Origin of the sequence: Collinsella tanakaei (assembly GCF_021531055.1) — a bacterium.
Lineage (GTDB): Bacteria > Actinomycetota > Coriobacteriia > Coriobacteriales > Coriobacteriaceae > Collinsella > Collinsella tanakaei_B.
Genome location: NZ_JADYTL010000009.1, coordinates 57,672 through 115,342, shown reverse-complemented (window position 1 = coordinate 115,342; position 57,671 = coordinate 57,672). Strand labels below are relative to the sequence as shown.

45 protein-coding genes and 1 tRNA gene (1 of these 46 only partly in view) are annotated in these 57,671 nt (G+C 64.6%); 32 read left to right on the top strand and 14 right to left on the bottom strand.

The annotated features are described in order from the left end of the window. Positions 1 to 168 precede the first annotated feature (168 nt). Complete coding sequence (locus tag I6E04_RS09100; protein WP_235422877.1) at positions 169 to 1,155, bottom strand: ribose-phosphate diphosphokinase; 987 nt, start codon at positions 1,153 to 1,155, stop codon at positions 169 to 171. Between the two features lie 46 nt (positions 1,156 to 1,201). Continuing rightward, positions 1,202 to 2,599 (bottom strand): bifunctional UDP-N-acetylglucosamine diphosphorylase/glucosamine-1-phosphate N-acetyltransferase GlmU, encoded by a 1,398-nt coding sequence (glmU, locus tag I6E04_RS09095; protein ID WP_235422876.1) that lies wholly within the window; start codon positions 2,597 to 2,599, stop codon positions 1,202 to 1,204. Between the two features lie 424 nt (positions 2,600 to 3,023). On the opposite strand from glmU, the gene I6E04_RS09090 reads away from it, so the two are divergent. Next, the gene (locus I6E04_RS09090; protein ID WP_235422875.1) at positions 3,024 to 5,084 is read left to right on the top strand and encodes a cation:proton antiporter domain-containing protein; all 2,061 of its coding nucleotides are present in this window, start codon (positions 3,024 to 3,026) and stop codon (positions 5,082 to 5,084) included. A 66-nt stretch (positions 5,085 to 5,150) separates the two neighbouring features. Here I6E04_RS09090 and I6E04_RS09085 read toward each other — a convergent pair whose 3' ends face one another. Further along, positions 5,151 to 5,984, bottom strand: coding sequence for an exodeoxyribonuclease III (locus I6E04_RS09085; RefSeq protein WP_235422874.1), 834 nt, complete (start codon positions 5,982 to 5,984; stop codon positions 5,151 to 5,153). Between the two features lie 402 nt (positions 5,985 to 6,386). Here I6E04_RS09085 and I6E04_RS09080 point away from each other — a divergent pair, with 402 nt between their 5' ends. The 4 genes from I6E04_RS09080 (at position 6,387) to I6E04_RS09065 (ending at position 11,175) form a co-directional block, all read left to right on the top strand. Continuing rightward, positions 6,387 to 7,442, top strand: a complete 1,056-nt coding sequence (locus tag I6E04_RS09080; RefSeq protein WP_235422873.1) for a hypothetical protein — start codon at positions 6,387 to 6,389, stop codon at positions 7,440 to 7,442. Between the two features lie 95 nt (positions 7,443 to 7,537). Then, positions 7,538 to 8,296, top strand: coding sequence for an NAD-dependent protein deacylase (locus tag I6E04_RS09075; protein WP_235422872.1), 759 nt, complete (start codon positions 7,538 to 7,540; stop codon positions 8,294 to 8,296). Between the two features lie 234 nt (positions 8,297 to 8,530). Then, positions 8,531 to 10,312, top strand: a complete 1,782-nt coding sequence (gene folK / locus I6E04_RS09070; RefSeq protein WP_235422871.1) for a 2-amino-4-hydroxy-6-hydroxymethyldihydropteridine diphosphokinase — start codon at positions 8,531 to 8,533, stop codon at positions 10,310 to 10,312. Between the two features lie 2 nt (positions 10,313 to 10,314). Further along, positions 10,315 to 11,175: a biotin--[acetyl-CoA-carboxylase] ligase gene (locus I6E04_RS09065; RefSeq protein WP_235422870.1), complete on the top strand. Its 861-nt coding sequence runs from the start codon at positions 10,315 to 10,317 to the stop codon at positions 11,173 to 11,175. A gap of 126 nt (positions 11,176 to 11,301) precedes the next feature. On the opposite strand, the gene I6E04_RS09060 is transcribed toward I6E04_RS09065, so the two are convergent. Next, complete coding sequence (locus I6E04_RS09060) at positions 11,302 to 12,078, bottom strand: type III pantothenate kinase (protein WP_235422869.1); 777 nt, start codon at positions 12,076 to 12,078, stop codon at positions 11,302 to 11,304. A 191-nt stretch (positions 12,079 to 12,269) separates the two neighbouring features. On the opposite strand from I6E04_RS09060, the gene I6E04_RS09055 reads away from it, so the two are divergent. After that, positions 12,270 to 12,346: transfer RNA gene (locus I6E04_RS09055), tRNA-Met, on the top strand. 136 nt (positions 12,347 to 12,482) lie between these two features. Continuing rightward, on the top strand, positions 12,483 to 13,316 hold the full coding sequence (locus tag I6E04_RS09050; protein ID WP_235422868.1) for an MBL fold metallo-hydrolase: 834 nt from the start codon (positions 12,483 to 12,485) through the stop codon (positions 13,314 to 13,316). A 68-nt stretch (positions 13,317 to 13,384) separates the two neighbouring features. On the opposite strand, the gene I6E04_RS09045 is transcribed toward I6E04_RS09050, so the two are convergent. Then, positions 13,385 to 13,894 (bottom strand): gamma carbonic anhydrase family protein, encoded by a 510-nt coding sequence (locus I6E04_RS09045; protein WP_235422867.1) that lies wholly within the window; start codon positions 13,892 to 13,894, stop codon positions 13,385 to 13,387. A 253-nt stretch (positions 13,895 to 14,147) separates the two neighbouring features. Between I6E04_RS09045 and I6E04_RS09040 the strand changes: the two genes are divergently transcribed. Together I6E04_RS09040 and I6E04_RS09035 are read left to right on the top strand one after the other, a co-directional pair. Next, the gene (locus I6E04_RS09040; RefSeq protein WP_235422866.1) at positions 14,148 to 15,587 is read left to right on the top strand and encodes a YfcC family protein; all 1,440 of its coding nucleotides are present in this window, start codon (positions 14,148 to 14,150) and stop codon (positions 15,585 to 15,587) included. Between the two features lie 83 nt (positions 15,588 to 15,670). After that, entirely contained in the window at positions 15,671 to 16,855 is a 1,185-nt protein-coding gene (locus tag I6E04_RS09035) for a M20 family metallopeptidase (RefSeq protein WP_235422865.1), read from the top strand. Positions 16,856 to 17,541: 686 nt separating this feature from the next. On the opposite strand, the gene I6E04_RS09030 is transcribed toward I6E04_RS09035, so the two are convergent. From I6E04_RS09030 to I6E04_RS09020, 3 genes are all read right to left on the bottom strand, one after another. Next, a complete protein-coding gene (locus tag I6E04_RS09030; protein WP_235422864.1) occupies positions 17,542 to 18,516 on the bottom strand; it encodes a magnesium transporter CorA family protein in 975 nt (324 codons plus the stop codon). Between the two features lie 249 nt (positions 18,517 to 18,765). After that, a complete protein-coding gene (locus I6E04_RS09025) occupies positions 18,766 to 19,557 on the bottom strand; it encodes an ATP-dependent sacrificial sulfur transferase LarE (RefSeq protein ID WP_235422863.1) in 792 nt (263 codons plus the stop codon). 74 nt (positions 19,558 to 19,631) lie between these two features. Next, on the bottom strand, positions 19,632 to 20,711 hold the full coding sequence (locus I6E04_RS09020; RefSeq protein WP_235422862.1) for a LacI family DNA-binding transcriptional regulator: 1,080 nt from the start codon (positions 20,709 to 20,711) through the stop codon (positions 19,632 to 19,634). Between the two features lie 331 nt (positions 20,712 to 21,042). Here I6E04_RS09020 and glmS point away from each other — a divergent pair, with 331 nt between their 5' ends. Then, entirely contained in the window at positions 21,043 to 22,893 is a 1,851-nt protein-coding gene (gene glmS, locus I6E04_RS09015) for a glutamine--fructose-6-phosphate transaminase (isomerizing) (protein ID WP_235422861.1), read from the top strand. A gap of 313 nt (positions 22,894 to 23,206) precedes the next feature. On the opposite strand, the gene I6E04_RS09010 is transcribed toward glmS, so the two are convergent. Then, positions 23,207 to 24,223 carry a LacI family DNA-binding transcriptional regulator gene (locus I6E04_RS09010; protein WP_235422860.1) on the bottom strand — a complete coding sequence of 339 codons (1,017 nt, stop codon included), beginning with the start codon at positions 24,221 to 24,223 and terminating at the stop codon, positions 23,207 to 23,209. Positions 24,224 to 24,666: 443 nt separating this feature from the next. On the opposite strand from I6E04_RS09010, the gene I6E04_RS09005 reads away from it, so the two are divergent. The 11 genes from I6E04_RS09005 (at position 24,667) to I6E04_RS08955 (ending at position 38,909) form a co-directional block, all read left to right on the top strand. Continuing rightward, entirely contained in the window at positions 24,667 to 25,887 is a 1,221-nt protein-coding gene (locus I6E04_RS09005) for a sugar ABC transporter substrate-binding protein (protein ID WP_235422859.1), read from the top strand. Positions 25,888 to 25,983: 96 nt separating this feature from the next. Further along, positions 25,984 to 26,931, top strand: a complete 948-nt coding sequence (locus I6E04_RS09000) for an ABC transporter permease (protein ID WP_235422858.1) — start codon at positions 25,984 to 25,986, stop codon at positions 26,929 to 26,931. A 14-nt stretch (positions 26,932 to 26,945) separates the two neighbouring features. Then, positions 26,946 to 28,448 carry a sugar ABC transporter ATP-binding protein gene (locus I6E04_RS08995; protein WP_235422857.1) on the top strand — a complete coding sequence of 501 codons (1,503 nt, stop codon included), beginning with the start codon at positions 26,946 to 26,948 and terminating at the stop codon, positions 28,446 to 28,448. Positions 28,449 to 28,461: 13 nt separating this feature from the next. Further along, positions 28,462 to 29,433 carry an ABC transporter permease gene (locus I6E04_RS08990; protein ID WP_235422856.1) on the top strand — a complete coding sequence of 324 codons (972 nt, stop codon included), beginning with the start codon at positions 28,462 to 28,464 and terminating at the stop codon, positions 29,431 to 29,433. A 132-nt stretch (positions 29,434 to 29,565) separates the two neighbouring features. After that, positions 29,566 to 31,062: an L-arabinose isomerase gene (gene araA / locus I6E04_RS08985; protein WP_235422855.1), complete on the top strand. Its 1,497-nt coding sequence runs from the start codon at positions 29,566 to 29,568 to the stop codon at positions 31,060 to 31,062. Positions 31,063 to 31,173: 111 nt separating this feature from the next. Then, positions 31,174 to 32,781 (top strand): xylulokinase, encoded by a 1,608-nt coding sequence (locus tag I6E04_RS08980; RefSeq protein ID WP_235422854.1) that lies wholly within the window; start codon positions 31,174 to 31,176, stop codon positions 32,779 to 32,781. A 500-nt stretch (positions 32,782 to 33,281) separates the two neighbouring features. Then, a complete protein-coding gene (locus tag I6E04_RS08975; protein ID WP_235422853.1) occupies positions 33,282 to 34,295 on the top strand; it encodes a substrate-binding domain-containing protein in 1,014 nt (337 codons plus the stop codon). 100 nt (positions 34,296 to 34,395) lie between these two features. Beyond that, positions 34,396 to 35,910, top strand: a complete 1,515-nt coding sequence (locus tag I6E04_RS08970) for a sugar ABC transporter ATP-binding protein (protein ID WP_235422852.1) — start codon at positions 34,396 to 34,398, stop codon at positions 35,908 to 35,910. Then, positions 35,910 to 37,001, top strand: coding sequence for an ABC transporter permease (locus I6E04_RS08965; protein WP_235422851.1), 1,092 nt, complete (start codon positions 35,910 to 35,912; stop codon positions 36,999 to 37,001). The genes I6E04_RS08970 and I6E04_RS08965 overlap by 1 nt, the downstream gene beginning before the upstream one ends. Further along, a complete protein-coding gene (locus I6E04_RS08960; protein WP_235422850.1) occupies positions 37,002 to 38,051 on the top strand; it encodes an ABC transporter permease in 1,050 nt (349 codons plus the stop codon). Positions 38,052 to 38,198: 147 nt separating this feature from the next. Further along, the gene (locus tag I6E04_RS08955) at positions 38,199 to 38,909 is read left to right on the top strand and encodes an L-ribulose-5-phosphate 4-epimerase (protein WP_268830404.1); all 711 of its coding nucleotides are present in this window, start codon (positions 38,199 to 38,201) and stop codon (positions 38,907 to 38,909) included. Between the two features lie 440 nt (positions 38,910 to 39,349). Here the strand turns inward: I6E04_RS08955 and I6E04_RS08950 are convergent, their stop codons facing one another. Continuing rightward, positions 39,350 to 40,225, bottom strand: a complete 876-nt coding sequence (locus I6E04_RS08950) for a LysR family transcriptional regulator (RefSeq protein WP_235422849.1) — start codon at positions 40,223 to 40,225, stop codon at positions 39,350 to 39,352. Between the two features lie 138 nt (positions 40,226 to 40,363). Here I6E04_RS08950 and I6E04_RS08945 point away from each other — a divergent pair, with 138 nt between their 5' ends. Further along, positions 40,364 to 41,416: a YeiH family protein gene (locus I6E04_RS08945; protein ID WP_235422848.1), complete on the top strand. Its 1,053-nt coding sequence runs from the start codon at positions 40,364 to 40,366 to the stop codon at positions 41,414 to 41,416. A 129-nt stretch (positions 41,417 to 41,545) separates the two neighbouring features. Here the strand turns inward: I6E04_RS08945 and I6E04_RS08940 are convergent, their stop codons facing one another. Further along, on the bottom strand, positions 41,546 to 42,577 hold the full coding sequence (locus I6E04_RS08940; RefSeq protein ID WP_235422847.1) for a helix-turn-helix transcriptional regulator: 1,032 nt from the start codon (positions 42,575 to 42,577) through the stop codon (positions 41,546 to 41,548). 472 nt (positions 42,578 to 43,049) lie between these two features. On the opposite strand from I6E04_RS08940, the gene I6E04_RS08935 reads away from it, so the two are divergent. The 4 genes from I6E04_RS08935 to I6E04_RS08920 all read left to right on the top strand — a co-directional run bounded on the left by I6E04_RS08935 (position 43,050) and on the right by I6E04_RS08920 (position 47,800). Further along, entirely contained in the window at positions 43,050 to 43,355 is a 306-nt protein-coding gene (locus I6E04_RS08935) for a CDP-alcohol phosphatidyltransferase (protein ID WP_235422846.1), read from the top strand. A gap of 261 nt (positions 43,356 to 43,616) precedes the next feature. Continuing rightward, entirely contained in the window at positions 43,617 to 44,102 is a 486-nt protein-coding gene (locus tag I6E04_RS08930) for a MarR family winged helix-turn-helix transcriptional regulator (protein WP_235422845.1), read from the top strand. Positions 44,103 to 44,172: 70 nt separating this feature from the next. Next, positions 44,173 to 45,924 (top strand): ABC transporter ATP-binding protein, encoded by a 1,752-nt coding sequence (locus I6E04_RS08925; protein ID WP_235422844.1) that lies wholly within the window; start codon positions 44,173 to 44,175, stop codon positions 45,922 to 45,924. Continuing rightward, a complete protein-coding gene (locus I6E04_RS08920) occupies positions 45,914 to 47,800 on the top strand; it encodes an ABC transporter ATP-binding protein (RefSeq protein WP_235422843.1) in 1,887 nt (628 codons plus the stop codon). The genes I6E04_RS08925 and I6E04_RS08920 overlap by 11 nt, the downstream gene beginning before the upstream one ends. Positions 47,801 to 47,959: 159 nt before the next feature. Here the strand turns inward: I6E04_RS08920 and I6E04_RS08915 are convergent, their stop codons facing one another. Further along, positions 47,960 to 48,847 (bottom strand): alpha/beta hydrolase, encoded by an 888-nt coding sequence (locus I6E04_RS08915; protein WP_235422842.1) that lies wholly within the window; start codon positions 48,845 to 48,847, stop codon positions 47,960 to 47,962. 104 nt (positions 48,848 to 48,951) lie between these two features. Next, entirely contained in the window at positions 48,952 to 49,791 is an 840-nt protein-coding gene (locus I6E04_RS08910) for an alpha/beta hydrolase (RefSeq protein WP_235422841.1), read from the bottom strand. 225 nt (positions 49,792 to 50,016) lie between these two features. On the opposite strand from I6E04_RS08910, the gene I6E04_RS08905 reads away from it, so the two are divergent. Next, positions 50,017 to 50,655, top strand: coding sequence for a DedA family protein (locus I6E04_RS08905; RefSeq protein ID WP_235422840.1), 639 nt, complete (start codon positions 50,017 to 50,019; stop codon positions 50,653 to 50,655). Positions 50,656 to 51,099: 444 nt separating this feature from the next. On the opposite strand, the gene cysE is transcribed toward I6E04_RS08905, so the two are convergent. Continuing rightward, the gene (gene cysE / locus I6E04_RS08900) at positions 51,100 to 51,813 is read right to left on the bottom strand and encodes a serine O-acetyltransferase (protein ID WP_235422839.1); all 714 of its coding nucleotides are present in this window, start codon (positions 51,811 to 51,813) and stop codon (positions 51,100 to 51,102) included. 308 nt (positions 51,814 to 52,121) lie between these two features. On the opposite strand from cysE, the gene I6E04_RS08895 reads away from it, so the two are divergent. The 5 genes from I6E04_RS08895 to I6E04_RS08875 all read left to right on the top strand — a co-directional run. Beyond that, positions 52,122 to 53,165 (top strand): branched-chain amino acid aminotransferase, encoded by a 1,044-nt coding sequence (locus I6E04_RS08895; RefSeq protein WP_235422838.1) that lies wholly within the window; start codon positions 52,122 to 52,124, stop codon positions 53,163 to 53,165. A 216-nt stretch (positions 53,166 to 53,381) separates the two neighbouring features. Beyond that, positions 53,382 to 55,208: a hypothetical protein gene (locus I6E04_RS08890; protein WP_235422837.1), complete on the top strand. Its 1,827-nt coding sequence runs from the start codon at positions 53,382 to 53,384 to the stop codon at positions 55,206 to 55,208. A gap of 258 nt (positions 55,209 to 55,466) precedes the next feature. Further along, entirely contained in the window at positions 55,467 to 56,321 is an 855-nt protein-coding gene (locus tag I6E04_RS08885; protein WP_235422836.1) for a transporter substrate-binding domain-containing protein, read from the top strand. A gap of 80 nt (positions 56,322 to 56,401) precedes the next feature. Beyond that, complete coding sequence (locus tag I6E04_RS08880) at positions 56,402 to 57,055, top strand: amino acid ABC transporter permease (RefSeq protein WP_235422835.1); 654 nt, start codon at positions 56,402 to 56,404, stop codon at positions 57,053 to 57,055. 79 nt (positions 57,056 to 57,134) lie between these two features. Further along, positions 57,135 to 57,671 carry the 5' portion of an amino acid ABC transporter ATP-binding protein gene (locus I6E04_RS08875; protein ID WP_235422834.1) on the top strand. It continues 231 nt past the right edge of the window, so only the first 537 of its 768 coding nucleotides appear in the window; its start codon is at positions 57,135 to 57,137; the stop codon falls past the right edge of the window.

Below are 57,671 nucleotides of genomic sequence, written 5' to 3'. Positions count from 1 at the left end.
CGAGGGCGAGTGCGCTCGGGAAGGAACGGTATGAGGACGTAGTCTGGAATGCCGGAGCGTAGGTGAGCACGGTGGAGAGCGCCTGGGCGGCGCTGAAAGCGAAACGGGGGCTTGCGGCATTTGCCGCAAGCCCCCGTTTCGGTGACGTTATGTGAAGGCGGCGCTGCCCTACAGCGCGAAATCGCCGCCCACGAGCTTGGAGACGGACTGCTCAACGTAGACGGCCTCGATGGCATCGGCGAACTCGTCTGCAACGGTGATGGTCTTGATCTTGCCGCCGACCTCGACGGGGATGGAGTCCGTGACGACGCACTCCACGATGGGCGCGTCGTTCAGGCGCTCGATCGCCGGACCGGAGAAGATGCCGTGCGTGGCGCACACGTAGATGTCGCCGGCACCCATCTTCTTGAGCTCACGCACGCTTGCGCACAGCGTGCCCGCGGTGTCGATCATGTCGTCGTTGATGACGCAGGTCTTACCCTCGATGTTGCCGATGATGCCCATGACCTCGGCGGCGTTGTGGCGCGGACGGCCCTTGTGCGCGATGGCGAGATCGCAGCCGAGCATGTCGGAGAGCTTCTTGGCGGCCTTGGCGCGGCCCACGTCGGGCGACACGACGACGAGCTTCTCGGTGTCGAAGCCCTTGGCGTTGTAGTAGTCGCCGAACAGCGGCAGGGCGGAGAGGTGGTTCACCGGGATGTCGAAGAAGCCCTGGATCTGGCCCTGGTGCAGGTCGAGCGTGATGATGCGGTCGACGCCCGCGCGCTCGATGAGGTTGGCGACCAGGCGCGCGGTGATCGGCTCGCGCGGGGCGGCCTTGCGGTCCTGGCGGGCGTAGGCGTAGTGCGTGATGACGGCGGTGATGGTGCGGGCGGAGGCGCGCTTGGCGGCATCGGTGGCCACCAGCAGCTCCATGAGCATGTCGTTGACGTTCGGCCCGGCGATGGACTGGACCAGGAACACGTCGGCGCCGCGGACCGACTCGTCGAAGCGGGCGTAGATCTCGCCGTTCGCGAACTTCTCAAGGGCGAGACCCGAGAGCTCGACACCCAGGATGTCGGCGACCTTCTGCGCGAGCGGTCGGTTGCATGAGCCCGAATACAGGCGCAGCGTCTTGAACATCTGCTGGGTCAGTTTTTGGTCCTGTGCTGGCATTTGCCGATTCTCCTTAGCTCTTGGACTCCCATGCCCTTACCGGTGGTTACAGCCGCGCGCGCCTGCGCTCGGTGTAGCCTTCTATGATGCGCTGCTCGCAGCGCTCGAGAGCGAGCGCTCCGTCAGGAACATCCTTGGTGATGGTGCCGCCGGCGCCGGTGATGGCGTCGGAGCCGATATTCACGGGCGCGACCATCATGGTGTCGGAACCGATGAACGTGCGGTCGCCAATCGTGGTCGCATGCTTGTTCTTGCCGTCGTAATTGCAGGTGATGGATCCCGCGCCGATGTTGACGCCGGCGCCCATCTGCGTGTCGCCGATGTAGGAGAGGTGCGGGACCTTGGAGCCCTCGCCGATGGTGGATTTCTTGATCTCGACGTGCGTGCCCACGTGCGCGCCGTCGAGCAGGTGCGTGCCAGGACGCAGGTAGCAGCGCGGGCCGCAGGTGACGCCGTTATCGACGACGGCCTCGATCGCCACGGTCTCGTCGAGCGAGCAGCCGTCGCCCACGCGCGTGTCGGTCAGGCGCGTGTTGGGACCGAGCTGGCAATCCTCGCCCACGGTGCTGTGGCCGATCAGGTGCGTCTGCGGCCACACGACGGTATCGCGGCCGATGGTGGCGTCGGGGCCGATCCAGGCCTGCGCGGGATCGATGAACGTGACGCCCTCGGCCATGAGGCGCGCGTTGATGCGGTCGCGCGCGATGGCGGTGAGCTCGGCGAGCTGAGCGCGGCTGTTGACGCCCAGGCCGTCGCGGTAGTCCTCGCAGTGATAGATGGTGTTGGCGTGTCCGGCGGCCTTGAGGATCTCGAGCATGTCGGGCAGGTAGTACTCGCCCTGCGCGTTGTCGTTGGTGACGTCGCCGATGTGGGCGGCGAGCAGCGCGCCGTCGAAGGCGTAGCAGCCGGCGTTGCACTCGAGCAGCGTCGCGGCCTGCTCGGGCGTGCAGTCCTTCTGCTCGATGATGCGGGCGATGGAGCCGGACTCGTCGAGCTCGATGCGGCCATAGCCGAACGGATCGGGCGGCGTCATGGTGAGCACGGCGGCGGCGTGGCTGCCGTCGGCGACGGTCGCGGCGAAGGTGCGGATGGTGTCGGCCTGGATCAGGGGAAGATCGCCGTTCAGGACCACGACCGGACCCTCGTCGATACCTGTGGCCTCGAGGGCGACGCGTACGGCGTGGGCGGTGCCCAAGCGCTCGGTCTGCTCGACGCACTCGATGCGGGAGGCATCGTCGCCTGTGTAGGTGGTGTCCAGCAGGGCGCGCACCTCGTCGGCGTGGCTACCGATGACCACGACGACGCGGCTGACGCCGGCGGCGAGTGCGGCGTCGGTGACCCAGCAGATCATCGGCTTGCCGAGAATCTTGTGCGAGACCTTGGCATGGTTGGACTTCATGCGCGTGCCCTCGCCGGCAGCCATGATGATTGCGGTGACATCCATCGGAATCTCCTCCGGTTGCGGTGCATGTTCGCGTGGCGCGGCGTCGGCCGCGGCGCACGTACCCCGATGATACCGCAGCGACGGGGGTCGGCGCTGTTCATCAAATACAAACCACGCGGCAGCCAGCGGAGGTGGGCCGCGGCGCACGGCGGACTGTCCGTCTTGTCCTAAAGCGATGGAGGCGGGCCGTCGCCACGTTGCAGGGCGGGATGAGATGACGCGAGGGCTGCCGATCCGCACGCTGCGCCCCGCGCGGCGCAGGCGCCGTTCCCCTGCGGAATTTGTGGTGACCCGCCTGCCCGCATAGTGTGGGGCCCGTCGGGTGCGGTAGGGTTGAACTGCACATTTGTTCGCTTCGGCGGGCCGCTGCACGGCAGCCCGCTTTTTCATGCCCGCGCGGTCGCCCGCCACAGGGTGCGGCCGCTTGGCCGCCGCGTTCCCGGCGGCCCGTCCCAACCCCATCGGAGGTGCCATGCACGGAGACACCATCCTGCTCATGACGTTCGTCCTCGCCCTCGTCGCCGCGTTCGCCGGCGGCATGGTGGCGCGCGCCCTGCGTCTGCCGCCTATCGTGGGCTATCTGGTCGGCGGCTTGGTCGTCGGCCCCTTCACGCCCGGGTTCTCGGGTGACTCGCACGCCATGAACCAGCTCGCCGAGGTCGGCGTCATGTTCATGATGTTCGGCACCGGCCTGCACTTCTCGTTCAAGGACCTGCTCGAGGTCAAGAACATCGCCGTGCCCGGTGCGATCGTGCAGATCGCCCTCGGCACGGTGGCGGGCTACGCGCTGGCGACCGTCTTTGGCTGGGAGCCCGCCGCCGGCATCATGCTCGGCCTTTCGGTGAGCATCGCCTCCACGGTCGTGCTGATCAAGAACCTCACCGACGCCGGCCTGTACCAGAGCCGCGGCGGACGCATCGCCACCGGCTGGCTCATCGTCGAGGACCTCGCCACGGTGGTGATCCTCGTGGTGCTGCCGGTGGTGTTCGGCCCGGGCGAGACCTCCGCGGCCGATATCGCCGCCCAGCTGGCGATCGCCCTACTCAAGACCGTGGCGTTCGTGGCGCTGATGCTCGTGGTGGGGTCGCGCGCGCTGCCGTGGCTGCTCGCGCGCATCGCCCGCTTCTGCCCGCGCGAGCTGTTCCAGCTCGCGGTGGTGGTCATCGCGCTCGGCACGGCGCTCGCGGCATCCGTGCTGTTCGACCTGTCCTTCGCGCTCGGCGCGTTTTTGGCCGGCGTGGTCGTGGGCACCTCCAAGCTCTCGCATCGCATCGCCGCGGAGGCCATTCCGTTCCAGGACCTGTTCTCGATCATCTTCTTCGCCTCGGTGGGCATGATGGTGAATCCGGCGACGCTCACTGCCCATATCGGGCAGCTTATAGCGCTGGTCGCCCTTATCATGGTCGGCAAATGGCTCATCAACATGGCGCTCGGTGCGCTGTTCTCGGCGGGTGTGCGCACGTCGCTCACCATCGCGGCGGGCCTGTCGCAGATCGGCGAGTTCTCGTTCATCATCGGGCAGGCGGGCATGGCGCTCGGCGTGCTCTCCGCCGACCAGTACAGTCTGATCCTGGGCGGCGCGGTGGTGTCGATCGCGCTCAACTCCTTCGTGTTCAAGCTGGTGGACCCCATGACGCGCGGCATCGAGGGGAGCTCGGCGCTCAAGCGCCTGTATGAGCGGCATGCGCGTACGATCGAGCCGCCTGCCGAGGAGGGGCTGCGCGACCATGTGGTCGTGGTGGGCTACGGGCACGCCGGCACGTACGTGGCCGAGGTGCTCAAGGATCTGGACGTGCCGTGCCTGGTGGTCGAGCGCGACCTGCCGATCGCCGAGGAGGCCGAGGAGGCGGGGCTGCCGGTGCTCGTGGGCGACGCGGCGAACTCCGAGATCTTGGCCCATGCGCATCTTGAGGCCGCGCGGGTGCTGGTCATAGCGTTGGCGGCGGAAGGGTCGGCGGAGATGATCGCCCGCGAGGCGCGCGAGATCGCGCCCGGCCTGCGCATCGTCGCGCGTGCGGACACCCAGGACGGCGTCGAGGCGCTCGTGGCTGCGGGTGTGGACGATCTGGTGCGACCCGAGCTCGAGGGCGGTATCGAGCTTATGCGCCATACGCTGGTCGATTTGGGCTATCGTCCGCGTCAGATCCAGAACTATGCGAATGACCTGCGCGAAAGCGGCTACGCGGCGCTGGGCGACGACGGTCGCGCGGAACGCCAGCGTGCCTTCGGGCACCTGATCGCGTCGCTGTCGGAACTCGAGCTGCACTGGGTGACGGTGGGCGAGCGCTGCCCGATGGCCGGCTGCACGCTGGCGGGCCTCGACCTGCGCGCGCGGACCGGTGCCAACGCGGTGGCGCTGCGGCGCGCCGGCGAGCTCGAGGTGTTCCTCGATGCGACGACCGTGCTGCATGCCGGCGACGCCGTGGGCCTCATGGGCACCGCCGAGCAGCTCGAGGCGGCGGAGGCCCTGCTCGGCGGGCAGTAGGACCGCGATGCGCCAGCCTGCCCACCTGCGGGGAGGCGCCTCCGGCTGCCGGCGCGGCGTGCCCCGCTAGAGGTCGATGGAGAGCTCCACAGGGCAGTGGTCGGAGCCGAAGATGTCACTGCGGATGCCCGCTTCGCGCACGCGATCCGCCACGGTATCGCTCACCAGGAAGTAGTCGATGCGCCAGCCCGCGTTGTTCTTGCGGGCGTTGAAGCGGTAGCTCCACCAGCTGTAGGCGCCCGTCTCGTCCGGATGCAGCAGGCGGAACGTGTCGGTGTAGCCCGCGTCCAGCAGCTCGGAGAACTTGCCGCGCTCCTCATCCGAGAATCCGGCGTTGCCGCGGTTGCTGCGGGGGTTCTTGAGGTCGATCTCCTCGTGCGCGACGTTGAAGTCGCCGCAGGTGACGACCGGCTTGCCGGTCTCGTCCTCAAGGCCGCGCAAAAACGCGCGGTAGGCGTCGTCCCAGGCCATGCGCACGTCGATGCGCGCCAAACCGTCCTGCGCGTTGGGCGTGTACACGTCGACGAACCAGAAGCGCTCGAATTCAAGCGCGCACACGCGGCCCTCGCTCGCTGCGGTGGCGACCATGTCGGCGGTGTCACCGGCCCCCGCAAAGGGCAGCAGGCTGTCGGCGCGGCGCACGGACAGCGGCTCCTCACGGCTGAACACGGCGGTTCCCGAGTAGCCCTTGCGCTCGGCGTAGCTCCAGGTCTGGTGATAACCCGGCAGCTCGAGGGCGACCTGGCCCTCCTGCAGCTTGGTCTCCTGGATCGCGAGGATATCGGCGTCCAGGTCCTCGGCGATCTCAACGAAGCCCGGGTCCTTTTTGAGCACGGCGCGCAGGCCGTTGACGTTCCATGAGGCGAATCGATACGTGCGCGGGGCGGTGGAGGCTGCCATGGTTCTCCTTGCATCCGAACTGGTGGGGCGTGCTCGTGCCATCCTGCTCGATATGAGACAACGTCAGACGTTTTCCCACATCGGGATGTGCTCGTGCCATCCTACTATAGTGCGCTTCGTGGCAGGTCATCCCGCCGTCGTGTGCTCTTGTCCAGATCGTGGAAAAACGCCAGACATATCCTCGCGTCGCAACCCGTCAAGCATCAGTTGAGGGGGATGGGGCGATGGGGTGTCGTTACGGTGCATAATCCGAGCTTTTGCAACGTATTCGCATGTAGGACCGATTTGCATGACACATTGCCAAACGGGGGCTTTATAATGGTCGAACCTATGAAACGATAACGCGTCGGCACGGTGCCGAGAGTCCGTCCGACGCTTTTCACACGAAGAAGGAATAGTGGTATGTCGGTTTTGGAAGATCGTTCCGACCGCTGGTCGGACAGCTGTCTTGCGCTCGTCAAGGCCATCTCGATCATCTTGCTCATCGCGTGCCTGGTGTACCTGGCCGTCGCGGGTATGAACTACGCCGTGCTGGGCGCGGTGTTCTTCGAAGGTGAGCACGCGGGCACGATCGTCACAATCGCCTACGCGCTTGTCCTGTTCGCGATGGCGCTCGCCGCCAGCCTGCTCGGTCTGCGTGCGAGTTATGAGCCCTCGCGGATCGACCCCTTCTGCATCGCCGCCGGCGTGCTGGTGGTCGGCGTGCTCGCCGGCGTCGTGTCGGGGAACTTCGGCTATCCGGATAGCGCGTTCGGCTCGGGCCTCGTGGGCGGTCTGAACCTGTTCTTCGGTGTGATCGCGCTGGTCGGCGCGGGCATCGGCATCTTCGTGATCCGTCCCGAGGTCAAGCCGGCGGCCTCTCGACCCGACGCGGATGCCGCGGCGGCTGATTCGTCCGAGGGGCCCGACGCGGCCGAGGGGGAGGCCGACGCTGCGGATGAGTCCGGTCAGGCAGCCGTTTCCGGCGAGGCCGACGACGCCGATGGCGAGGCTGCATCCGATGGTGAGGCCGATGGCGCCGAGCCCGCCGGCGAGGAAACCGCTGAGGACGCTTCCGAGGACGATGCCGACGCGGACGAGTCCGCCGACGGCGAGACCGACGAGGGCGTCGAGGAAGTGGCCGAGCCTACCGAGGCGGAAGCGGACGAGCCCGAAGTTGCCGACGAGCCCGGGCCCATCGCTGAGGATGAGGCCGACATGGAGTTCGAGTCCACCGGCGAGCCCGAGGTCGACGTCGAGTCCGATGGGGACACGGAAGAGCAGGTCGAGGAGGATGTCGCCGATCCCGCCGAGCCTGTCGTCGCCGAACCCTCCGATGCGGACGCTGCCGCCGAGGCCTCGGTCCCACACACCGAGCTCGACGAGATCGAATGGGTCGACTTCGGGGCGGATCCGGCAGCTGCCGCCGAGGCGGACGACGAGCCCGGCTTCTTCGGCAAGCACCTTCGCCGCCACTAAGTTACACTCAAAACAGCACATGGACCTTCGCGCGGTCGCCCAAGCGGCCGCGCGGTCTTATTCAGCCATCTTGTTCCGCGAAAGAGGCGATTCCCATGGCAGCCGTGCATTCCATAGCCGATGCCGTCGAGGCGGCGCAGGCCCTATCCAATCTGTTCGCACGCCACAAGCGCGCGGTGTTCTTCGGCGGCGCCGGCGTGTCCACGGCGAGCGGCATCCCGGATTTTCGCAGTGTCGACGGCCTGTATCACCAACAGTTCGACTACCCGCCCGAGGTGATGCTCTCGCATGGGTTCTACGCGAGCCATCCTGCGGAGTTCTTCGAGTTCTATCGCAAGAAGATGATCGCGCCGACGGCCCGCCCCAACCAGGCGCATATCAAGCTCGCCGAGCTCGAGCGCTCCGGCGCGCTGCGCTCGGTGGTCACGCAGAACATCGACGGGCTGCACCAGATGGCGGGCTCGCAGCGCGTGTGGGAGCTGCACGGGTCGGTGCACCGCAACATCTGCCAAGCGTGCGGGGCAAGCTACGACGCGGCGTGGATCCTGGCGCGCGAGCACGAGGACGAGCGCGGCGTGCCCGTATGCCCTGCCTGCGGTGGGCGTATCAAGCCCGACGTCGTGCTCTATGAGGAGCCGCTCGACGAGTGCGTGATCACGGGTGCGGTGGAGGATATCGCGCAGGCCGACATGCTCGTCATCGGCGGTACGTCGCTCGTGGTGTACCCGGCGGCGGGCCTCACGCAGTACTTCTCTGGCGATACCTTGGTGATCATCAACCGCGATCCCACGCCGCAGGACTCCCGCGCCGACGTGCTGATCTCCTGCGACATCGCCGAGGCCTTCCGCTTCTAGGCGGGAAAATAGGGACAGTCCCCTTTTCCCACTTGCAGGTGCACAGTCGGCGGAAGGGGCGTTCCGTATGGGAAGATAGGGGCAGGAGTAAATCTCCCACTCGGGTGGCGGACTGCTTTTGTCTTTTCTGCCCAACGGGCGCCGCACCTCGTCGCGACCGTGCGCGAGTGGATACAATAGATGGACTTGCACGACGTGCGTGCACGACGTTTGCCGGCGAGCGAAAGGAACCCCATGGCTCACGATTCCAAGATATGGCGCTGCGGAAAGTACGAGCTCAAGTTCGACCGTCCGCGCATCATGGGCGTGCTCAACGTCACGCCGGATTCGTTCAGCGACGGGGCGGAGGGCAACCTCGACGTCGACGCCGCCGTGGCGCGCGGCGTGGCCATGCTCGACGCCGGCGCGGACATCATCGACGTGGGCGGCGAGTCCACGCGCCCGGGTTTCACCCCGGTGACCCCCGACGAGGAGGCGCGCCGCGTCCTGCCCGTCGTGCGCGCGCTTGCGCAGCGCGGCGCCATCGTCTCCATCGACACGCGCCATGTGGAGGTGGCCAAGGCAGCGGTCCGCGTGGGCGCCTCCATCGTCAACGACGTGACCGGTTTCACCGATCCCAAGATGGTCGAGTTCGTCAAGGGCGTCAAATGCGGCGTGATCGTCGTCCATGCCGGCGAGTTGACCGAGCCCGTGCGCGCCCATAAAGCGGTGCAGCTCGATACGTCGGCCGCTGCATTCGTGGCCGAAAAAGCCCGCGCCGCCGCAGCCGCCGCTGCCGGTACCGCCGGCAAGCGCCGTGGCCGCGCGCAGGGCGGCCTGCGCTTGGGCGGAGGCCTCGTACAGCCGCAGCTTCCGTTCGGTGACCTGCCCAACGGATCGCCTGCCGTCGAGGCCGCTGTATCGGCCACGGCCGCCGCGCCCGCCGACGAGGCGGCGACCCCGGAGGCGGTCGCCGCGAAGCTGGCCGACGCGCACATCGAGGCGTCCGCGGCCACCGTCGCCGCCGATGCCGCGCCCGCCACCGACGCCGCGGCTCCCGAGGTCACGCAGGAGGACAACCTCGCTGCCATCATGGCCCGTTCCGCCAAGCGCGAGGAGGCCTACGTGAGCACCTCGCAGCTCCGCCGCTTCACCCTGCCCGACTCGGCCCCCATCATGCGCCGCGTCATGGGCTTTTTGTCCGACCAGGCCCGTGCGCTCGTCCATGCGGGCGTGGCGCGCGAGCGTATCTGCATCGATCCGGGTGCCGGCTTTGGCAAGACGGCCAACGAGGACATCGTCATCCAGCGCGAGACGGCCAAGATGGCCTCGCTGGGCTATCCCCTCATGTGCGCGGTGTCGCGCAAGCGCTTTGTGGGCACCATCTCCGGCGTTGCGGAGGCCGCCGAGCGCGACGCGGCGACCTTCGGTGTGTGTCTGGGCGCCATCCAGGCGGGGGCCGATATCGTCCGCGTGCACGACGTTGCCGGGTTCGCGCAGTTCCTGAACGGGTATTGGGCCGTCGCGCGCCCGCAGCCGCGCCGCGCGTTCGTGGCGCTCGGCTCCAACCTGGGCAACCGTCTGGACAATCTCCGTGCCGCCAAGGACCTGATCGCCGAGATCCCGCTCACCTGTGTATCCAATTGCTCGCGCATCTACGAGACCGAGCCGGCCTACGAGGAGCGCCAGGAGCCGTTCGCCAACGCGGTGATCGAGGTCCGCACCGAGCTCGCCCCGCTCATCCTGCTCGACGAGCTTATGAAGATCGAGGACAAGCTCGGCCGCAATCGCACCAAGAGCGCCCGCCCCAACGGGCCGCGAACGCTCGACTGCGACCTGCTGTGGATGGAAGGCGAGGTTCACGGCGGCAACAAGCTGCGGCTTCCCCATCCCAAGCTGGGTGAGCGCGACTTCGTGCTCGTGCCGCTCGAGGACCTGATGCACGATCCGGCGCGTTTCTTCCGCTACGAGGGCGTGGACGTGCGCGAGCCGGAGGAGCGCGTGGGGCATGTGACCGGCGAGCTGGGGGCGCTGTAGCCATGGGCGAAGACGTTGCGATGGGCGCTGCCGCCGCGGGCGCCGATGCGCCGATGACGTTCATGTCCGAGGTCACCTCGACCAACGACATCGCGGTGGACGCCGCGCGCGAGGGCGCGCCGCACGGCTGGGCGGTGAGCGCCGGAATCCAGACGGCGGGGCGCGGTCGCCGCGGCCACGCGTGGGCGTCGCCCGAGGGGAGCCTCTACCTGTCGGTCGTCCTGCGGCCGAACGTCCCCATGCAGAACCTGATCGCCGTGCCCGCCGTGTGCGCCATGGGCGCCATGGACGCGCTGCATGCGATGGGGCTGACGGGTCGCGTGGGCATCAAGTGGCCGAATGACATCGTCGCGCGCACCGAGGCTGGGGACGGAGCGTTCAGCCGAAAGCTCGCGGGCATCCTCGTCGAGGCCAAATCCAGTGCCGAGGGTCCGTTCGCCGTGGTCGGCATGGGTGTGAACGTGCAGCCCGTGCACGTCGAGCAGCATGTGTCCGCCGAATCCATGTCGCCGCAGGCACTGGGCCCCATCTCGCTTGCCGAGCTGGTGGGCGAGGGCGCCGAGGTGCCCTGTCTGCAGGATCTTGCCGCGCGTCTGCGCGATGCGGTCGTCGCCCGTGTCGACGTGTGGGCCGAGGCCGTGCGCGCCGGTGGCGCCGCCGCAGGGCCGCTGGCGCCGATTCTGGCGGAGTATTTCGATATGGTTCCGATGTTGGGACATCAGGTCGCGGTACTGTCGCCGACCGGGCATCTCATGAACACGGGTGTGTTCGCCGGTCTGGATATGTGGGGTCGCGCGTGCGTCATGACGCCCGCGGGCGAACAGACCTATCCTTCGGAGGCCGTGAGTCTGCGCGAGCTGTAGCCGCCCGCGGGAAAATAGGGACAGGCGGGAAAATGGGGACAGGCACTTTTTTCCCACGCGGAAGGGACAATGGGAACAGGTGCTTTTCCCGCGTGGGGAAAAAAGTGCCTGTCCCCATTTTCCCCGTTACTGCGCGCGGCGTTGGATCCGACGGTAGATCTCGTTGATGCCGCGCAGGGTGAGCTGTCCGTCGATCACATCGAAGACATCGGTCGATTCGGCCACGATGCCGGCAAGGCCGCCCGTGGCGATCACACGCGCGTCGGGTGCCTCCAGTTCGGCCCTGATGCGCGCGACCAGGCCTTCCGCCATAGCCGCGGTTCCCGTGACCATGCCGTTTTGGACCGCCTCGACCGTGTTGCGGCCGATGGCGTGCGCCGGCGCCTCGAGCGGCACGCTGGCAAGGCGTGCGGCGCGGGCGATGAGCGCGTCCATGGAGATGCGGATACCCGGCGCGATGGCGCCTCCGATGTAGTAGCCATCTGCGTCGACGACGTCGATGTTGGTGGCGGTGCCGAAATCGACCACGATGGAGGGCGAGCCGTAGAACGTCGCCGCGGCGACGGCGTTGGCGATGCGGTCCGCGCCGACCTCGGCGGGATTCTGTGCCCGGACGGGGGTGACATCCGCCGTATCGCGCCCGACGACGATCAGCTCGGCATCGAGCTGCTCGGCGACGCCGGTCCATTCGCGCGTGAGCTGCGGGACGACGCCGGCGAACACGATGGCGTCCACGCAGGTGAGGTCCAGCCCGTACATGCGGAAATACCCCTGCAGGCGGACGTTGATCTCGTCTTTGGTAAAGGTGCCGTCGGTCGGCATGCGCCAGGAGCGCACGAGCTCGTCGCCGTCGAACAGGCCGAGGGCGGTCTGCGTGTTGCCCATATCAACTGCGAGGATCATGATCGCGCTCCTTGGTGCGGCGGGTTTAAATCGAACGCCGGTGTCGATACCGGCCTGCCTACCATTGTAAACATGCGGGCAGACGGTCGATTGTGTCTCAAATGTGGAAATGCTTGTCGGATCGTTGTCGGGCTTGCGTTTGGCGCATGCGGTTCGTAATATATTTTCTTGCGCAAAGGCGCACCAGACATTGCGGGGTGGAGCAGTCTGGTAGCTCGCCGGGCTCATAACCCGGAGGTCGTAGGTTCAAATCCTGCCCCCGCGACCAAGACTTTTAAAGCCCGGTTTATCCGGGCTTTTTTCGTATCACACGTATGTTCGGCCTACGTTTTCGTGATTAGCTGAGCCGGTTTGGCGGGAGGATGCCATATCCGAGTTGAGCGTGCGAGAGGCGGTATCTAGCTATGAACGTCACGGTATTGCTCGAAAACTCGACGCCATCGAGTAGGCTCGTCGCCAAGCACGGTCTGAGCCTCTTTCTCGAGGCGGCCGGAACGCGCCTGCTGTTCGACCTGGGTCCCGACGCCAACTTCATAGCCAACGCCCGCGCGCTCGGCGTGAACGTCGTGTCGGCGGACGCGGCGATCATCTCGCACGGACACGACGATCACGGCGGCGGCTTGCGCGCCTACCTGGATATGACGCGCGGCGTGCGCGACGAGGCTTCCGTATACGTCCACGCGCACGCGTTCGACCGGCATGTCTCCGGAACGGCCGAGCAGCATCGCGATATCAGCCTCGATCAGACGCTGGCCGACGAGGAGCGCATCGTGAACGTGGAGGGAACGTGGGCGCTCGGCCGGGGCCTGCTCCTGTTTTCCACGATGGAACGCTCGCATCCGCAGCCAGAAGGCAACGGACGCCTGCTGGAAGAGCGCGACGGCGAGTTCGTGCCCGACGCCTTCGCCCACGAGCAGAGCCTGTTGGTGACCGAGGGCGATCGGCACATTTTGGTGTCGGGCTGCTCGCATGCGGGAATCCTGAACATCATGGATACCGCGGAGCAGCTGGCGGGCGCACCGCTCGATGCGGTCGTGGGCGGGTTCCACACGACGAGCCCCTCGGCCGGCGATGTCGAGTCCGAGCAGGCCGTGCGCGATTTGGCGTGCGAGCTTGTCGCACGGCGGGCACGTTACTACACCTGCCACTGCACGGGGCTCGAGACGTTCAGCCTGCTTCGCGATGAGCTGGGCGATCGAATCCAATACCTGCATACCGGCAGCGTCGTCGCCGTGTAGCGCCGCGGCGACCGGGTGCCTGCCGTCCGCAAGGCGGATACGGTCTTGCGGGCGCGGGGACCGAGCCCCTACGCGTTCGCCGCCGGCAGCTGCGAGCGCGCCCCCTCGACATAGAGCCGCGCATTGGCGCGGTTGTGCTCGAGTTCCTCTGCCGTGACCTGCCGCACGACGCGCGCGGGGCTGCCCAGCACAACCGATCCGTCGGGTACGGCCATCCCCTGTGTCACGAGCGCGCCGGCGCCCACGATGCATCCCGTGCCGATGCGCGCGCCGTTGAGCACGATGGCGCCCATGCCGATCAGCGTGTCGTCGCCGACCGTGCAGCCGTGGAGGATCGCGCCATGGCCGACGGTCACCCGGCATCCGATGCGCACCGGGCACCCGAAATCCTCATGCACGATGCAGCCGTCTTGGATATTGGTGTCGGTGCCCACCTCGATGGCGTCGACGTCGCCGCGCAGGACGGCGTTGTACCAGATGCTGACGTTCTCGTCGAGCGTCACGCGCCCGCGCACCACGGCGCCCTCGGCGATGCGCACGGTGGGGTGGATGGCCGGCGAAGGGGCGGTATCATGCATCGATTCGTGCCTCCAATATGCATCAATGTGTGGTGTTCCAAGCGAGCAGAAGGTATCTTGCCGCCTAAACTGTATCACCTAGCAGGCATTATTAAAAATCCGAAACAGCCTCAAGAATACGGAACCCCCGCTATGGTATGCAGAAAAACTGTACTACAATTCCTCTTTAACATAGTAAAGCGGCGCGTTCGCGCGCCTACGGATGTCATGGCGGCAACGTCGCGCGGCATCTCGATGGAAAGGGGAGGGGCTTATGACAGCAGCCAACGCTGCGCCTGCGACTGCGCATGCGGCTTCGGGCGACAAGGGCACCAAGCGCAAGTTCAAGGTGCCGCACACCTTCGTCATCATCATGATCATCATCTTGGCGGTCACGGCACTCACGTGGATCGTGCCGGCTGGCGAGTACGTCCGCTACGAGAACTCGAGCGGCCAGATGGTCGTCGACCCCGAGCAGTTCACCTACGTCGAGCAGACGCCGGTCAATCCGCTGCTCATCCCGCTGTACATCGTCAACGCCATGTGCAGCCGTATCGACCTGATGCTGCTCATCATGTTCTCGGGCGGCGCGTTCATCTTCATCACCAAGTCCGGCGCGCTGCATTCGCTCGTCGCGCGCATCGCCAAGGTGTTCCAGAACCGCCTGTACCTGTTCATCCCCATCATGACCACGGTGTTCGCGCTCATCTGCACCACGCAGGGCGTCAACCAGTTCATCGCCTTCGCGCCGATCCTCGTCATGATCTCGATGGCCATGGGTCTGGATTCCATCACGGGCGTCGCCATCATCCTGCTCGGCGGCTCGGTCGGTTTCTCCACCGGTACGTTCAACCCGTCCACGACGCTCATCGCGCAGGGCATCGCCGAGCTGGCGCCGTACTCGGGCCTCGCGTTCCGCGTGATCAACCTCGTGGTGTTCCTCGTCATCGTCAACGTGTACCTCGTGCACTACGCCAACAAGATCCGCAAGGATCCCACCAAGAGCCCCATGTACGAGCTCGATAAGACCAACGAGTATAAGAACCTCGACATCGATTCCTTCGGGCCGATGGATGCGCGCAAGGCCCTCATCATCCTGGCGCTCGTCGCGGCGCTCGCGGCGATGGTCATCGGCAGCGTGAACTTCGGTTGGGATACCCCCGAGCTCGCAGCCGTCTTCCTGGCGCTCGCCATCGTCGAGGGCTTCCTGTCCGGCGAGACCCCCTCGTCGATGTCCACCGAGTTTTTGACCGGCTGCAAGGGCATGCTGTCCGCCGCCATGGTCATCGGCCTTGCGACCTCCATCTCCGACATCATGACCGCCGGCAACATCGTCGACACGGTCATCCATGCCATGGCGACGCTCATGGCCGGCACGCCGGCGTTCCTGATCGGCCCGGTCATGTATCTCGCCAACGTGTTGGTGAGCTTCGTCATCGTGTCCGGTTCCGGCATGGCGTCGGCCATCATCCCGATCACCGCCCCGCTGGGCGACCTGCTGGGCCTCACCCGTCAGTCGACCGTCTTGGCGTTCAACTTCGCCGACGGCTTCTCCAACTACGTGCAGCCCCATTCCACAGCGCTCATGGGCATGCTCGGTGCGGTCAACATCCCGTACGACCGCTGGATGAGCTTCATGTGGAAGCTCTTCCTCATCATCATGCTCGCGTGCTGCGTGATGATGGGCATCGCGCAGGCGATCGGCTACATGTAAGATGCACGGATTCGGGCGGTCGCGGGGTGTAGCTCGCGGCCGCCTGCCGTTTTGCACGATGACCGGATGCGAAGGAGTACATCATGGCAATCGACAAGGAAACCCTGTTCTCGTATGTGGATGACCAGCGCGCCGATCTGACGGGCATGGCCGACCGCATCTTCGACGACCCCGAATACGATGGCAAGGAGTACGACGCGCAGGCTCTGCTCACCGCCGAGCTCGAAGCTCACGGATTCGCGGTGGAGCGCGGCGTGGGCGGCTATGAGACGTCGTTCCGCGCGGTGCACGAGGTCGGCGAGGGCGGTCCCTCCATCGGCCTTTTGTGCGAGTACGACGCGCTCGTCGGCTTGGGCCACGGATGCGGCCACCATATGCAGGGTCCGGCGATCCTGGGTGCGGCATTTGCCGTCCAGCGCGCGCTCACCGACCCCGCGCAGCCCTACAAGCTTGTGGTGTACGGAACGCCCGCCGAGGAGACCCAGGGCGCCAAGGCGTCCATGATCAAAAACGGCTGCTTCCACGATATCGATGTGGCGCTCATGATGCACGGGTCGCCGACGACCTGCACCGATGTCCGCTGCCTTGCCGACCAGACGTTCAAGGTGCATTTCCACGGGCATCGCGCCCACGCCGCCCTCGCGCCCGACCAGGGGCGCAGCGCGTTCGACGCCCTGCTCGTGGCGTTCAACGGCATCGAGTTTCTGCGCGAGCACGTGACCGACGACACGCGCATGCACTACACCGTGAGCGCCCTGCCCGGTCCGTCCAACGTCGTGCCCGCCGAGGCGGAGGGCGTGTTCTCGCTCCGTTCGTTCTCCAAGGAGAACCTCGAGGGCGTCGTCGCGCGGTTCAAGGACATCATCAAGGGCGCCGCGCTCATCGCGGGCGTCGATTACGACATCGAGCTCAAGCACGACTTCTACAACAAGATCCCCGTGCTCAAGCTCAACGAGCTGCTCATGAAGAACGCCGAGCTCGCGGGCGCTCCGCGCCTGTCCGCCCCGCGCGAGAAGACCGGATCGACCGACTTCGGTAACGTCATGTACGAGGTCCCCGGTTCGTGCATCCGCGTGGCGTTCGTGCCGGTGGGAACTTCGTCGCATTCGCAGGAGTTCGTGGACGCCGGCAAGAGCGAGGATGCGCACAACGCCGTGGTGTACGGCGCGAAGACGCTCGCCGGTGCAGCGTGCGACTTGATCTGCGACGCGGCGCTCATGCAGGCGGTCAAGGACGAGTTCGCCGAGAACAAGAAGGTGAACGCGTAGCGGCGGCGCGTTTGCGTCGCAGTCGCATGCGATGCGGTGGACGTGATGTTCTAGCTTGAGGCGGGCCGGCGGATCGTGGACGATCCGCCGGCCCGTTTGTTGCGTGTTTGCGGCTTGCTTTGCCGTTCGCGACGCGCCGCGCCGCGGCCACGGCGCGCCGCGCGAATGCACCGTGGCGAGGCTCGGTGCGCTGCCTGCGGGTGGCGTGGTTCCCGCGAACGAAGATATACGAATCTCAATGCAAAAGAGCTCATTTTATACAACGAATGGAGCTGCCGGTTATGTCCCGTTCGTTCGTTTGCTCGCGGAGTTACAAAATGGGGCTATTTCTAGTTGTTTGACGGCTGTGACGGGGACGCTTCGGGGTGCTGAAGGCCCTGAATACCCTCGCATGGCCACTTTGATGTCATCCGATATGACCGATATGGCAGAGTTGTCAGATTATAGCTACTTATAATGGCCAATATGGCCGTTGTATAAGGTCTGCCTAGTCGAGTGAAAACTAGAAAGTGCGCGTTTTTGTAACTCCGTGCTAAAACGAACGTCTTGGGCGTTCCGAGCGCGCCTTCAAACCCGCACGGTGCCGCCGCCTGAGCGGCGCGTCCGCCCGGTTCTGCGGCGAATGCCGCAGAACCGGGCGGACGTAACATCGGACGGGCGCGACGGCACTGCCATGAAGCGCGCGGCTACCGCCACAGCCCCTTGCGCTTGAAGATCCACGCCGCGATAAGGCACGCGGCGGCGGCGAGCAGCGTGGGGAACAGCCAGCTGTCAACGAACGGCACGCCTTCGAACGGCAGCCCGACGTTCATGCCGTAGAAGCCGAATACGATGTTGGGGATCGCCATGACGATCGTGATGACCGTCAGCACCTTCATGACGATATTCAGGTTGTTGGAGATGACGCTCGCGTAGGCATCCATGGTGCCCGACAGGATGTTGTTGTAGATGTTGCACATCTCCTGCGCCTGATGGACTTCGATCATGACGTCCTCCATGAGCTCCTGATCCTCCTCGTAGAGGGTGATCATGTGGCCATGCATGATCTTGTTGAGCGTGATCTCGGCGCTTTTGAGAGAGGTAGAGAAGTACACGAGCGACTTTTCGAGCGAGAGCATCTGCAGCAGCTCCTCGTTGCGCATGGAGCCGTAGAGGCGCTGCTCGGTCTTGGTGGACAGGCGGTCGATGCGGCGCAGACAAACCAGGTAGCTCTGCGAGATGCGCAGCAGCATCTGCAGCAAAAAGCGCGTGCGCATGCGCGTGTTGACCTGGCGCACGCGGCCGTTGGCCATGTCCTGCACGATGGGGCTCTCCTGCAGGCTCACCGTGACGATGATGCTGCGGTTGCGCAGAAAGATGATGGAGATGGGCAGCGTGGTGTACTGCAGCATCGAGGGGTCCTGCATGTCCTCAACGTCCTCGGCGCTCGGGTAGTCCACGATTACGAGGGTCTGGTTGACGTCCTCGTCATAGTCGATGTGCGAGGTCTCCTCCTCGTCGAGGGCCGAACGGACGAATTCGGGCACGATGCCGACTTCGCGTTCGAGCCACGTCGCCTCCTCGGGTGTCGGGTTGACGACGTTGATCCAGCAGCCGGATTCCGGCGTCTCGATCCTGTTGGTGGCGGTGCCGTCGGCTGTGGTCATGAAGCATTCGACCATGGTGCCCCCTTTCGCGTCCGAAATATCGCGTTTGAGATGAAGCCGCCCGGGGTGCGGCCGCGCTCACGATACCGCATGCAGCGGCGCGGCCGGGCGCGGGCGGGCGAGTATCAGTAACTCCTTACGGGTCCTCCACAGGGAGCGCACGTCGGGACGGCGTGAGTCATGGATCGGGTGCCCGTACTGCAGGTCTCACTCGAAATCGTCACCGGGAGTTTGGTTGAACCGATAGTTCGATATGCGCAGGCGCTACCCGTTCATGCTGCCGTGACGATAAGGGCGCACGGTCGGATCGACGTGTTCGGCACCCGCGGCGCAGAATAGCGCGATCATGTGTTCCGGCAGCTTGCCGTCGCGGAGCCGGGCGAGATCTTCGTGAGCGGCTTCGACCTGCAGCGAGTCGCCGATCAGGCGCGCGCGGACCTGGCGCAGCCCGAGCTCGTGCAGATGATCCTCGCAGGTTCGGATGAGCTCGAGCTTGGACGCGGTGAGCGGCTCGCCGCAAGGGACGCGGGTCGCCAGGCAGGCGCCGGCGGGCATGTCCCACACGGCGTAGCCCCACGCGCGCAGCAGCTCGCGCTCCTCGTCCTTGCGCCAGCCGGTTTCCATGAGCGGGGAACGGACGCCCAGCTCACGGATGGCGCGCATACCGGGGCGGTAGTCATCGGCGTCGTCGGCGTTGCTGCCCTCGAGCACCGTCGGATAGCCGCGCCGCCGCGCTTCCTCGGCGATGCGCGCAAACCCGTGCAGTTTGCAGTGGTAACAGCGGTCGATGGGGTTGGCGGCAACGGTGGGGTCGGCAAGCGGGTCCGTGTCGAGGACGGCGACGGGCAGTCCGAAGCGCCCGGCGTCGCGTGCGAACGAGCGCCGCTCCGGCGAGGCGATAAACGCACTGGACAGATGTACGAGCAGGGTGTCGTCGGGGATGGTCCGCGCGCAGACAGCGGCCAAAAAGGTGCTGTCCACGCCGCCGGAATACCCGATGGCAACGCGGCCATAGGAGCCGAGTAGCTCCTGCAACGCTGCGAGTTTATCGTCCACGATGGCCTCCCTCGATGTGACGCCGGCGCGCGGTCGGCGCCCGATGACGACGTGCGCCGCGAGCCGCATGGTGGTTACAGGAATGTACCCAGGTTGAGGCCGGTGGCGTCGGAGGCCTGCACCGTTACCTGCCCGGTCGTGCTGCCGCGGGTGAGGATGAAGGGGCGCACGAGCTCCTGATGGTTTTCGGCGAGCAGCTCGGCGCGATCGGTGCCGGCGCGCGCCGCCTCGATCTGCTCGATCAGTTGCCGGACGCCGCGGCGTCCCAGCTCGTAGCCGGTGGGGGAGCAGGTGGTGAGGCCGACCGAACCGCTCCAGGCGAGCGGGTTGCCGTCGCAGCCGGCGACGGCGATGTCGTCGGGAACGCGCAAACCGGCGGCGCGGATGCCCTCGATCGCGCCGGTCGCGAGCACGTCGGTGAGGCCGATGACGACGTCGGGGCGCTCGTCGGCGCCCTTTTGCGCCAGGTGGCGGCCGATCATGAAGCCGTCGGGGGCCTGCGTGATCTCGCCGTGGTCGAGGATGTCGAGCTCGATCTCGGGGTAGCGCTCCATGATGGTTCGGATGCCCTGCAGGCGTCGCACGGTCTGCGGCGTCATGGTCCGTCCGATGACGGCGATACGACGCGGGCCGAGCGAGACGGCGTGCTCGGCGATGAGGGAACCCTGCGCCGTGCAGTCGACCGACACGAAGTAGCCCGGCCGGTCGCTTTGGACGTCGAGCACCGCCAGGGGGATGCGCGACGATTGCAGGGTGATGTTGGAGACGTCGGCCGAGGACGCTTGGACGAGCACGCCCGACATCTGCGTGCCGGCGAAGTAGCGGGTGTAGTTGGACTCGAGGGTCGCATCGCCGTTCGCGGTGGCGATGAGCAGGCCGTAGCCCTGTCGCTGCGCCTCGGTGCTCGCGCCGCTGGCGATCTGCAGGCTGAGGCCGTGGTTGAGCTGGGGGAGCACGAGACCGAATGTCCGGTTGCTGCCGCCGGCGAGCAGACGTGCGCTCTGGTTGGGCGCGTAGCCCAGGCGCTGTATGGCGTCGTTGACGAGGGCGAGGGTCTCGGGCCGAACCTTTTCGGGATGGTTGAGTGCGTTCGAGACCGTGCCGAGCGCGACGCCGGCCTCGCGCGCGACGTCGCCGATCGTCACCTTTGCCATACGGAGCTCCTGTCGTCGTGTGTTTTGCGACAGATTGTACCATCGCGCACCGCCCGATTAGAGCGCTTCAATGCGCATGGGGCGGACGACATGTCCCAATTTTCTCCTGGCCCTTTTTGGGACATCAACGCGCGCGAGGAGCCCGCGATGTCCCATTTTCCTCCTGGCCCTTTTTGGGACATCCTGTTTCGGTCGTGTTGCGTCGCTGTGGGCATCATGTGGTATCTCAATTCAAATACCAGTGAGGTCGTGAAAGGGGGTCGTCTCAAGTACAATGAGCATTCAACACGTGAGTTTCGCCTGAGGTCGGCGTTCGAGAGGATAAACCCATATGTGCGGTATTGTTGGATATACCGGAACGGATACAGCGAAGGACATCCTGCTAGCAGGGCTAAAACGACTGGAATACCGTGGGTACGACTCCGCGGGTGTCGCCCTCGAGCGCACGGACCCCGCAGGCGAAACCCACCTCGACGTGATCCGTCGCGTGGGTAAGGTCGCCGGGCTTGAGTCCGAGCTCGAGCACGTGGACGACGAGAGCACGTGCGGCATCGGACACACGCGGTGGGCGACGCACGGCAGGCCGTCGGTCGCCAATGCGCATCCCCATGCGTGCTGCGGCGGCAACATCGCCGTCGTGCATAACGGCATCATCGAGAATTTCGCGGAGCTGCGCGACGAGCTGACCGCGCGCGGTCATGTGTTCGGTAGCGAGACCGACACCGAGGTCCTCGCGCACCTGGTCGAGGAAGCCTACGCGCAGACCCATGAGCTCGTGGCCGCGGTCCGCAAGGCCTGCGAGTGCGTCGTCGGCGCGTACGGGCTCGCGGCGGTGTGCGCCGACGAACCCGGCGTCATCGCGGTCGCGCGTAAGGACAGCCCGATCGTCATCGGGCGAGGCGAGCACGGCAGCTACGTCGCTTCCGACATCATCGCGCTCATCGATGCGACGCGCGACGTCGTGGTGCTCGAGGATGGGCAGTTCGCGCGCCTGGCACCGGAGGGCATCACCTACACCGATGCGCAGGGCGAGCTGATCGAGCCCGAGGTCACGCATATCGACTGGGATATCGATATGGCGGAGAAGGGCGGTTATCCCGACTTCATGCTCAAGGAGATCTGCGAGCAGCCGCGCGTGGTGCGCGACACGCTCGTGGGACGCCTCGCCCCCAGCGGCGAGCTCGACATCGACGAGCTGGGTCTGACGTTCGAGGAGCTCGACCTGATCGACCGCGTGTACGTGATCGCCTGCGGCACGAGCTACCATGCCGGCCTGGTCGCCAAGAACCTGATCGAGGGCTGGGCCCGCATCCCGTGCGAGGTGGAGGCGGCGAGCGAGTTTCGCTACCGCAACCCCATCATCACCCCGTCCACGCTCGTGGTGGCGGTGTCGCAGTCGGGCGAGACGGCCGATACGCTGGCCGCCATCCGCGACGCGCGCATCAAGGGCGCCAAGGTGTTCGGCATCACCAACGTGGTGGGCAGCCCCGTGGCGCGCGAGTCCGACGGTGTGATCTACACCAAGGCCAACAAGGAGATCGCCGTCGCCTCGACGAAGAGCTTCATCGGCCAGATCGTGAGTCTGACGCTGCTGGCGATGCTGCTCGGTCAGGTCAAGGGCAAGCTCACCACCGGGCAGGTCCGCATGCTGTTCCGCGAGCTGGGCGATACGGCGGCGCAGATCCAATATATCTTGGATTCGCAGCGCGAGGCCGTGCACGAGGCGGCGCTCGCCTGCAAGGACGCGCCGTCGGCGCTGTTCGTGGGGCGCGGCATGGGTGCGGCCATCAGCTACGAGGGCGCGCTCAAGCTCAAGGAGGTCAGCTACCTGCATGCCGAGGCCTATGCCGCAGGTGAGATGAAGCACGGGCCGATCGCGCTGATCGATCCGGGCTTCCCGGTTATCGCCGTGACGACTAAGAGTCCGGTCTACGACAAGGTCGTGTCGAACCTCAAGGAGTGCGAGGCGCGCGGTGCCAAGATCATCGCGCTGGCGACGGAAGGCGACGAGGATATCAAGCAGATCGCCGACCACGTGATTTACATCCCGCCGGTGCGCGATGCGTTCTCGGCGATCACGGCGAGCGTGCCGCTGCAGCTGCTCGCGCGCGACGTCGCCGTCATGCGCGGATGCGATGTCGACCAGCCACGCAACCTCGCCAAGAGCGTGACGGTGGAGTAGGCGCGGATCACGGCGGCCACGTGGCTCGGGCCGCCGTAACATAGTTGCTAACCAGGAGCTTCCTGGCATGTGCATAAGGGCGCGGGAGGATTGCAACCCCTCCCGCGCCCGCGCTTTGCGTACGGGGTGTGTCCCAAAAGGGGCCGGGAGAAACCGTCCCATGTCCCAAAAGGGGCCAGGAGAAAATTGGGACATTCTGCCGGTCGAGGGATGAAGCACGGCGCGATCGGCCGCGCCGCATCGCATGCGCGCCGACGACGGGAATGATGCGGGGCTGTGGCGGAAACGGCTACGCCGCCGTGTCCTAGCCGGACTAGATGAGGGCGCGGACGCTGTCGCGTTCGACGAAGGTGGTGCTCATGTGCGTGACGCAGGTGTACTTGGTGGGATGGTCGACCTGCTCGATGAGGCGGCGCACGGCGATGCGGCCCAGATCGGTGCGGGGCACGTGCACGGTGGTGAGCCCGGGGTGCACGATGCCGGCGAACTCGACGTCGTCGAAGCCGACGAGCGAGACGTCGCCGGGGATGTCGTAGCCGCACTCGGTGAGCGCCTTCATGGCACCGACGGCCAGCGCGTCGTTCTCGGCGAAAAACGCCGTGGGAATCTCGGGATCGGTCTTGAGCCACGCGAGCATGTCGCGATAGGCGCTGTCCATCTTGTCGGTGCCGAGCGACACGCGGAATTTGGCCTGCGGCGTGGTGCCGGCTTCGGCCAGCGCGCGCTCGTAGCCGCGTTCGCGCAGCGGGAAGTTGCGGATGCGCAGTCTGCCGGCGAGGTAGCCGATCTGCCGATGGCCCTTTTGCACGAGGTAGCGCACCGCGCGATAGGCTGACCCCTCGTTGGAGAACAGGATGGATTCGAAGAAGTGGTTGTCGCTCTGGCCGTCGACGAGCACGAGCGGCACCGGGGCGTTGGCGAACAGGTCGTAGTCGCGCTGCGTCATCTCGGTGCCGAGCAGGATGATGCCGGCGGTGGGATCGGACATGATGGCGCCGAGCTCGCGCTCGCGGGTCTCGCTGTCGGAGAGCTCGACGGTCGTGTAGGACACGGTGAGGCCGCGGACGCGTGCCTCCTCCTCGATGCCGTTGACCACGGCGAGGCGGAACGAGCCCTCGTCGAGCATGCGGCCGGAGTTGCGGCCCATGACGAACTGGACTTGGCGGAGCTTGCCGCTGCGGCGGTAGCCGAGGTCGGCGGCGACGCGGCGGATGTGCACGGCGGTCTCGTCGCTCACGCCGCGCTTGTTGTTGAGTGCGTTGGAGACCGTGGCGGGGGAGTAACCCGTTAGGCGGCTGATCTCGCGGACGCTGACTTTTCCGGTAGGCATGGTGTCCTCCCGTAACTAAACATTTGCTAAACAAAGACACCGTACTCCTGTTTTCCTTAAAAGAAGTTGTGAGCGGCAAAACATCCCGTGAACGGTAGGTGAACAGATGCGAAACGCTTGAAGCGTTCATTGAAACAAAGTGCTTGCTCAAAGGCGTCAAGATATGGCAAGGTAAATGCCACTGCCGTGCTAGGAATATCCCTTACCGCTCACCAACGTTTTATTACCGTTCGCAGGTTGCGCATGCACAATTGCGTGGCGTCGGCATATAAATGTTTTGTCGATGTTTGGCGAAGCGTTTAGTTAGTGTTTAGCACACAGCCCAAACGGACGCCAAACGTGTTATCGAGGGCGCTTCGGCGCTCGCAAGGCACACGGGCCAGTCGGCCTGCAAAGTTCCGGGATGCGGGAGAGCGTTCCGGGAGGAATGGAAGGGGTATTCCATGAAAGAGGTTTCGAGGCGCAACTTCGTCAAGCTCAGCGCTGCCACGGCCGGTCTCGGCCTGACGGCCGGTGCGCTTGCCGGCTGCAGCGGCGGCGAGAGCGGTTCCGGCTCCGCTGGCGGCAACGGCGGTGGTTCGGGCGAGACCATCAAGATCGGCGTCTCCATCTGGAGCTCCACCGACGCGCTCGGCTCCCTGTCCAAGAACATCCTGGACAAGGCCGCCGGCATCCTGGGCATCGAGCTGTCCTACGTCGACCAGGGCCACGTCTCCGAGCAGGTCACCGCTTCCATCGAGACCCTGTGCGCCGCTGGCTGCCAGGGTATCGTCGTCTGCAACTCCGCCGACTCCGAGATGCAGGCCGCTATCTCCACCTGCGATCAGAACCAGGTCTACCTGGCCCAGTTCTACCGCATCATCAGCGAGGAGAACAGCCCCGAGGTCTACGCCACCGCTCAGAACTCCCAGTACTACGTCGGCGCCGTCCACGAGGACGAGGTCGGCAACGGCGAGAAGCTCATCGAGCTGCTCACCATGGACAACCCCGACGCCTACGAGGGCATCCAGAAGGGCGCCCGCAACATCTGCCTCGAGGGTTGGACGGTCGGCGACGCCACGTTCCAGCAGCGCTGGATCGGCTACCAGAACGGTGTCGAGAAGTGGAACAAGGAGCACGCTGACGACCCGGTGACCATGACCGAGCCGGTCTACGCCAACACCTCCTCCTCCGAGGGCGCCAAGGTCACGCAGCAGTTCGTGAACAACAACCCCGACATGGACGCCCTGATCGTCGCCGGCGGCGGCGGCGACCCGCTGGTCGGCTCCATCGGCCAGCTCGCCAACATGGGCCTCACCGGCACCATCCGCGTCGCCTCCACCGACTTCCTCGAGGACCTCAAGGAGCAGCTCGAGACCGGTGGTATGTACTGCGAGTCCGGCGGTCACTTCTGCGACCCGCTGTACGCGCTGCTGCTCGTCTACAACGCCGTCCGCGGCAAGGAGGGCTACGTCCCCGTCCAGGGCGAGTTCGGCAAGGACATCCAGTTCCCGTACGTGTTCGTGTCCTCCGTCGAGGAGTACGAGAACTACGAGAAGTACTTCGTCGACGACGACCCGTACAACGACGACGAGATCGCCGCTCTGGCCGAGCTGAGCTACGACGAGCTCAATGAGGCCGCGACCTCCCTGTCCATCGAGGACGTTATGGAGCGTCACGCGTAAATCCTCGTTTAGCCATCCTGGAGACGGGGGCAAGTACCCTTGCCGGGGCTTGCCCCCGTTCCCATCGGTATCCATCACCATTGGAAGGAGAGGTGGATGGACGCAATCAAGAAACTCCAGCAGAGCCAGTGGTTCGGCGTGGGCTTCCTCGTCGTGCTGACGCTCATCTGCTGGGCCATCTTCAAGGTGCTGCGCCCCGAGACGTTCGGTTCCCCCGCGCAGATCATGACCTACCTGCAGAGCGCGCTGATCTACGCGGTCGGCGGCTGCGGCATGTACTTCATCGTCACCCAGGGCCTGTGGGACTTCTCGATCGGCTCGGTGCTCGTGCTGTCGTGCCTGCTGTCGATCGGCTTCAGCCAGATGTTCGGCGTCGTGGGCCTCGTCGTGGCCCCGATCGTGTGCGGTATCATGCTCGGCTTCTTCAACGGCCTGGCCTACACGGTCCTGCGCATCCCGTCGCTGATCGTCACCGTCGGCCTGTCGCTGATCTACGAGAGCTTCAGCGTGTTCGCGTCCAACTGGGCCGGTACCCGTCTGGACGCCCAGTACAACATGTTCGGCTCCTACCCGTATAACGTGATCCTCGCGCTCATCGCGTTCTTCCTGTGTGGGTTCATCCTCAAGTACACCAAGGTCGGCACCTACATCAACGCCATCGGCACCAACGAGCTTACCGCCAAGAACATGGGTGTGAACGTCGACAAGTACAAGTTCATCGCGTTCATCCTGTGCGCCGGCTTCGTCGGCATCATGGCCGTCCTGTACATCGGCTACGGCACCGCCCAGACCCCGATGACCGGCATGCTCTCCCAGTCGCTGAACTTCACGCCGCTCATGGGCGCGTTCTTCGGCCTGGCCTTCAAGAAGTACGGCCACCCGGTCGTCGCCATCGTGATCGGCGAGCTGATCATCTCCATGATGTTCGCCGGCTTCGTGGCCCTCGGCATGCCCACTACCATCAACAACGTCGTCACCGGCGCTACGCTGCTGATCGTCGTGACCCTGACCGTCAAGCGCGTCAAGGGCGCTGTCGTCAAGTAAAGGAGGGATACACCATGTCAGATAAGCTGTTGCTTCACGCTGAGAAGATCGATAAGAAGTTCGGCCCCACGCACGCCGTCAAAGAGGTGTCCCTCGACTTCAACGCCGGCGAGATCCACGCCTTGATCGGCGAGAACGGCTCCGGCAAGTCCACGTTCACCAACATGCTCACGGGCATCCTGCCCATCGGCAGTGGCACGTTCACCCTGGACGGCGAGCAGATCGCTCCCAAAAACCAGGTCGACGGCAACCACCACGGCGTGGCCGTCATCGTCCAGGAGCTGGGCACCCTGAACGGCCTCACGGTCGCCGAGAACCTCTTCCTGGGTGACGAGGACCGCTTCATGAAGTACGGCATCAAGAACACCGCCGCCATGAACAAGAAGGCCCAGGAGTTGCTTGACGGCTTCGGCCTGTCCAAGATCCGCGCCACCGCGCCCATCGAGAACTACAACTTCGAGGAGCGCAAGATCATCGAGATCTTGAAGTCCACGTGGTTCGATCCCAAGATCCTCGTCGTCGACGAGACCACCACGGCCCTGTCCCAGGACGGCCGCGAGAAGCTGTTCGAGGTCATGCTCGACGTGCGCGCCAAGGGCCACTGCGTGATCTTCATCAGCCACGACATGGCCGAGGTCCTGCGCATGTCCGACCGCATCTCCATCCTGCGCGACGGTGACTACATCACCACCATCAACGCCAAGGACGTCGACGAGGACAAGCTCAAGACCCTCATGGTCGGCCGCGAGATGGACGATCACTACTATCGTACCGACTACCCCGACTACACGCTCGAGCCACAGGGCGAGATCGCGATCATGATGCAGAACGTGAGCGTTCCCGGGTCGCTCGACAACGTGTCGCTCGAGTTGCACAAAGGCGAGATCTTGGGCATCGGCGGCCTGTCCGAGTGCGGCATGCACGAGGTGGGCAAGGCCATGTTCGGCGCCTCCTACGACCGCGAGGGCATCGTGCAGCTGGGCGACGGCACGCCGATCAACGACATCAACTCCGCCATCGACCACTCCATCGCCTACGCCTCCAAGGACCGCGATAACGAGAGCCTGCTGATCAACGACACCATCCAGGACAACATCACGCTGCCCTCGATGCGTGACATGGGCCTCATCCTCAAGCAGAAGGATCTCAAGGCCTTCGCCCAGAAGTACGCCGACATCATGTCGACCAAGATGGTCGGTGTCGACCAGTACGTGTCCGCCCTGTCCGGCGGCAACAAGCAGAAGGTCGTCCTTGCCCGCTGGCTGGGCAAGCAGTCCGACATCCTGCTGCTCGACTCCCCGACGCGCGGCATCGACATCGGCGTCAAGGCCGACATCTACGCGCTGCTCGAGGAGATGCGCAACCAGGGTAAGGCGATCCTGATCATCTCCGAGGAGATCATGGAGCTCATCGGTATGTGCGACCGCATTCTGGTCATGAAGGACGGCAAGATCAACGGGCAGCTGTTCCGCAGCCCCGACCTTACCGAGCAAGACATCATCGCGAAGATGATTTAAGGAGGCGAAACAGATGGCTTCTACTAATACGAAGGCTGCGGCCGAGACCCAGGAGAAGAAATTCGACTGGCATCAGATCAAGAGCTTCTTGCCCATCATCAGCTTCGTGGCGATCGTGGCGATCTTCGCCATCCTGACGGGTGGTGCGCTGGTCACGCCGCGCAACATCACCCTGATCATCTCCGGTGGCTTCACGCTCATGATCGCGACCGTCGGCGTGTACATGATCATGTCCATGGGCTGCCTGGACTTCTCCCAGGGTTCCATGATGGGCCTGTCCTGCGCCGTGGTCTGCTTCCTGTCGCAGTACAACCCGATCCTCGCGATCTTGGGCGGCATGGCCACCGGCGCGCTGATCGGCCTCATCAACGCCCTGTTCCACGTCAAGGGCCAGGTCCAGTCGTTCGTGGTCACGATGTGCATGATGTTCCTGCTCCGCGGCGTCATCGCCTACATCACCACCGCGAGCCCGGTCTACGCCGCCACCTACCTGACGGCGCTCGCCACCAACACGCCGCTGCTGATCGGCATCGTCGTCGCGGTGCTCGTCGTCGCCTACCTGGTGCTGCACTTCACCGCCTTGGGTTCCAACCTCAAGGCCATCGGCGCCTCCGAGAGCGGCGCCCGCTTCGCCGGCATCAACGTCCAGCGCACGAAGATCATCATCTACGTGGTCGCCGGTGCCATCACCGGTTTCGCGGCGCTCATCAACGCGATCCGCATCGGCTCGGTCACCTCGCAGGCCGGTAACATGCTCGAGACCCAGATCCTCATCGCCCTGGTTCTCGGCGGCATGCCCATCAACGGCGGCGCCCGCTCCCGCTTCTCCAGCGTGATTACCGGCGTGCTGTCCTACCTCGTGTTGCAGCGCGGCCTGGTCATGCTCGGCTTCACGACCGAGATCCAGCAGCTGATCCTCGGTATCGTGTTCGTCATCATGGTTGCGGTCTTCTCCGAGCGCGCGGCCAACCAGGTCATCAAATAGCGACTCGCGGGGGTCGGACGCCCGATCCCCGCTTTGCGCGCGGGCAGCCGGGTATATGCCCGACTGTCCGTTGGGGTGCGAGCGCGTCTTGCGCCCTGTCCCGTTCATCTCTAGAGCAAGGAGAGCAACGCTATGCTCGAGATCAAGAAGTACAAGTTCTATTTCTGCCCGTGCACCCAGGACCTGTACGGCGATGAGGTGCTCCAGCACGTCGCCGAGCACTCCGCCGAGGTCGTGGCTGCACTCAACGCCTCCGACAAGATCCCGTTCGAGGTCGTGCTCAAGCCCAACCTGCTGACCGCCGACGTCATCCAGGCCACGTTCAACGAGGCCAACAACGATCCCGAGTGCGCCGGCATCATCACCTGGGCCCACACCTTCTCGCCCTCCAAGAACTACATCGCCGGCCTGCGCGATCTCCGCAAGCCGCTGTGTCAGTTCGCGACGCAGTACAACGAGGAGATCCCGTACGACACCATCGACATGGACTTCATGAACGAGAATCAGGCAGCCCATGGCGAGCGTGAGTTCGGCCACATCTTCGCCCGTATGCGCTGGGACCACAAGGTCGTCTTCGGCTACTGGAAGGACGAGGCGGCGCTCGCCGAGCTCGGCCAGTGGCAGCGCGTCGCGGTCGGCATCAACGAGAGCCGCAACATCCGCGTGTGCCGCTTCGCCGACACCATGCGCAACGTCGCGGTGACCGACGGCGACAAGATCGAGGCCCAGCAGGTCTTCGGCTGGACTGTCGATGCCTGGCCCATCAACGACCTGGTGCCCTATGTGGACGCCGTCACCCCGGCCGAGGTCAAGGCTCTCGCCGACGAGTACTACGACACCTACGAGCTCGTGCTCGACGGCCGTGACCCCGAGGAGTTCCGTCGTCACGTCGAGGTCCAGGCCCAGCAGGAGATCGGCATCGAGCGCTTCCTCACCGATCACAACTACAATGCCTTCTCCGATCACTTCGGCGATCTGGGCGGCCTCAAGCAGCTGCCGTCGCTGGCCATCCAGCGCCTCATGCAGAAGGGCTACGGCTTCGGTCCCGAGGGCGACTGGAAGACCCCTGCCATGGTGCGCCTGATGAAGGTCATGACCGCCGGCGATCCCAACGCCAAGGGTTCCGCCCTCATGGAGGACTACACCTACAACCTGGTCCCGGGCAAGGAGGGCATCCTCGAGTCCCACATGTCCGAGGTCGACCCGTCCGTGGCCGAGGGCCCCATCGCCATCCGCGCCACGCCGCTGTCCATGGGCGACCGCGAGGATCCGGCGCGCCTGATCTTCACCGCCAAGACCGGCCCGGCCATCGCCACCTCCCTCATCGACCTTGGCAATCGCTTCCGCCTGATCATCCAGGACGTCGACTGCAAGAAGGTCGAGAAGCCCATGCCGATGCTGCCCACCGGCACCGTGTTCTGGACCCCGCGCCCCAACCTCAAGGTCGGCACCGAGGCCTGGATCTACGCGGGCGGCGCGCACCACACCGCGTTCTCCTATGACCTCACCGCCGACCAGATGGTCGACTGGGCCGACGCCATGGGCATCGAGAGCGTGGTCATCGACGCCAACACCAACATCCGCGACTTCAAGCGCGATCTCAAGCTCGGCGAGGTGTACTACCGCTAATCGCAGGCTCGTACCGGCCGACAACGTGGTGCCAGGTACAGACTTGTCAGGTATCATCGGCCGCGTCCCGCCCCGTCGGGGCGCGGCCTCCTTCTTTATAAGGAGAGGCTCATGGCCATGACGAAAGAACAGATCATCGCCGACATCGAGTCCGGTGCGACTGCGCTGGGCATCGAGTACGGCTCGACCCGCATCAAGGCGGTGCTCGTGGCATCGGACAACGAGCCGATCGCTATCGGCGCCTTCGACTGGGAGAACTCGCTGGTCGACGGCTACTGGACCTACAGCGACGAGGAGATCTTCGCCGGTCTCGCCGCCGCGTATGCAAGCATGAAGGCCGATGTCGCCGAGAAGTACGGCGTTACTCTCACCAAGGTCGGCGCGCTGGGCATCTCCGCCATGATGCACGGCTACCTGTCGTTCGACGCCGAGGGCAACCTGCTCGTGCCGTTCCGCACCTGGCGCAACACCACCACGACGCAGGCCGCCCACGAGCTGTCCGACCTGTTCGCGTTCCACACCCCCGAGCGCTGGAGCGTGTCCCACATTTACCAGGCCGTGCTCAACGGCGAGGAGCATGTGGACAAGATCGACTTCTTCACCACGCTCGCCGGCTATGCGCACTGGAAGCTCACCGGCGAGAAGGTGCTGTCCATCGGTGACGCCTCCGGTATGTTCCCCATCGACTCCGAGACCCACGACTACGATGCCGCCATGGTGGCCAAGTTCGACGAGCTCGTGGCGAGCAAGGGCGTTGCCTGGAAGGTCGAGGACCTGCTGCCCAAGATCATGGTCGCCGGCGAGTGCGCCGGTCACCTGACCGCGGAGGGCGCCAAGCTCCTCGACGCCGATGGCGATCTCGAGCCCGGCTGCCCCGTCTGCCCGCCCGAGGGCGACGCCGGCACCGGCATGATCGCCACCAACTCCATCGCGCCGCGCACCGGTAACGTGTCGGCCGGTACCTCCGTGTTCTCGATGATCGTGCTCGAGCACGGCCTGAAGGACGCCACCAGCCCCGAGATCGACCTCGTGACCACGCCGGTCGGCGATCCGGTGGCCATGGTGCACTGCAACAACTGCACCTCCGACATCAACGGCTGGGTCAACCTGCTGTGCGACTTCGCATCGCTCATGGGCGCCGACGTGAACAAGGGTGAGGCCTTCACCAAGCTGTTCACCGCCGCGCTCGATGGCGACAAGGACGCCGGCGGTCTCGTGTCCATCCCGTTCATCTCGGGCGAGACCGTCATGGGCGTGCAGACCGGCTATCCGATGGTCCTGCGCGGACAGAACTCCACGTTCAGCATCGCCAACTTCATGCGCATGAACATCATGGCCGCCTTCGGCGCGCTCGCAGCCGGTAACGAGGCGCTGCGTGCCGAGGACGTCAAGATCGACAAGCTCTACGGTCACGGCGGCATCTTCAAGACGCCGGTCGTCGCCCAGAGCCTGCTCGCCGCGGCGCTCGAGGCCCCGGTGACCGTCATGGCCACCGCCGGCGAGGGCGGTGCGTGGGGTCAGGCCGTCGCCGCCGCCTACATGGCGTGGCACGAGGACGGCGAATCGCTCGCCGACTACCTCGACAATAAGGTGTTCGCCGACATGGAGGGCACGACCATCGAGCCCGATCAGGCCGACGTCGAGGGGTACCGTGCGTTCCTCGCCACCTTCAAGAAGGCCAACGAGGCCGAGAAGGCCGCGGAGCGCGCGTTCGCCTAAGGAGCTGTCGAGCGGGGCATCGCTGCGCGCCGGCGCGGGTGCCCCGCTTCACGCGAACGAGAGAATGCATAAACCGAAAAGGAGCTGAACGTTTAGTGAACGTTCAGCTCCTTTTGTGTACGGCGGGTTACCAGCTGGTCTGTTCGGAGCCGGGGAATGCGCGAGCGGATCGGAAGGCGACGCGGGGCGTCAGATTCCTTCTTATATGAATAGAATGCCAGCTACATGCATGAATGTAATCACTGGTAGAAGCGGATTTGAGGCACCTGCCGTTCACCAACCAGTTTTGACCGTTTAGGGTATGCGACAATCATTTCTCCATAATTCGCCTTATAACTACTATATGCGTGTTTGGCTGGTGTTCGTATGTGTTTAGGCGAGCCGAGCTGGACCGCATGTTTTTCCAAGGGTGACAGGACCCGTACGGCATCCGGGTTCGTCTGCCTGTCGTTTATCCGGTGCGCGATGGAGCGCGCCGGAGTGTATGGAAGGGGATTTCCATGAAAGAGGTTTCGAGGCGCAATTTCGTCAAGCTGGGCGTCGGCGCGGGTCTTGGCCTGGGCGCGCTCTCCCTTGCCGGTTGCGGTGGCGGCGGCGAGACCGCTGGCAGCACCTCCGAGGGCGGCTCTTCTTCCGAGCTCATCACGGTCGGTGTCATCAACAACGACCCGAACGAGTCCGGTTACCGCACCGCTAACGACAACGACATGAAGAACACCTTCAACGAGGAGAACGGCTTCGACGCGTCCTTTGCCTACAGCATGAAGAACGAGGAGCAGATCACCTCCGCGAACCAGTTCATCCAGAACGGTGTCAAGTACCTGCTGCTCTCCGCCGCCGACACCGCCGGCTGGGACACCACCCTGCAGGACGCCAAGGACGCCGGCACCCAGGTCATCCTGTTCGACCGTGTCGTCGACGCTCCCGAGGATCTCTACGTGGCCGCCGTCGTGTCCGACATGGACGCCGAGGGCCAGACCGCTGTCGACTGGCTCGAGTCGCAGGCTCTCGATGAGTACAACATCATCCACATCCAGGGCGCCATGGGCTCCGCTGCCCAGGTCGGCCGCACCGGCGCGCTCGACAAGGCCGTCGAGAGCAAGGGCTGGAATCTCGTCGTTCAGCAGACCGCTGACTGGGACGCCGAGACCGCTCAGCAGATCACCCAGTCCGTCATCGATTCCGGTGAGTCCTTCAACGTCATCTACGCCGAGAACGACGACATGGCCCGTGGCGCCGTGGCCGCCCTCGACGCCTCCAACATCACCCACGGCGTTGACGGCGACGTCATCATCATGGGCTTCGACCACAACAAGTGGGCGCTCGAGGAGGTCATGAACGGCAACTGGAACTACGACGGCCAGTGCAACCCCTACCAGGCCTCCACGATCCTCGAGATCATCGAGCAGCTCGAGGCTGGCGAGGAGCCCGGCGAGAAGACCGTCATCATGGAAGAGGGCTACGCCGACGCTACGAACTGCACGCAGGAGTACATCGACGAGAACGGCATCTAATTCCCGTCTGCCAGTCGCTTAAGAACTGAGGGGAAGGGGCGCGGCGTCAACCCATAAGCGTCGCGCCCTTCCTTCCATCTACCGAGGAGGTGATATACCGGTGAGCGATTCCACCTTGCTTCGCATGAGGGGTATCTGCAAGAACTTCCCTGGCGTGCGCGCCCTGCAAAACGTTGACTTCAACCTCAACAAGGGCGAGATCCACGCGCTGATGGGTGAGAACGGCGCAGGCAAGTCCACCCTGATCAAGGTACTGACCGGTGTATACGAGAAAGACGGGGGCGATATCTTCCTGGAGGGCAACGACAAACCCGTCATCATCCGTTCTCCGCAGGACGCCCAGGACGTGGGCATCGCTACGGTGTACCAGGAGATCACCCTCTGCCCCAATCTGACCGTCGCCGAGAACATCTACATCGGCCGCGGTCACACCAAGATCGAGAACTGGCGCAAGATGAACGCCGATGCCGACAAGATCCTCCAGAATCTGGGCATCCCGGTGCGCGCCAAGCAGCAGCTCGGCAGCTGCTCGATCGCTATGCAGCAGATGGTCGCCATCGCGCGCGCGGTCGACATGGACTGCAAGGTCCTGATCCTCGACGAGCCGACCTCGTCGCTCGATGAGCAGGAGGTCGAGAAGCTGTTCCAGATGATGCGCCAGCTCAAGGAGCGCGGCGTCGGAATCATCTTCGTCACCCACTTCCTGGACCAGGTCTACGAGGTCTGCGACAAGATCACGGTCATGCGCGACGGCAAGCTCGTCGGCGAGTACGAGATCGAGGACCTGCCGCGCGTGAAGCTGGTTGCCGCCATGCTCGGCAAGCAGATGAACGACATGGACGACATCAAGGGCGACTACCCCGAGTACGCGGGCGAGGGCGCCGGCTCCGCTGTGTTCTCGGTCGAGGGCCTGTCCAGCAACACCGGCATCGCGCCGTTTGACTTCGAGACCCGCAAGGGCGAGGTCAACGGCTTCACCGGCCTGCTCGGTTCGGGCCGCTCCGAGAGCGTCCGCGCCATCTTCGGTGCCGACCACGTGACGGGCGGCACCGTGAAGAAGAACGGCGAGACCATCAAGATCTCCAAGCCGCTCGACGCCATGAAGAACGGCATCGCCTACCTGCCTGAGGACCGCAAGGGCGACGGCATCATCGGCGCGCTGTCCGTGCGCGAGAACATCATCCTGGCCAACCAGGTGCTGCGCGGCTTCTTCAAGCCCTACAGCAAGGCCGAGACCTACAAGATCGCCGACGAGTACATCAAGCTGCTCGACATCAAGACGGCTTCGGCCGACACGCCGATCGAGTCGCTGTCCGGCGGCAACCAGCAGAAGGTCATCCTGGCGCGCTGGCTGTTCACCCATCCGGACTACCTGATCCTCGACGAGCCGACCCGCGGTATCGACATCGGCACCAAGGTCGACATCCAGAAGCTCGTGCTGCAGCTGGCGAGCGAGGGCATGAGCTGCACGTTCATCTCCTCGGAGCTCGACGAGATGCTGCGCACCTGCTCGCGCCTCGCCGTCATGCGCGACCGCAAGAAGGTCGGCGAGCTCACGGGTGACGACCTGAACCAGGACACCATCATGAGCACCATCGCAGGAGGTGAGGAATAGTGGCTGAGACGAAAAGCAAGGGAGGCGCCCTCGCGCATATCCTGCACAGCCAGATCGTTATCCCGATCGCTGCGCTTTTGCTGCTGGTTGTGTTCAACCTGATCGCCGACCCGTCCTTCTTCGAGATTTCGATGGGCACGGACAACGCGGGCAACCCGGTTCTTTCCGGCTACATCATTTCCATCCTTAACAACGGCTCCGAGCTGGCGATTCTCGCCATCGGCATGACGCTGGTCACTGCGGCCACGGGCGGACAGGACATCTCCGTCGGCGCGACGATCGCCGTGGCGGGCTCCGCCATGCTCGCCGTGCTGTGCGGTGGCAACATGCGTCCCGACACCCTGGCGGCGCCCATCATCGTCGCCTTTTTGGTCGGATGCGCTGCCGGCATGCTGTGCGGCGCGTTCAACGGCATCATGGTCGCCGGCTTCAAGGTGCAGCCGATGGTTGCGACCCTGATCCTGTACACCGCCGGCCGCTCCATCGCCGCGTGGATCAACAACAACCAGCTGCCGATCATCTCCGACGAGACCTTCTCGTACTTCGGCGGCTTCATCCCGGGTATCCCCATCCCGACGCCCTGCTTCATCGCGATCATCTGCATCGTCGTGACGTTTTTGGTGCTCAAGTTCACGAACCTCGGTCTGTACGTCCAGTCGGTCGGCATCAACGAGAAGGCCGCCCGTCTGAACGGCCTGAACCCGGTGTTCATCAAGTTCATCACGTTCGTGATCCTGGGCCTGTGCGTCGCGGTCGCCGCGCTGATCAAGGTGAGCCGCATCTCCACCATCAACTACAACAACATCGCTGCCGACATCGAGATGGACGCCATCCTGGCGGTCGCTCTCGGCGGCAACGCGCTGTCCGGTGGTAAGTTCAACATGGGCGCTTCGATCATGGGCGCCTACATCATCCAGTTCCTGACCACGACGCTGTACAAGTTCAACGTGGCCTCCGCGGCTCTGCCTGCGTACAAGGCCATCGTCGTCATCCTGCTCGTCGTGCTCAGCGCCCCCGTGGTGCGTCAGAAGCTGTCGGCGCTGTGGAACAAGATGCGCAGCCCCAAGCAGACTGAAGTGGAGGCGGCATAAATGGCTCTTCTCGCAAAGCTCGCCAAAGGCGGCTCCAAAGAGGGTAAGCGCAGCCTCACCGACACCAACCTGTTGCTGATCATCACGGTTGTCGTCTTTATCCTCATGTACCTGTTTGCCATGGTCGTCCTAGGCAAGGGCTTCCTCAAGTGGCAGACGTTCTTCAACATCCTGAACGCCAACGCCCCGCTGCTCATCACCGCATGCGGCCTTACGATCGTCATGATCTGCGGCAGCATCGACATCTCCGTCGGCGGCGTCGTCGGTCTCGTTACCATGTGCTGTGCCGTGAACCTTGACTACCAAGGCGGAAGCCCGCTGACCGCGCTGCTCATCGCGCTTGGCATCGGTCTCGCCTTCGGTCTGATCCAAGGATTCCTCGTGGCGTATTTGGACATCCAGCCGTTCATCGTGACGCTCGCTGGCATGTTCTTCGCGCGTGGCATGACCACCATCGTGCACACCGAGCCCTTCAACGTCGAGAACGAGGCGTTCGGCGCCCTCATGCGCACGCGCATCTACATCCCGTTCTTGGGTTCTCCCAACAACTCCGGCGTGTTCATGCCCGCCTACATGGAGATCGGCGTGGCCGTCGCTCTCATCATCGTCGTGCTGCTGTTCGTCGGCCTGCGCTGGACGAGCCTGGGCCGTAGCTTCTACGCGCTGGGCGGCAACCGCCAGAGCGCCCTCATGCTCGGCATCAACACCAAGCGCTCGCTGTTCTTGGCGCACCTCATCAGCGGCCTGCTCGCTGGTATCGCCGGCTTCGTGTACATCATGCACTCCGGCTCCGGCGCCGTCACCAACGCGAGCGGCATGGAGATGAACGCGATCGCGGCCTCCATCATCGGCGGTACCATGCTCACCGGTGGCGTGGGTAACATCGCGGGCACGTTCTTCGGCGTGCTCTCGCTGTCCACGATCCAGAACATCGTCTCCTCCGCCGGCTTCGACGAGGCCTGGTGGTCCAAGATCACCGTCGCCGCGATGATCTGCCTGTTCCTGGTTATCCAGAGCGTCGTTCTGGCGCGTAAGAAGCAAGTCGAGTGACGCCGGCTGCCGAAACCCGATACCCCTTCGCCGCAAGGGCCGAGCTCAAATAACTCGGCCCTTGTGGCGTGCCGTGGGGTATCTTTGGTAGTGGGGCTCCAACGCGGGGCTCCGTATCGCCAACGATCGCGAGAAGGGATCTAGCTCATGATGCTCAAAGAATTGCGCGAGAAGGTCTACGAGGCCAACATGGACCTTCCCAAGCACGGATTGGTCGTATTCACCTGGGGCAATGCCTCTGAGCTCGACCGCGAGAGCGGCCTGTTCGTGATCAAGCCCTCCGGCGTGGATTACGAGGACCTGTCGCCTGAGTCCATGGTCGTGTGCGACCTGGACGGCAAGGTGGTCGAGGGCGACCTCAATCCGTCCTCCGATACCGCGACGCATGCGTACATCTATCGCGAGTGGGGCGACAAGGTCGGCGGCGTGGTGCACACGCACTCCGCTTGGGCGGTGTCCTGGGCGCAGGCCGGCCGCGACGTGCCCGCCTACGGCACGACGCACGCCGACTACTTCTACGGCCCGATTCCGTGCATGCGCGGCCTGACCGAGGCCGAGATCGAGGAGGCCTACGAGCTCAACACCGGCAAGGTCATCGTCGAGGGCTTCACCGAGCGTGATATCGATCCGGTCGCCGTGCCGGCGGTGCTCGTGCGCAACCATGGCCCCTTCAGCTGGGGCAAGGATGCCGCGCAGGCCGTTTACCATGCCGTGGTGCTCGACGAGGTCTGCAAGATGGCGGCCCGCACCGAGATGCTGCAGGCCGGCGTCGGTCCTGCTCCGCAGTATCTGCAGGACAAGCACTATATGCGCAAGCATGGTCCCAACGCCTACTACGGCCAGGGCGGTGCGCACTAGCGCGTGCGCTCGCATCATCTGCATGCTGGAACCCCGCCTCTGCGCGGGGTTCATTTTTGACGCGCGGCCGACAAGATGGGGCCGGGTTCAATCTTGTCGCGACAAGATTGAACCCGGCCCCATCCTGTCGCACTGACCCCTTTTTCGCGAAGTGAGTGCTTAGATTCGGAACCGCTTTGTATACCGCAGCGATAGAAATTTCTATACCTGCGGTTTTGCACATTAGACGAGCGGACCTACTTGGGAGATCCGATTTGAAGCACACACTTCGTGCGCGTTACTGCCAGGTGCGGATGCAAGATTGAGCCCGGCCCCATCCTGTCGCATAGCATGCGGAGTCCGGACGCGTCCGGACTCCTGGTGAACGTTTTTTGGGACCTGCCCCCAAACGGTCACGGGATGTTGAGTTCGCGGCAGAGGATGCGCGCGATGGCGCGGCGCTAAGCCTTCCAGACACGCAACAGGGCACGGTAGCTCTCGGCATAGCGGCTGCCACGTTGCCAGATGAGGGCGAAATCGTGCTCGATGGATACGTCGTCAGGTGTGATGTCGAAGAGCTCGCCGCGGGCAAGCTCCTCTTCGACGGCGACGCGGTACAGAAATGAGATGCCCGCGCCGGCCCGCACGCAGGCCTTGATGGCGGGGATGCTCGCCACCTCGATGACGCCGGCGAAGTCGTCGACCGAAAGGTTGCGCACGGCAAGGTAGCGCTCCAGGATCTCGCGCGTGCCTGAGCCCGGCTCGCGCAGGATGAGGCGCTGGTCAAGCAGGTCCTCGAGCCGCGTCGGCGCGAGCGCCTCGCCCGCGACGGCGATGTAGGGCTCACGGGAGAAGACAGCGCTATCGAACGCCTTCCGGTCAAACGATCCCTCGACCAGTGCGAAATCGATGTCGCCTTGGTCGATGAGGGCGACGAGCTCGGTCGTATTGCCCGTGCGCATGAGGATGCGCTCCTCGGGATGGCGAGCGAGATGTCCGGCGAGCAGGCGCGGGGCGACGTAGTCGGCTACGGTGCGCGTGCAGCCGAAGCGCAGCGGCGGGCGCGCGGTATCGGCGGCGGCGAGCGCGTCGAGTTCGGTTCGCAGGCGCGCATCGTCGTTTTCCATCACGTCGAGCGCGCGATAGAGCAGCTCGCCGGCTTCTGTGGGCTCGATGCCGCGGCCGGCTTTGGCGAACAGGACGCAGCCGTAGTGCTGCTCGAGCTGCCGGATGTGCTGCGAGACCGCCGGCTGCGTGATATGGAGCGCGGTCGCGGCGTGTGTGTAGCTGCGCAGGCGATACACCTCAAGAAATGTGCGGGCCCGGTAATCCAGCATCGCGCCTCCCCTCGCGTGTCGCGTCCTCCTGTAGTCATCACGAACTCTTATAAGAAGATAAGTAAAAGGACAGTATTCATTATAGGCACAGGTCATAGCATGGTATCGACGAAATCGATACGAATGAAAGGTGTGCGCATGGAGCTCCTGAAGGATTTCAAGGGTATGTGGCGCGGCGTGTTGTTCGCGCTGGTCATCGCGGTACCGGCATGGCTGCTCGGCAAACAGTTCGAGGTGATCGGCGGCCCGGTGTTCGCCATTCTCATCGGCATGGTGCTCGCGCTCGTGGTGCCCGAGGCTGCCGGCGCACCGCTGCAGAAGGGCGTCAAGTTCACATCGAAGAAGATCCTGCAGTACGCGGTGATCCTGCTCGGCTTCGGCCTGAACCTGGCGCAGATCGCGCAGGTCGGCGCCACGTCGCTGCCCATCATCGTGTCAACTATCGCCACGTCGCTCATCGTGGCCTTCGTCCTGTGCCGTGCGCTCAAGATCCCGAGCAAGATCTCGACGCTCATCGGTGTGGGCTCGTCCATCTGCGGCGGTTCGGCCATCGCGGCGACAGCGCCGGTGATCGACGCCGACGACGAGGAGATCGCTCAGGCTATCAGCGTGATCTTCCTGTTCAACGTCATCGCGGCGCTCGTGTTCCCCACGCTCGGCGGCATGCTCGGCCTGACCAACGAGGGTTTCGGCCTCTTTGCCGGCACGGCGGTAAACGACACGTCGTCGGTGACGGCTGCAGCGGCCGCATGGGACGGCATGCATCCGGGCGCGAATACGCTGGATGCAGCCACCATCGTCAAGCTCACGCGCACGCTCGCCATCATCCCCATCACGCTTGCGCTGGCGTTTTGGCAGGTGCGCCAGGCAAAGCGTGCCGCAGCGGCGGGCGAGGGGGGCGGTCAGGCAGCCGGCACCTTCGACCTCAAGAAGATCTTCCCGTTCTTCATCGTCTTCTTCGTGCTCGCGAGTGTGATCACCACCGTGTTCGCGCTGCCGACGGACGTCACCGCTCCCATCAAGGAGCTCTCCAAGTTCTTCATCATCATGGCGATGGCGGCGATTGGCTTCAACACCAACATCGTCAAGCTCGTGCGCACCGGCGGAAAGCCGATCCTTATGGGCCTCGCCTGCTGGATCGCGATCGCCTGCGTCAGTCTCGGCATGCAGCACGCGCTCGGCATCTGGTAGTCGGCGCTTGCGCGCGGAACCGACAAGATGGGCCGGGTTCCGACAGGATGGGGCCGGGTTCAATCTTGTCGCCATGGCAAGATTGAACCCGGCCCCATCTTGTCGCAATCGGGACATGCGGCGGGGGCGCTACTCCCGCTTGCCGAAGGCTTCCCACAACACTGCGACGATGCCGCAGATCATGCCGCCCACCGGCCACGCGACCCAAAACCACATGGCCGTGGTGCCCGCGGGCTCGAAGGCGTCGGGTTCGGGCGCGGTAAGTGCCGGGCCAAACAGGAGCCCCAGGCCGATTATCGTCGCCACCATCATGATGGTCGCGCAGACGGCACCCAGCTTCTCGTCCTTTCGCTTGTGCGCGAGCATCGCCTCGCGACGTGCGTCGTCGACCTGCGCGCTCATGATGTCCTCGACCTCGAGCTCCTCAGCCGTGCTCTTGTTGTACTCGGCGACGTCCGTGCGGCCGAGCAGCATGCCGTAGTGCACGATGTTCCACGCACCGAGAGCTATGAAGAACAGCAGGAAGAACAGGCCGATATGCTCGACGGCCTGCTCGAGCATGAGACAGCATCCGATGCCGACGAATATGAGCGCGATGCCGGCGATGAGTCCGCCGGAAAATGCCTTGCGCGCCTGCGCCTTGTCGTCGTCGGTGTAGAAATCCTCGACGTAAGGGTGCGCCTTCTGGAACGCGGCGTGCTCCATGCCCGCGGGGATGAGAAACGCCAGCCCTGCCAGGACACCCAGCAAGATGATAAGGACAAAGGCGCCGTCGTGCCAGGAGGTCGACGCGAACTCGGGCATGCCGTCGAAGAACAGCGCGATTGCGATTGCGAGCAGGATCGCCGAGATGCCCGTGGGCACCTTCCAGGCCATCATGCGCTGGTGCTCGTCGTAGCCGCAGATATCCGTCGGCGGCCCCGCGGGAACGGTTGCGGCGGGGATGTCGGGTTCGCGCTCGGTAAGATCGCCCTGCACGAGATCATCGAGGGTGCAGTCGAAGATCGCGCACATCTTGAGGAGCTTGTCCATCTCCGGGTAGCTTTTCTGCGCTTCCCATTTTGTTGCTGACTGGCGGGAGACGCCGAGCAGCATGGCGAGCTGCTCTTGGGTCATGTTACGCGTGGCGCGCAGATGCTGAAGGTTGTCGCGGAAGCTCATGGTGTGCCTTTCCGTCGGGAGCGGGTCGTTCGCCGGCACCTTCAGTATGCGGGCGCATCGGCTCCCATTCTACCAACCACAGGGCTGCAATCGGGACGATTTCGTCGCAACCGGAAGGCGCCTGTCGGGTGCAAGGCGCAGGTAGACGGTCTTGTACGGGGAATTGCCCGTCTGGTACACCTCACCGGTGCACGTGTTCCGAAAGAGGCGGGGAAATGGGGTATGCGCGGGGCGCGGCGGTGGTTTCCGCTGCCGCCGCGACAAGATTGAACCTGGCACCATCCTGTCGCCGAGGTGGGGTGGTCCCGCCCGTCGCATCTCGGACGCATGTGTACCAAACGTGCAGAACGGCCGCTGCTCCTATGTAATGTGCCGCCCACCAATTTCATCGTATAGAACCGCGCGCTTGCGGGTTTACTGAATACGAGTAAGGCCACCGCGCCGCGAGGCGCCCGACAGCTAGGAGACCATTATGGGACTGAAAGCTGACGAGACGATATCCTTGAGCTTCGAGGAGCTCCTCAACTACCTGCGTTCCAAGACCCGCGTGTTTATGGATGTCGATGACGACCAGTACTACATCACGCACACCGACGGCTATTGGCGCGTTCAGGACTGCTCGAAGCTGAACGACAAGGGGCGTTTCACCGACTGCTCCGAGCTGGTCACCACGCTCTCCGAGATGGCGGAGATCCCGTGGCGCGATGGCAAGAGCCTGCACGATCTGTGCGACTCCGCCACGTTCTACGAGTCGATCCAAGAGGGCTGGGAAAAGTAAGGGTTTCCCAAACCGACCAGGGTCTTCCCCCGGCGCCCGTCGATGCTTCCGTTCGCATCGGCGGGCGTTTTTCGTGTGCCGGCAGGGCGCCGGCAGGGCAGGCGTCGGCGCGCAAGACGGTTTGCGCACACTGTGCGAGACGTGCGTCACCGCTGCCAGCGAGATCGCACCGTACCTCGTTGACGATAATCCGGTATCGGACTACAATGCCTCGAGGAAATCCGAAATCGGACGGAATGACGGCATGCGAGGGGTTGTAGCATGGAAGACGAAACGATAACGAGGCCGGGTGATGCGGTGCCCACGGATCCGCGGGAACTCGACTACCTGTACAAGGAAGCGGACCGGATCTACTACGGGTTCGCGCGTCGATGCGGCCTTTCGACCTGCGCGTATTGGATGATGTACGACATCGAGCGCGCTGGCGGTGCGATGGCGCTGCGCAGCCTGACCGATTCGTGGGCGTTCAGCAAGCAGACCATCAACTCGGCAATCAAGTCGCTCGAGGCCAAGGGCCTCATCGAGCTGACGTTCGAGGAGGGGAGCCGCAAGAACAAGGTGGCGTCCTTCACCGGCGAGGGCCAGGCGTTCGCCGCGCGCTACATCGCGCCGGCCCAGCAGGCGGAGCGCCGGGCGTTTTGTGCGCTGCCGGCGCAGGACCGGATCGCCCTGCTCGCTCTCGCGCGCGAGTACACCCAGGCGCTTGCCGAGGAGTTCGAGCGCACCGAGTTCACGACGGACGCGTGAGCGCGGCGGGCGCGCCGCGTACGAAGGCGCGCGACGGACGGGAACGATACGAACGGAAAGGAACCGCCGCATGAAGCTGCTCATGCGATTCTTGAAGCCCTATAAGAAGCTCGTGGCGATCACACTCGTGGTGCTGCTGCTCGACAACACCGGCACGCTGCTCGTGCCGACGATGCTCGCCAACATGGTCAACACGGGTATCGCCAGCGGAGATCTGGACCACATCGTGAGCGGCGGCCTGCTCATGCTCGGCGCCTCGATGCTCGCGAGCGGCGGCGCGCTTACCGGCGCGTATCTGGCGGCACGCCTGTCCTCCAACGTCGGACGCGACATCCGCAACGCCATCTACGACAGCTCGCTGGCGTTTTCGAGCAGCGACTTCGAGCGGTTCGGCACCGGCTCGATGATCACGCGCACCTTAAACGACATCAACGTGATCCAGCAGTCCATCATCGCGACGATCCAGATGGTGCTGCCGCTGCCGTTTCTGTGCGTGGTCGGCATCACCATGGCGTGCATGATCGACTGGCAGATGGGCCTGTTGCTCGCGGTGGTCACGGCGGTCGTGCTCGTGATCGCGGCGGTGACCATCGCCAACGCCGCGCCGATCTTCATGCGCCTGCAAAAGCTCATCGACCGCATGAACATCGTGCTGCGCGAGAGCATCATCGGCGTGCGCGTCATCCGCGCCTTCACCAAGGAGCGCCACGAGGAGCGCCGTCTGGACGAGGTGTTCTCGGACTACGCGTCGTCGGCCATCAAGGTGAACATGATGTTCGCCGGTGTTGACGCGGCGAGCTTCTTCCTCATGAATATCACCGAGGTCGCCGTGCTATGGCTGGGCGGCGACCGCGTCGGCGTGCACGCTATGGAGATCGCGAGCATCTCGGCGGTGCTCGAGTACGCGATGCTCATCCTGTTCTACATCATGGCCGCGCAGATGGTCGCGCTCACGCTGCCGCGTGCCATCGCCTGCCTGAACCGTGCCGGCGAGGTCATCGACCTGATGCCCGAGATCCAGGACGGCGCGACTGCCACGGATACGGCGGCGGATGATGGCGACGCTACGGAGTCCGACATCGTGGCGGCGTTCGACCACGCGACGTTCCGTTTTTCCGACGCGGACGAGGACACCCTGCACGACCTCGACTTCGCGTGCCGTCGCGGGCAGACGACCGCGATCATCGGCTCGACGGGGTCGGGCAAGTCGACCGTAGCCAAGCTGCTGCTGCGCTTCCACGACGTGACGGAGGGCTCGGTGAGCTTTTGCGGGCGCGATATCCGCGACATGGCCCAAAGCGAGCTGCACGAGCGCATCGCCTACGTGCCGCAGAAGGCATGGCTGTTCAGCGGCACCGTGGCGAGCAACCTGCGCTTTGGCAACGAGGAGGCCTCCGACGCCCAGATGCGTCATGCGATCGAGGTCGCGCAGGCCGAGTTCGTCTACGAGCAACCCGGACGCCTCGAGGCGCGCGTGGCCCAAGGTGGCACGAACTTCTCGGGCGGCCAGCGCCAGCGCCTGTCCATCGCGCGCGCCCTCATGAAGCGCGCCGATCTGTACATCTTCGACGATAGCTTCTCGGCGCTCGACTTCAAGACCGACGCGGCCTTGCGCCGCGCGCTCAAGCCCGAGACGCGCCACGCGGCGGTGCTCATCATCGCGCAGCGCATCTCGACGATTCTGCACGCCGACCAGATCATCGTGCTCAAGGACGGCACGGTTGCCGGCAAGGGCACGCACGAGGAGCTCATGGAGAGCTGCGAGGTGTACCGCGCCATCGCGGAATCGCAGATGAAGGGAGGTGAGCGCCATGGCGCGTAAGGACGAGCTCAAGCAAGACGAGCGCGAGCAGGGTAGCGCCCCGCTCGACGAGCAGCTCGCCACCACCGTCGCGGCATCCGACGAGGACGCCCCCGAGGTTCCGCGCGACACCTGGGGCACCGTGCGCCGCCTGTGGGCGGAGTCGCGCGGTCAGCATTGGCGCTTTGCCGTCGTCATCGTCTCCATCGTGTTCTACACTGGCTTCAGCGTCGCGGCGCCCGCGTACAGCGCGCACGTCATCGACCTGCTGTGGACCGAGATCCAGGCGGCCTTCGCGCAGGGTCGCGACTTCGCGGTCTCCTGGGAGCATGGCGGCCGCGATATCGCCATCTATCTGGGTATCTGGACGATCGCATTCGCGTTTTACTCCGCGCAGACCTTCACCATGGCGAGCTTTGCCGAGCGGTTGAACCTCATGCTGCGCAACCGCATCGCGCGCAAGCTCAACCGCCTGCCGCTCGCGTTTTTCGACTCGCACAAGCCCGGCGAGGTGGTGAGCCGCGCGACCAACGACCTCGACAAGATGTCGGAAGTGCTGCAGACCGGCCTGCTCCGCCTGCTCATGTCCATCGGCAGCGTGTGCGGCGCCATCGTGATGATGTTCGTGTACAGCCCGCTTCTGGCCTGTATCTTCCTCGTGTTCTCGGCGCTCGCGATCCTGCTCACCAAGATCGCCGCCAAGCGCACGCTCGCGCTTGCCGCCGAGCGTCAGTCGTGGGTCGGCCACCTCACCGGTGCGGTCGAGGAGGCCTACAGCGGCCGCGTGATCATCCGCGCGTTCAACCGCGAGGGCGCGAGTTCGGCCGATATCCACCGGCTGTCCCAGGAGCTGGCCGACGCGAGCCGGCGCGCGGACTTTCTGACCAATGCCGCGGCACCCGCGATCCGTTTCGTGGGTCGCCTGTGCCAGGTGGTCATCGCGGTCATCGGCTGCAGCATGCTCATCGCCGGCCGCCTGACCGTCGGCACGTTCCAGGCGTTCTTCCAGTACATCATGCAGGCGTCCGAGCCGCTCACGCAGATGTCCATGACCATCAACACGCTGCAGAGCGCGCTGGCGAGCGTGGAGCGCGTGTTCGACGTGCTCGACGAGCCCGAGATCGAGCCCGATCCGGCGCCGGAGCTTGCGGCGCACGTGGAGCAGCCGGTCTGCGGCCGCGTGGCGTTCGAGCATGTCCGCTTTGGCTACGATCCCGAGCGCCCGCTCATGCGCGACGTGTCGTTCACGGCCGAGCCGGGCAAGAAGATCGCCATCGTCGGCGCGACGGGTGCGGGCAAGACGACTCTCATCAACCTGCTCATGCGCTTCTACGAGATCGACGGCGGCCGCATCGCGCTCGACGGGGTGGACACGCACGCCATGAGCCGCGGCGAGCTGCGGCAGAACTTCGGTATGGTGCTGCAGGATGCCTGGCTGTTCGAGGGGACGATCGCCGAGAACATCGCGTACGGCAAACCCGACGCCACGCGCGAGGAGATCGTGCGCGCCGCCAAGATGGCGCACGTTGACTTCTTCGTGCGCACGATGCCCGACGGCTACGATACGCGGGTCGAAAACGACGCCGAGAACATCAGCCAGGGCCAGCGGCAGCTGCTCACGATCGCGCGCGTGATCCTGACCGATCCCAAGATCCTCATCCTGGACGAGGCGACCTCGAGCGTGGACACGCGCACCGAGCACGCCATCGTGCATGCGATGGAGAATCTCATGGCAGGGCGCACGAGCTTCGTGATCGCGCATCGCCTGTCGACCATCGTGGATGCCGACCTCATTCTGGTCATGAGCGCGGGTACGATCATCGAGCAGGGCACGCACGAGGAGCTGCTTGCCGAGGGAGGCGCCTACGCGACGCTGTATAACTCCCAGTTCATGTAGAGGATGCAGCCCGAGCGCCCGACAAGATGGTGCCAGGTACAAACTTGTCGGCCCCAATCCGTCAAAAAAAGCGCGCGGTCCCGCTTTGGGGCCGCGCGCTTGCGTTACAGATTGCCCTGGGCGACAAGTTTGTACCTGGCACCATCTTGTCGGTTCGCGTTACTCTTCGCCCTTGAGCTCGAACTTGCCCTCGTTGGGCGGGCGCAGGGTGGTGAGCCCCGAGTAGTCGACCTCCGCCGAGCTCGGCTTCATCTCGCCGGGCGCGTACCAGTCGAGCGCGCAGTCGATCCACGCGTTCCAGAACGGCCACTCGTGGGAGCCGATCTCGGGCTCCCAGTAGGTCACGTCGAAGCCGGCGTCCTCGAGCAGACGCACGACCTCGCGGTTGTTCTCGCACAGGTTGTCGTGCTCGCCGCATGCGCCGTAGAACTTGGGTTTGGGCAGGTCGGGATCTTGCTTGAAGCGGTCGATGAGCGCGACGTAATCCTTCTCGCTGCCGATGACCGTGTCCAGGTCGCCGAACCAGCGCTCGTAGGAGCGGCGCTTGCGCGGGCTGTGCGACTCGACCGCCTCCAGCACGCGGTCGCGCATGAACGCGCCGGACAGCGCGACGATGCTACCGAAACGGTCGGGACGCAGAAGGCCGTTGATGAGCGCGGTGTAGGCGCCGATCGAGATACCCGCCAGACAGGTGTCCTCGCGTTTGCGCGACAGCGGGAACAGGTGGCGCGTCACGTCCACGAGTTCCTCGCTGATGAACTTGCCGTGCCATTCGTTGATCTCGGGCTTATCGAGGTACAGCCCGTCTTCGCCCGACGGCATGATGACCGCGACGTCGCGCGCCTCGGCAGTCTCGACCACGTGGGTCTTGTCGATCCAGTCGTAGTCGCGCCCGAACAGGCCGTGCAGCAGGTACATGGTGCGGTACGGGCCCTGGCGGCGCTTGGCGCGCTTGGCGCCGTCCATCTTGTCGACGGGGACGACAGCGGTCAGTATGACGTTGCGCTGGAGATAATTGGAGTAAAAGTCGACCTTGAGCAATGCCATAGCGAATCTCTCCCTCGAGAAGCCGCGTTCGTGTTTCGGTCGTAGGGGGTTATACCCCTCCATGATACGTGCTGCGCGCTCGTCGTGTGCGCTTGTCGGCGTGATTAACGCGTCGGAAGCCAATCGAGCGCCTGCGGGAGCGCCTCATTCCAAAAGTCCCAGTCGTGACCGCCGGCGAACTCGCGCTGCTCGACCTCGATACCGGTGCCGCGCAGGCGTGCCGCGAGCACGCGGTTGGGCTGCGCGAGCGGGTCGGAGCTTCCCCACGCCATGAATACGCGCGGCCGCGGGCGGTCGCAATACACCACATCGGCAGCCAGGCGTGCGGGGTCCTTATCGGAATCGATCACATGGTCGAGATCGCCGAAGATGGACTCGAGGAAGGGGCGCGACAGGAAGAACGGCTCGTCGCGGATAAGCGCATCGAAGTTGTCGATGATCATGGCGCTGGACAGGGCGATGATCGCGCCGAAGTTCTCGGCGTACTTGAAGCCGTTGCGCAGCGCGCCATACGCGCCCATGGAGATGCCGCCGATGAACATGTCCTCGCGTCGCTCGGACAGCGGGAACATCCTGCGCACGACATGGGGGAGCTCCAGGCCCACGAAGCGGCCGAAGTAGTTATGCGTCTCGGGGTTGTCGACGTAAAAAGCGTTGTAGCCCGACGGCATCACGACGGCGATGTTGCGCTCGGCGGCCCATTTGGCGATGCGGGTTTCCGAGATGATGTCCGTGTGGTTGCCGTTGATGCCGTGCAGCAGGATGAGGGTCCTCATGGGCGCCTTCTGCCGTGGGTAGGGTGCGGCGTCCCAGTTGTGGGGGTCGCGGCGTAGGTTGGCGTCGACCGCCCAGGCGTCGTCGGGGTTGTCGAGGGGCAGGATGACGTCGAGCGTCGTCGTGCGCATGAGCGAGGAGGAATAGTAGTCGACACTGATGCTGGCCATGGGGGCTCCTTCGGGTTGCGAACTCGTACCCTGCCAGTATACCGATGCGCGGCGAAGGGCGGGCGTCGCGCTGGGAGGGCGATTCGTGGTCGCGTCGTTGCGGTTCCTGCCGGGCTTCCCCTGCGTTCGATAGCCGGTAGCTGTGGGTTTCCGGTGTGAAGGGGACTGGGTTGCGGACATGCGGGTATCATGGTCCGGCATCGAAAATGACACAGAAAGGCGCTCATGGAAGACGCATTCTTTTCGTTTATCAGCCAGTTCGGCTACCTCGCCGTGTTCGGCCTCATCTTTTTCGAGAACGTGTTCCCGCCCATTCCCAGCGAGCTCATCCTGCCGCTCTCGGGCTTTCTCGTCATCCAGACCAATATGGAGCTGCCGCTGGTGATCGTGTCCGCGACCGTGGGCTCGGTTGTCGGCGCCTTCGTGCTCTACGGCATCGGCCGCCTTCTGTCGCAGGACCGCCTCGAGAGCTTCTTCGACACGCGGCCCATGCGCCTGCTCGGATTTAGGTCCGACGATGTCTCCAAGGCTATCGGTTGGTTCGACCGCCGCGGCCAGATTACGGTGCTGCTGTGCCGCTGCATCCCGGTCGTGCGCAGCCTCATCTCGATTCCCGCCGGCACCGCCAAGATGAATGTCGTGCGTTTCAGCCTGTACACGCTTGTCGGTTCGGCGGTGTGGAACACCGTCCTGTGCAGCCTGGGGTATGCCGCCGGCGGCGCGTGGGAGAGCGTGACGGCGCAGGTCGAGGGCTTTTCGGACATCGTCAAGATCGTGCTGATCGTGACTGCGGTCATCGTCGTGGTGTTTTGGGTCGTCAAGCGCATCCTGCCGGCGATCCGCGAGGGCAAAGGCCAGGAGTAGCGCTTCTCGCCGATCGTACGGCGCCGCGCACGGCTGTGTAGAACACTTGGCCGGTGATTTTGGCGATTGCCCGCTGGTTCGATGGGCTTCGATAATCATTCGTTCTCGCTGCGAGTTACAAAATCGGGCACTTACTAGTTTTGAGTTCGTGCAGCTTGTCCGTTTTGGCGTGTAGAACACCTGTCAATGGTACGGTTGGACGTCCAGTGGGGTTCGAAGATCGTCATCTGTGGTAAACCTGGCCGAAATGTCCGTATTCAGGGGTGACTATCAGTCCGTTCTGGCCGTAAAGCGTCTATTTGCAAAAAGCGAAAACTAGAAAGTGGGCTTTTTTGGCACACGCTCACCGGACGAACGTTTTCCATCCTGCGAAAGAAGAGCCGAACGGAGGCCAAAAGAGCCAAAAGTCCGTTATGTCCTTTTAAATGTGTCTGCTATGGCAGCCTATCGCTCCGACGGGGTGCCCGTCAGCTCGCGCACGAGCGCGCTCAGCTCGTCGACCTGCCGCTCGAGCTCGCGGATGCGCCGCGCGTTGTCCACGATGCCCTCGCGGTTCATGCGCGACGCCTCTTCAACGGGGTCGGGCATGCTCTCGCGGTGCAGCTTGGCGTCAAAGCTCTCCGCCATGACGCGGCAGCCGTTGCGGCGCACCACGCGCCCGGGCACGCCGACCACCGTGGAGTCGGACGGCACGTCCTTGACCACGACGGAGTTGCCCCCGATGCGCACGTTGTCGCCGATCGTGATGTTGCCGAGCACCTTGGCGCCGCTGCCTACGGTGACGTTGTTGCCGAGCGTGGGGTGGCGCTTGCCAACCTCGTTACCGGTGCCGCCGAGGGTGACGCCCTGGTAGAGCGTGCAGTCGTCGCCGACGATGGTCGTCTCGCCGATCACCACACCCATGGCGTGGTCGATGAACAGACGGCGGCCCAGCTGCGCGGCGGGATGGATCTCCACGCCGGTGAAGAAGCGCGTGATCTGCGAGATGATGCGCGCGAGGCTGCGCGCGCCGTGGTTCCACAGCCAATGCTCGGGCGTGTGCATCCACTTGGCGTGCAGGCCGGGGTAGGACAGGAAGATGACCAGGCCGTTTTGCGCGGCGGGGTCGTTGCCCTTGACGGCGGCGATATCCTCTTTGATGGTCGTGGCGAAACCCATCGGACGCTCCCTCTGTCGGCGAATGCATTAAGTATAGCGAATCACTAGGGTTTAACGCACGTGCATGTCCTTCGTTGCCGGCATGTAACGCCGGGCTCGCGCGGCGGGAGAGATGGGGCGCGCTGGTCAGGGTGCTGCCGCCCGCCTGCCCCGCCCCGGGTCGCTGCGCTTTGCGCAGGGTACCGCGCTTCGTGTATCCAAATGTAAAAATCTGGACGGCACTCCACCCGAGGGGAGTAGAATCATGCAATACGCCGCGCGCCCGCAGCCGTGGACGCCGGCAGCACGGACCGACGAAGGAGATCATCATGGCGGTGGAAAAGAAGGATATCGATTGGGGCAACCTCGGCTTCGCCTATCGTCCCACGGACTATAGCTATGTGTGCAACTACAAGGATGGCGCATGGGAGGAAGGCGGCCTCACCACCGATCACACCCTCACGCTCTCCGAATGCGCGGGCATCTTCCACTATTGCCAGGAGGTCTTCGAGGGCCTCAAGGCCTATACCACCGAGGACGGCCGAATCGTGTGCTTCCGTCCCGACCTCAACGCCGCGCGTATGGCCGACTCCGCGCGCCGCATCGTGATGCCGCCGTTCCCCGAGGATAAGTTCCTCGAGGCGGTCAAGATGGTCGTCAAGGCCAACGAGGCTTGGGTGCCGCCGTTCGGCTCGGGTGCCACGCTCTACATCCGTCCGTTCATGGTCGCGACCGGCGAGGTCATCGGCGTCGCCCCGGCCGACGAGTACCAGTTCCGCATCCTCGTGACCCCGGTCGGTCCGTACTACTCCGGCGGCGTCAAGCCCGTGGCCGTCAAGGTCCCCGAGTACGACCGCGCCGCGCCCCATGGCACCGGCGCCATCAAGGCGGGCCTCAACTACGCCATGAGCCTGTACCCGAGCGTCCAGGCGCATGCCGAGGGTTTTGCGGATAACATGTTCCTCGACCCGCAGACCCACACCTTCGTGGAGGAGTCCGGCGGCGCTAACTTCCTGTTCGTGGACCGCGAGGGCACGCTCGTGGTGCCGCAGTCCGCGACCGACTCCATCCTCCCGTCGATCACCCGTCGCAGCCTCGTGCAGGTGGCAACCGATATGCTCGACATGACCGTGGTGGAGCGTCCGGTCAAGTTCGAGGAGGTCGCGAGCGGCGCGTTCGTCGAGTGCGGCATGTGCGGCACCGCGGCGGTCATCAGCCCGGTCGGCAAGGTCGTCAACGGCGACGAGGAGATCGTGTTCGAAAGCGGCATGGAGCAGGTCGGTCCCGTCATGGCCAAGCTGCGCGAGACCCTGACCGCCATCCAGGCCGGCGAGATCGCCGGTCCCGAGGGCTGGGTCGTCGAGGTCTGCTAACGGCGGGTTTCCAATACATTCGAGTGGCCCCGGCGGCCCGTCGGCGCATGTGCGTCGGCGGGCCGCCGTTTTGTGCCGCGCATGTGAGTGCCGATTGACCCACGTTGTGCGACCAGCGGAAAATGGGCATAATGGCCTCACCTCTTACGCGCTCTGTCGCAACCACACCTTATACGCAGCTTTCTCCAGCAGGAGACGCAGAACCAGGGAGGAACCATGAAGCCCCAGCATCAGGCTATCGCTGCCGGCCTCGCCTTGACCTTGGCGTTCGGTTCGGCGACCACACCGTCTACCATCTACGCGAATACCGAATCCGAAACCGAGGGCGCGCAGGCCGCCGACGGTGCGTCCGACGGCTCGACCTCGGACGCCGGCGACGACGCGGCGACCGACGAGAGCACCGGCGAAGCGCTGCCCGAGCCGGGCGGCTACGACCGCGCCTTGGACTACGAGGTCGATCCTGCCGTCGAGACGGAGTCCGAGGCTATGCCTTCCATCATGATGCTGTCGGTCAACTCGCTCATGGCGAGCCGTGCCATGAGTATCACGCCCACGTCGCTGTCGAGCGAGATGAGGTACTTCGCCGAAAACGAAAGCGGCAGCAACTACGATCAGGGCTTCAGCTACTATGACGGCTACAATGCCATGGGCTTCTATCAGTTCGATCGGCGTTACTCGTTGCTCGATTTCATGGAGGCTTGCTACGCGTACGATCCCGATACGTACGCGATGTTCGAGCCGGTCATCGAGCGCGGCGACGAGTTCGTGTCGGGCGATATCTACGACTCGAGCACCAAGCGTCTGACCAAGATCGGCCAGCTCGCTCAGGATGCCTGGCATGCGGCGTACGCCGCCAACCCGAGCGAGTTCTCAGCGCTGCAGGACAACTTCGCCTATCAGGAGTACTACCTGCCGGTCGAGCGCATCCTGCGCAAGAAGGGCGTGGACATCTCCGAGCGCGCCGATTGCGTCAAGGGCCTGGCGTGGGGCCTGTGCAACCTGTTCGGTTCGGGCGGGTGCCAGAAGTTCTTCGACGACGCCGAGCTTTCCGACGACATGACCGATCGCGAGTTCGTGAACGCGCTGTGCGACGCCGTGGTCGAGGGTGTCTACACCTATGACTACACCTACGCGGACAGCTACGCAAGCCGCTACGAGCGCGAACGTGCGACCTGCCTGGAATACATTTCCGAGGATGAGCAGGATGCGGATAACCCGCAGCCTGGTGAGGGCGGCGAGACGCCGGGTTCCGACGAGGAAGAGGGGGAGACCGGCAGCGAGCCCTCTACGCCGAGCGAGGAAGAGGGGGAGAAGGACCCCGAGTCCGGCGACGAGGGCGACAAGGACCCCGAGTCTAGTGACGAGGGTGACAAGGAACCCGCGCCCGGCGACGAGGGCGACAAGGATCCCGTGCCCGGCGAGGAGGTCGAGGGGGATTCCGTCACCGACGACGAGGAGAAGGATCCCGATTCCGGCGACAAGGGCGATGGCTCCACCGAGTCTGACGACGAGGGCGAGGCCGACGGCGATCAGTCCTCGGACGACGACGGGCAGTCCGATGAGTCCGAGGGTCCGACCGACGATGGTGCCACGAGCGTGAAGCCCACGCCGCGCCCGCCCGCGAACAACATCGCCGCCGGCGGATCGTCCAACGATACCGCGACGGATGATTCTTCGAAGGACGATGGATCCGTTTCTGATAAGGATGCCGCGAGCGAAGACGACGACAAGACCGGCGCGTCCTCCGAGGATAAGAACGGCGCGTCCTCCGAAGACAGGACTGACGACACGTCGGAGCAGGTGAAAGACGACGCCGACGGCGAGTCGACCCAGCGCGACGCCGATGCGGGCACCGCAGCGAAGAAGACCTCCGAAAAGGCTCGCGCCACCGCGGAGCCTGAGACACTGCCCGCCACCGCGGATGCCGCGACCATCGGCCTGATCGCCTCGGCCGGCCTGTCCGCCATCGGCGGTGGGGCGATCGTCGCGGGTGGCAGGGCCCGTCGTTCGCGCGATCCGTTCGAGGACGGTTTCCGCGGGTAGGATGTGCGAATGCGCCTCGATTGCCCATGTGCTGCAAAACCCCGCCTTTCGCATCGGCGAACGGCGGGGTTTGCCGTTGACGCGGGCACGGATCGCGGCGGCCATCTCGGTAGCCATCACGGGGTCCGCTGCATGGACGCTGACGCAAAAAGATAGTTCTTGCGTGAAACACTCCACCATAGTAAAGTGGTTGCCGTTGCAATGGAGTGCCGGAGGGGCTGCGGTCGATGTCCGGCGTGCATATGGGAAGGTTTCATCATGAAAAACAACAGGCTGTTCATGCTGGTCACGGCCATCGCGACGCTTGCGCTCGCGTTCGCGCTCGCCGCGTGCGGCGGGTCCCCGCAGGCAAACGATACCGACACCGGCTCGGCAGATACGGCGGCGGAGGACACCTCCGCCGACATCACGACGCTCATTGTGGGCTTCGACCAGTCCTATCCGCCGTACGGCTTCGTCGGCGACGACGGCGAGTTCACCGGCTTCGATCTCGACCTGGCCGCCGAGGTCGCCGAGCGCAACGGTTGGGAGGTCCAGTACGAGCCCATCGACTGGGACGCCAAGGACACGCTGCTCGACTCGGGCGCCATCACCTGCATCTGGAACGGCTTCACCATGGAGGGCCGCGAGGACGACTACACCTTCTCCGAGCCCTACATGCTCAACGGCCAGGTCATCGTGGTCAAGGCCGATAGCGGTATCGAGAGCTTCGACGATCTTGCCGGCAAGACGGTGATCACGCAGGTCGATTCCGCGGCGCTCGACGTGCTCGAGGGCGACCAGGCGAGCCTCGCCGCCACGTTCGCCTCGCTCGACCAGATCGGTGAGTACAACACGGCCTTCATGCAGCTCGAGTCCGGCGCGGTCGACGCGGTGGCCTGCGACCTGTCGATCGCCGAGTACCAGATGTCCGCCAAGCCCGACGCCTACGTGCAGCTGCCCGAGATGCTGTCCGAGGAGCACTACGCCGTGGGCTTCAAGCAGGGTAGCGAGGCGCTCGCCGAGCAGGTCACCGAGACCCTGCGCGAGATGGACGAGGACGGCACCATCGCCGAGCTGTGCGACAAGTACGCCGAGTACGGCCTGTCCTACGAGAACTGGGTGCTCGAGTAACGCACCTCGCACATACGGACTACCCGGTGGGAAAATAGGGACTGTCCCTATTTTCCCACTGTTTCGCTGAAGGGATGCGTATGGATATCACGACGATGACGGGCATGCTGCTCGAGGGGTTCAGCACCACGGTGCAGATCTTCGTGCTCACGCTCGTGGGCTCCATCCCGCTTGCGGTGCCGGTGGCGCTTGCGCGCATGAGCCGTTTCGTCCCGCTGCGGGCGCTTGCGCGCGTCTATATATCCATCATGCGCGGCACTCCGCTCATGCTGCAGATGTTCGCGATCTACTTCGCGCCGTACTACGTTTTCGGCATCGAGCTCACGCCCGATTCCAAGTGGCAGGCGTGCATCGTCGCGTTCATCGTCAACTACGCGGCGTACTTCGCCGAGATCTACCGCAGCGGTATCCAGTCCATCCCGCGCGGTCAGTACGAGGCGGCCGAGGTGCTCGGCTACTCGCGCGCGCAGACGTTTGCGCGCATCGTGTTGCCGCAGGTGGTCAAGCGCATCCTGCCGGCGATGGGCAACGAGATCATCACGCTGGTCAAGGACACTTCGCTCGCCTTCGCGATAGGCGTGGCCGAGATGTTCTCGACCGCTAAGGCGCTCGTGGCATCGCAGGTGAGCATGGTGCCGTTCGCGATCTCGGCGGCGTTCTACTGGGTGTTCAACTTCCTGGTCGAGGTGCTGATCGGTGTGGCCGAAAAGCGCTTGGACTACTACCACGACTGATGCGCCCGCGCATCCTCGCCTTCGGGCGCGAGGCGCGCATCGAGCCGGGTTCGACCTGATACGAAGCAAGGAGAGGCACATGGCAGAGCCGGTCTTTTCGATGGAGCACGTGGGCAAGGCGTTCGGCGAGCACACGGTGCTGCGCGACATCTCGCTCGACGTCTATCCGGGTGAGGTCGTGGCGATCATCGGCCCGTCGGGCGGCGGTAAGTCGACCCTGCTGCGCTGCGCGACCACGCTCGAGCAGATCGATGCGGGCTCGTTGCGCTATGGGGACCTGACAGTCGCGAGCACCGCGTCCGACGGGCGCGTGACCTACGTCAAGGGCGATCAGCTCCGCCAAGCAAAGAGCCGCTTCGGGCTGGTGTTCCAGAGCTACAACCTCTTTCCGCATATGACGGTGCTGCGCAACATCATGGACGCACCGATCGCGGTGCAAAAACGCGACCGGGCGGAGGTCGAACGCGAGGCGCGCTCGCTCATCGAGAAGATGGGTCTGGCGGGCAACGAGGACAAGGTGCCCTGCCAGCTTTCGGGCGGCCAGCAGCAGCGGGCGAGTATCGCCCGGGCGCTCGCCTTGAATCCCGACATTCTGTTTTTCGACGAACCGACCAGC

Excerpts from the sequence above, each read along its gene's own strand:
- I6E04_RS09100 (WP_235422877.1), bottom strand. The coding sequence starts at position 1,155 with ATGCCAGCACAGGACCAAAAACTGACCCAGCAGATGTTCAAGACGCTG.
- glmU (WP_235422876.1), bottom strand. The coding sequence starts at position 2,599 with ATGGATGTCACCGCAATCATCATGGCTGCCGGCGAGGGCACGCGCATG.
- I6E04_RS09085 (WP_235422874.1), bottom strand. The coding sequence starts at position 5,984 with ATGGCAGCCTCCACCGCCCCGCGCACGTATCGATTCGCCTCATGGAAC.
- I6E04_RS09080 (WP_235422873.1), top strand. The coding sequence starts at position 6,387 with ATGTCGGTTTTGGAAGATCGTTCCGACCGCTGGTCGGACAGCTGTCTT.
- I6E04_RS09075 (WP_235422872.1), top strand. The coding sequence starts at position 7,538 with ATGGCAGCCGTGCATTCCATAGCCGATGCCGTCGAGGCGGCGCAGGCC.
- folK (WP_235422871.1), top strand. The coding sequence starts at position 8,531 with ATGGCTCACGATTCCAAGATATGGCGCTGCGGAAAGTACGAGCTCAAG.
- I6E04_RS09065 (WP_235422870.1), top strand. The coding sequence starts at position 10,315 with ATGGGCGAAGACGTTGCGATGGGCGCTGCCGCCGCGGGCGCCGATGCG.
- I6E04_RS09060 (WP_235422869.1), bottom strand. The coding sequence starts at position 12,078 with ATGATCCTCGCAGTTGATATGGGCAACACGCAGACCGCCCTCGGCCTG.
- I6E04_RS09050 (WP_235422868.1), top strand. The coding sequence starts at position 12,483 with ATGAACGTCACGGTATTGCTCGAAAACTCGACGCCATCGAGTAGGCTC.
- I6E04_RS09045 (WP_235422867.1), bottom strand. The coding sequence starts at position 13,894 with ATGCATGATACCGCCCCTTCGCCGGCCATCCACCCCACCGTGCGCATC.
- I6E04_RS09040 (WP_235422866.1), top strand. The coding sequence starts at position 14,148 with ATGACAGCAGCCAACGCTGCGCCTGCGACTGCGCATGCGGCTTCGGGC.
- I6E04_RS09035 (WP_235422865.1), top strand. The coding sequence starts at position 15,671 with ATGGCAATCGACAAGGAAACCCTGTTCTCGTATGTGGATGACCAGCGC.
- I6E04_RS09030 (WP_235422864.1), bottom strand. The coding sequence starts at position 18,516 with ATGGTCGAATGCTTCATGACCACAGCCGACGGCACCGCCACCAACAGG.
- I6E04_RS09020 (WP_235422862.1), bottom strand. The coding sequence starts at position 20,711 with ATGGCAAAGGTGACGATCGGCGACGTCGCGCGCGAGGCCGGCGTCGCG.
- glmS (WP_235422861.1), top strand. The coding sequence starts at position 21,043 with ATGTGCGGTATTGTTGGATATACCGGAACGGATACAGCGAAGGACATC.
- I6E04_RS09010 (WP_235422860.1), bottom strand. The coding sequence starts at position 24,223 with ATGCCTACCGGAAAAGTCAGCGTCCGCGAGATCAGCCGCCTAACGGGT.
- I6E04_RS09005 (WP_235422859.1), top strand. The coding sequence starts at position 24,667 with ATGAAAGAGGTTTCGAGGCGCAACTTCGTCAAGCTCAGCGCTGCCACG.
- I6E04_RS09000 (WP_235422858.1), top strand. The coding sequence starts at position 25,984 with ATGGACGCAATCAAGAAACTCCAGCAGAGCCAGTGGTTCGGCGTGGGC.
- I6E04_RS08995 (WP_235422857.1), top strand. The coding sequence starts at position 26,946 with ATGTCAGATAAGCTGTTGCTTCACGCTGAGAAGATCGATAAGAAGTTC.
- I6E04_RS08990 (WP_235422856.1), top strand. The coding sequence starts at position 28,462 with ATGGCTTCTACTAATACGAAGGCTGCGGCCGAGACCCAGGAGAAGAAA.
- araA (WP_235422855.1), top strand. The coding sequence starts at position 29,566 with ATGCTCGAGATCAAGAAGTACAAGTTCTATTTCTGCCCGTGCACCCAG.
- I6E04_RS08980 (WP_235422854.1), top strand. The coding sequence starts at position 31,174 with ATGGCCATGACGAAAGAACAGATCATCGCCGACATCGAGTCCGGTGCG.
- I6E04_RS08975 (WP_235422853.1), top strand. The coding sequence starts at position 33,282 with ATGAAAGAGGTTTCGAGGCGCAATTTCGTCAAGCTGGGCGTCGGCGCG.
- I6E04_RS08960 (WP_235422850.1), top strand. The coding sequence starts at position 37,002 with ATGGCTCTTCTCGCAAAGCTCGCCAAAGGCGGCTCCAAAGAGGGTAAG.
- I6E04_RS08955 (WP_268830404.1), top strand. The coding sequence starts at position 38,199 with ATGATGCTCAAAGAATTGCGCGAGAAGGTCTACGAGGCCAACATGGAC.
- I6E04_RS08950 (WP_235422849.1), bottom strand. The coding sequence starts at position 40,225 with ATGCTGGATTACCGGGCCCGCACATTTCTTGAGGTGTATCGCCTGCGC.
- I6E04_RS08945 (WP_235422848.1), top strand. The coding sequence starts at position 40,364 with ATGGAGCTCCTGAAGGATTTCAAGGGTATGTGGCGCGGCGTGTTGTTC.
- I6E04_RS08940 (WP_235422847.1), bottom strand. The coding sequence starts at position 42,577 with ATGAGCTTCCGCGACAACCTTCAGCATCTGCGCGCCACGCGTAACATG.
- I6E04_RS08935 (WP_235422846.1), top strand. The coding sequence starts at position 43,050 with ATGGGACTGAAAGCTGACGAGACGATATCCTTGAGCTTCGAGGAGCTC.
- I6E04_RS08930 (WP_235422845.1), top strand. The coding sequence starts at position 43,617 with ATGGAAGACGAAACGATAACGAGGCCGGGTGATGCGGTGCCCACGGAT.
- I6E04_RS08925 (WP_235422844.1), top strand. The coding sequence starts at position 44,173 with ATGAAGCTGCTCATGCGATTCTTGAAGCCCTATAAGAAGCTCGTGGCG.
- I6E04_RS08920 (WP_235422843.1), top strand. The coding sequence starts at position 45,914 with ATGGCGCGTAAGGACGAGCTCAAGCAAGACGAGCGCGAGCAGGGTAGC.
- I6E04_RS08915 (WP_235422842.1), bottom strand. The coding sequence starts at position 48,847 with ATGGCATTGCTCAAGGTCGACTTTTACTCCAATTATCTCCAGCGCAAC.
- I6E04_RS08910 (WP_235422841.1), bottom strand. The coding sequence starts at position 49,791 with ATGGCCAGCATCAGTGTCGACTACTATTCCTCCTCGCTCATGCGCACG.
- I6E04_RS08905 (WP_235422840.1), top strand. The coding sequence starts at position 50,017 with ATGGAAGACGCATTCTTTTCGTTTATCAGCCAGTTCGGCTACCTCGCC.
- cysE (WP_235422839.1), bottom strand. The coding sequence starts at position 51,813 with ATGGGTTTCGCCACGACCATCAAAGAGGATATCGCCGCCGTCAAGGGC.
- I6E04_RS08895 (WP_235422838.1), top strand. The coding sequence starts at position 52,122 with ATGGCGGTGGAAAAGAAGGATATCGATTGGGGCAACCTCGGCTTCGCC.
- I6E04_RS08890 (WP_235422837.1), top strand. The coding sequence starts at position 53,382 with ATGAAGCCCCAGCATCAGGCTATCGCTGCCGGCCTCGCCTTGACCTTG.
- I6E04_RS08885 (WP_235422836.1), top strand. The coding sequence starts at position 55,467 with ATGAAAAACAACAGGCTGTTCATGCTGGTCACGGCCATCGCGACGCTT.
- I6E04_RS08880 (WP_235422835.1), top strand. The coding sequence starts at position 56,402 with ATGGATATCACGACGATGACGGGCATGCTGCTCGAGGGGTTCAGCACC.